At 65.6% G+C, this 57671-nt stretch carries 48 protein-coding genes, 7 tRNA genes and 4 pseudogenes (1 of these 59 running past the window's edge); 29 read left to right on the top strand and 30 right to left on the bottom strand.

All coding sequences use genetic code 11. The features are described 5' to 3' along the window. The 9 genes from QQS53_RS09000 to QQS53_RS08960 form a co-directional block, all read right to left on the bottom strand. On the bottom strand, window positions 1–657 hold the 5' portion of the coding sequence (locus QQS53_RS09000; protein ID WP_472775509.1) for a Dyp-type peroxidase. 597 nt of this gene lie to the left of the window's left edge; the window shows 657 of its 1254 coding nt (coding positions 1–657); it begins with the start codon at window positions 655–657; its stop codon lies beyond the left edge, outside the window. 19 nt (window positions 658–676) lie between these two features. Then, window positions 677–1357: a copper chaperone PCu(A)C gene (locus QQS53_RS08995; RefSeq protein ID WP_472775508.1), complete on the bottom strand. Its 681-nt coding sequence runs from the start codon at window positions 1355–1357 to the stop codon at window positions 677–679. Between the two features lie 15 nt (window positions 1358–1372). Beyond that, window positions 1373–1930 (bottom strand): copper resistance CopC family protein, encoded by a 558-nt coding sequence (locus QQS53_RS08990; RefSeq protein WP_472775507.1) that lies wholly within the window; start codon window positions 1928–1930, stop codon window positions 1373–1375. A 227-nt stretch (window positions 1931–2157) separates the two neighbouring features. Next, window positions 2158–2233, bottom strand: a tRNA-Gly gene (locus tag QQS53_RS08985). Window positions 2234–2286: 53 nt separating this feature from the next. Further along, window positions 2287–2361: transfer RNA gene (locus QQS53_RS08980), tRNA-Val, on the bottom strand. Between the two features lie 25 nt (window positions 2362–2386). Continuing rightward, window positions 2387–2460: transfer RNA gene (locus QQS53_RS08975), tRNA-Cys, on the bottom strand. Window positions 2461–2504: 44 nt separating this feature from the next. Next, window positions 2505–2580: transfer RNA gene (locus QQS53_RS08970), tRNA-Gly, on the bottom strand. Between the two features lie 53 nt (window positions 2581–2633). Next, window positions 2634–2708, bottom strand: a tRNA-Val gene (locus QQS53_RS08965). Window positions 2709–2738: 30 nt separating this feature from the next. Further along, window positions 2739–2814, bottom strand: a tRNA-Gly gene (locus QQS53_RS08960). A gap of 257 nt (window positions 2815–3071) precedes the next feature. On the opposite strand from QQS53_RS08960, the gene QQS53_RS08955 reads away from it, so the two are divergent. The 4 genes from QQS53_RS08955 (at window position 3072) to msrB (ending at window position 5607) form a co-directional block, all read left to right on the top strand. Continuing rightward, window positions 3072–3146, top strand: a tRNA-Val gene (locus QQS53_RS08955). Between the two features lie 67 nt (window positions 3147–3213). Next, window positions 3214–3897, top strand: coding sequence for a pyrimidine reductase family protein (locus QQS53_RS08950; protein WP_472775506.1), 684 nt, complete (start codon window positions 3214–3216; stop codon window positions 3895–3897). Window positions 3898–3908: 11 nt separating this feature from the next. After that, window positions 3909–5207 carry a glycosyltransferase family 87 protein gene (locus QQS53_RS08945; protein WP_472775505.1) on the top strand — a complete coding sequence of 433 codons (1299 nt, stop codon included), beginning with the start codon at window positions 3909–3911 and terminating at the stop codon, window positions 5205–5207. Further along, entirely contained in the window at window positions 5188–5607 is a 420-nt protein-coding gene (gene msrB / locus QQS53_RS08940) for a peptide-methionine (R)-S-oxide reductase MsrB (RefSeq protein WP_472775504.1), read from the top strand. The genes QQS53_RS08945 and msrB overlap by 20 nt, the downstream gene beginning before the upstream one ends. A 13-nt stretch (window positions 5608–5620) precedes the next feature. On the opposite strand, the gene hemQ is transcribed toward msrB, so the two are convergent. Then, a complete protein-coding gene (gene hemQ, locus QQS53_RS08935) occupies window positions 5621–6322 on the bottom strand; it encodes a hydrogen peroxide-dependent heme synthase (protein ID WP_472775503.1) in 702 nt (233 codons plus the stop codon). Window positions 6323–6463: 141 nt separating this feature from the next. On the opposite strand from hemQ, the gene QQS53_RS08930 reads away from it, so the two are divergent. Beyond that, window positions 6464–7108: a DUF3000 domain-containing protein gene (locus QQS53_RS08930; RefSeq protein WP_472775502.1), complete on the top strand. Its 645-nt coding sequence runs from the start codon at window positions 6464–6466 to the stop codon at window positions 7106–7108. A gap of 27 nt (window positions 7109–7135) precedes the next feature. Beyond that, entirely contained in the window at window positions 7136–8341 is a 1206-nt protein-coding gene (locus QQS53_RS08925; RefSeq protein ID WP_472775501.1) for an HRDC domain-containing protein, read from the top strand. Here QQS53_RS08925 and dxs read toward each other — a convergent pair. From dxs to dut, 5 genes and pseudogenes are all read right to left on the bottom strand, one after another. Beyond that, entirely contained in the window at window positions 8338–10245 is a 1908-nt protein-coding gene (gene dxs, locus QQS53_RS08920; RefSeq protein ID WP_472775500.1) for a 1-deoxy-D-xylulose-5-phosphate synthase, read from the bottom strand. The genes QQS53_RS08925 and dxs overlap by 4 nt on opposite strands. Window positions 10246–10312: 67 nt before the next feature. Next, window positions 10313–11553 (bottom strand): annotated as a pseudogene (locus QQS53_RS08915) (class I SAM-dependent RNA methyltransferase). Beyond that, complete coding sequence (locus QQS53_RS08910) at window positions 11553–12164, bottom strand: DUF3159 domain-containing protein (protein ID WP_472775685.1); 612 nt, start codon at window positions 12162–12164, stop codon at window positions 11553–11555. Before QQS53_RS08910 ends, QQS53_RS08915 begins: the two are co-directional and overlap by 1 nt. A gap of 68 nt (window positions 12165–12232) precedes the next feature. Next, window positions 12233–13249, bottom strand: a complete 1017-nt coding sequence (locus tag QQS53_RS08905; RefSeq protein WP_472775499.1) for a DUF3710 domain-containing protein — start codon at window positions 13247–13249, stop codon at window positions 12233–12235. A 62-nt stretch (window positions 13250–13311) separates the two neighbouring features. Further along, window positions 13312–13767, bottom strand: coding sequence for a dUTP diphosphatase (gene dut / locus QQS53_RS08900; protein ID WP_472775498.1), 456 nt, complete (start codon window positions 13765–13767; stop codon window positions 13312–13314). Between the two features lie 68 nt (window positions 13768–13835). On the opposite strand from dut, the gene QQS53_RS08895 reads away from it, so the two are divergent. Further along, window positions 13836–14381: a DUF3093 domain-containing protein gene (locus QQS53_RS08895; protein WP_472775684.1), complete on the top strand. Its 546-nt coding sequence runs from the start codon at window positions 13836–13838 to the stop codon at window positions 14379–14381. Window positions 14382–14420: 39 nt separating this feature from the next. Here the strand turns inward: QQS53_RS08895 and QQS53_RS08890 are convergent, their stop codons facing one another. Next, window positions 14421–14711 carry a DUF4193 domain-containing protein gene (locus tag QQS53_RS08890; RefSeq protein ID WP_296206586.1) on the bottom strand — a complete coding sequence of 97 codons (291 nt, stop codon included), beginning with the start codon at window positions 14709–14711 and terminating at the stop codon, window positions 14421–14423. Window positions 14712–14891: 180 nt separating this feature from the next. On the opposite strand from QQS53_RS08890, the gene ppgK reads away from it, so the two are divergent. The 3 genes from ppgK (at window position 14892) to QQS53_RS08875 (ending at window position 20517) form a co-directional block, all read left to right on the top strand. Continuing rightward, a complete protein-coding gene (gene ppgK / locus QQS53_RS08885; RefSeq protein ID WP_472775497.1) occupies window positions 14892–15674 on the top strand; it encodes a polyphosphate--glucose phosphotransferase in 783 nt (260 codons plus the stop codon). Window positions 15675–15827: 153 nt separating this feature from the next. Next, window positions 15828–17282, top strand: coding sequence for an RNA polymerase sigma factor (locus tag QQS53_RS08880; RefSeq protein ID WP_472775496.1), 1455 nt, complete (start codon window positions 15828–15830; stop codon window positions 17280–17282). Between the two features lie 112 nt (window positions 17283–17394). After that, a complete protein-coding gene (locus QQS53_RS08875; protein WP_472775495.1) occupies window positions 17395–20517 on the top strand; it encodes a hypothetical protein in 3123 nt (1040 codons plus the stop codon). Window positions 20518–20704: 187 nt separating this feature from the next. Here the strand turns inward: QQS53_RS08875 and QQS53_RS08870 are convergent, their stop codons facing one another. The 4 genes from QQS53_RS08870 to QQS53_RS08855 form a co-directional block, all read right to left on the bottom strand. Further along, entirely contained in the window at window positions 20705–21709 is a 1005-nt protein-coding gene (locus tag QQS53_RS08870) for an HNH endonuclease signature motif containing protein (RefSeq protein ID WP_472775494.1), read from the bottom strand. Window positions 21710–21969: 260 nt separating this feature from the next. Then, window positions 21970–22602 (bottom strand): hypothetical protein, encoded by a 633-nt coding sequence (locus QQS53_RS08865; protein ID WP_472775493.1) that lies wholly within the window; start codon window positions 22600–22602, stop codon window positions 21970–21972. Between the two features lie 80 nt (window positions 22603–22682). Next, window positions 22683–24446 (bottom strand): DEAD/DEAH box helicase, encoded by a 1764-nt coding sequence (locus QQS53_RS08860; RefSeq protein ID WP_472775683.1) that lies wholly within the window; start codon window positions 24444–24446, stop codon window positions 22683–22685. Continuing rightward, on the bottom strand, window positions 24446–24688 hold the full coding sequence (locus QQS53_RS08855) for a DUF3039 domain-containing protein (RefSeq protein WP_070768436.1): 243 nt from the start codon (window positions 24686–24688) through the stop codon (window positions 24446–24448). Before QQS53_RS08855 ends, QQS53_RS08860 begins: the two co-directional genes overlap by 1 nt. A 61-nt stretch (window positions 24689–24749) precedes the next feature. On the opposite strand from QQS53_RS08855, the gene QQS53_RS08850 reads away from it, so the two are divergent. From QQS53_RS08850 to galE, 6 genes are all read left to right on the top strand, one after another. Next, window positions 24750–25190 carry a DUF3099 domain-containing protein gene (locus QQS53_RS08850; protein ID WP_472775492.1) on the top strand — a complete coding sequence of 147 codons (441 nt, stop codon included), beginning with the start codon at window positions 24750–24752 and terminating at the stop codon, window positions 25188–25190. A 21-nt stretch (window positions 25191–25211) separates the two neighbouring features. Next, window positions 25212–26762: a DUF7782 domain-containing protein gene (locus QQS53_RS08845; protein ID WP_472775491.1), complete on the top strand. Its 1551-nt coding sequence runs from the start codon at window positions 25212–25214 to the stop codon at window positions 26760–26762. Between the two features lie 86 nt (window positions 26763–26848). Then, window positions 26849–27301, top strand: a complete 453-nt coding sequence (gene dtd, locus QQS53_RS08840; protein ID WP_472775490.1) for a D-aminoacyl-tRNA deacylase — start codon at window positions 26849–26851, stop codon at window positions 27299–27301. A gap of 89 nt (window positions 27302–27390) precedes the next feature. Further along, window positions 27391–28392 (top strand): sigma-70 family RNA polymerase sigma factor, encoded by a 1002-nt coding sequence (locus QQS53_RS08835; protein ID WP_368519196.1) that lies wholly within the window; start codon window positions 27391–27393, stop codon window positions 28390–28392. A 232-nt stretch (window positions 28393–28624) separates the two neighbouring features. Beyond that, window positions 28625–29305 (top strand): metal-dependent transcriptional regulator, encoded by a 681-nt coding sequence (locus QQS53_RS08830; protein ID WP_472775489.1) that lies wholly within the window; start codon window positions 28625–28627, stop codon window positions 29303–29305. 5 nt (window positions 29306–29310) lie between these two features. Then, window positions 29311–30297 (top strand): UDP-glucose 4-epimerase GalE, encoded by a 987-nt coding sequence (gene galE / locus QQS53_RS08825; RefSeq protein WP_472775488.1) that lies wholly within the window; start codon window positions 29311–29313, stop codon window positions 30295–30297. Between the two features lie 11 nt (window positions 30298–30308). Here the strand turns inward: galE and QQS53_RS08820 are convergent, their stop codons facing one another. After that, a complete protein-coding gene (locus QQS53_RS08820) occupies window positions 30309–31400 on the bottom strand; it encodes a DUF4192 domain-containing protein (RefSeq protein WP_472775487.1) in 1092 nt (363 codons plus the stop codon). Window positions 31401–31619: 219 nt separating this feature from the next. On the opposite strand from QQS53_RS08820, the gene QQS53_RS08815 reads away from it, so the two are divergent. Together QQS53_RS08815 and QQS53_RS08810 are read left to right on the top strand one after the other, a co-directional pair. Next, window positions 31620–32654, top strand: coding sequence for a PAC2 family protein (locus tag QQS53_RS08815; RefSeq protein ID WP_472775486.1), 1035 nt, complete (start codon window positions 31620–31622; stop codon window positions 32652–32654). A gap of 54 nt (window positions 32655–32708) precedes the next feature. Then, the gene (locus QQS53_RS08810; RefSeq protein ID WP_472775485.1) at window positions 32709–35252 is read left to right on the top strand and encodes a DEAD/DEAH box helicase; all 2544 of its coding nucleotides are present in this window, start codon (window positions 32709–32711) and stop codon (window positions 35250–35252) included. A gap of 91 nt (window positions 35253–35343) precedes the next feature. On the opposite strand, the gene ahpD is transcribed toward QQS53_RS08810, so the two are convergent. Both ahpD and QQS53_RS08800 read right to left on the bottom strand, forming a co-directional pair. After that, complete coding sequence (ahpD, locus tag QQS53_RS08805) at window positions 35344–35868, bottom strand: alkylhydroperoxidase, AhpD family (RefSeq protein ID WP_448232743.1); 525 nt, start codon at window positions 35866–35868, stop codon at window positions 35344–35346. 96 nt (window positions 35869–35964) lie between these two features. Next, entirely contained in the window at window positions 35965–36561 is a 597-nt protein-coding gene (locus QQS53_RS08800; RefSeq protein WP_472775484.1) for a peroxiredoxin, read from the bottom strand. 143 nt (window positions 36562–36704) lie between these two features. Between QQS53_RS08800 and QQS53_RS08795 the strand changes: the two genes are divergently transcribed. Further along, window positions 36705–37658, top strand: a complete 954-nt coding sequence (locus QQS53_RS08795; protein WP_472775483.1) for a LysR substrate-binding domain-containing protein — start codon at window positions 36705–36707, stop codon at window positions 37656–37658. A 92-nt stretch (window positions 37659–37750) separates the two neighbouring features. Here QQS53_RS08795 and QQS53_RS08790 read toward each other — a convergent pair whose 3' ends face one another. Further along, the gene (locus tag QQS53_RS08790; RefSeq protein ID WP_472775482.1) at window positions 37751–38743 is read right to left on the bottom strand and encodes a hypothetical protein; all 993 of its coding nucleotides are present in this window, start codon (window positions 38741–38743) and stop codon (window positions 37751–37753) included. A 163-nt stretch (window positions 38744–38906) separates the two neighbouring features. Here QQS53_RS08790 and hrpA point away from each other — a divergent pair, with 163 nt between their 5' ends. Next, window positions 38907–42845, top strand: a complete 3939-nt coding sequence (gene hrpA / locus QQS53_RS08785) for an ATP-dependent RNA helicase HrpA (RefSeq protein WP_472775481.1) — start codon at window positions 38907–38909, stop codon at window positions 42843–42845. A gap of 15 nt (window positions 42846–42860) precedes the next feature. Here the strand turns inward: hrpA and nrdR are convergent, their stop codons facing one another. Together nrdR and QQS53_RS08775 are read right to left on the bottom strand one after the other, a co-directional pair. Beyond that, complete coding sequence (gene nrdR, locus QQS53_RS08780) at window positions 42861–43319, bottom strand: transcriptional regulator NrdR (RefSeq protein ID WP_296204647.1); 459 nt, start codon at window positions 43317–43319, stop codon at window positions 42861–42863. Between the two features lie 120 nt (window positions 43320–43439). Beyond that, entirely contained in the window at window positions 43440–43886 is a 447-nt protein-coding gene (locus QQS53_RS08775) for a hypothetical protein (protein ID WP_472775480.1), read from the bottom strand. Window positions 43887–44141: 255 nt separating this feature from the next. On the opposite strand from QQS53_RS08775, the gene lexA reads away from it, so the two are divergent. After that, window positions 44142–44846 (top strand): transcriptional repressor LexA, encoded by a 705-nt coding sequence (gene lexA, locus QQS53_RS08770; protein ID WP_296204643.1) that lies wholly within the window; start codon window positions 44142–44144, stop codon window positions 44844–44846. A 256-nt stretch (window positions 44847–45102) separates the two neighbouring features. Continuing rightward, on the top strand, window positions 45103–45885 hold the full coding sequence (locus tag QQS53_RS08765; protein ID WP_472775479.1) for a DeoR/GlpR family DNA-binding transcription regulator: 783 nt from the start codon (window positions 45103–45105) through the stop codon (window positions 45883–45885). Between the two features lie 102 nt (window positions 45886–45987). Here the strand turns inward: QQS53_RS08765 and ptsP are convergent, their stop codons facing one another. Further along, complete coding sequence (gene ptsP, locus QQS53_RS08760; RefSeq protein ID WP_472775478.1) at window positions 45988–47757, bottom strand: phosphoenolpyruvate--protein phosphotransferase; 1770 nt, start codon at window positions 47755–47757, stop codon at window positions 45988–45990. A gap of 450 nt (window positions 47758–48207) precedes the next feature. Here ptsP and QQS53_RS08755 point away from each other — a divergent pair, with 450 nt between their 5' ends. From QQS53_RS08755 to QQS53_RS08745, 3 genes are all read left to right on the top strand, one after another. Next, window positions 48208–49176, top strand: a complete 969-nt coding sequence (locus QQS53_RS08755) for a 1-phosphofructokinase family hexose kinase (RefSeq protein WP_472775477.1) — start codon at window positions 48208–48210, stop codon at window positions 49174–49176. A gap of 39 nt (window positions 49177–49215) precedes the next feature. Then, window positions 49216–51354, top strand: coding sequence for a PTS fructose transporter subunit IIABC (locus tag QQS53_RS08750; RefSeq protein WP_472775476.1), 2139 nt, complete (start codon window positions 49216–49218; stop codon window positions 51352–51354). 123 nt (window positions 51355–51477) lie between these two features. Beyond that, entirely contained in the window at window positions 51478–51747 is a 270-nt protein-coding gene (locus tag QQS53_RS08745) for an HPr family phosphocarrier protein (RefSeq protein ID WP_070768454.1), read from the top strand. A 99-nt stretch (window positions 51748–51846) separates the two neighbouring features. On the opposite strand, the gene QQS53_RS08740 is transcribed toward QQS53_RS08745, so the two are convergent. Continuing rightward, window positions 51847–53589, bottom strand: coding sequence for an FtsX-like permease family protein (locus QQS53_RS08740; RefSeq protein WP_472775475.1), 1743 nt, complete (start codon window positions 53587–53589; stop codon window positions 51847–51849). On the opposite strand from QQS53_RS08740, the gene QQS53_RS08735 reads away from it, so the two are divergent. Further along, a complete protein-coding gene (locus QQS53_RS08735) occupies window positions 53588–53776 on the top strand; it encodes a hypothetical protein (protein WP_472775698.1) in 189 nt (62 codons plus the stop codon). The genes QQS53_RS08740 and QQS53_RS08735 overlap by 2 nt on opposite strands. An 18-nt stretch (window positions 53777–53794) precedes the next feature. Here the strand turns inward: QQS53_RS08735 and QQS53_RS08730 are convergent. Both QQS53_RS08730 and QQS53_RS08725 read right to left on the bottom strand, forming a co-directional pair. Beyond that, window positions 53795–54235 (bottom strand): annotated as a pseudogene (locus tag QQS53_RS08730) (ATP-binding cassette domain-containing protein); the annotation flags it as partial. A gap of 30 nt (window positions 54236–54265) precedes the next feature. Beyond that, window positions 54266–54502 carry a hypothetical protein gene (locus tag QQS53_RS08725; RefSeq protein WP_472775474.1) on the bottom strand — a complete coding sequence of 79 codons (237 nt, stop codon included), beginning with the start codon at window positions 54500–54502 and terminating at the stop codon, window positions 54266–54268. Window positions 54503–55142: 640 nt separating this feature from the next. On the opposite strand from QQS53_RS08725, the pseudogene QQS53_RS08720 reads away from it, so the two are divergent. The 3 genes and pseudogenes from QQS53_RS08720 to QQS53_RS08710 form a co-directional block, all read left to right on the top strand. Then, a pseudogene (locus QQS53_RS08720) lies at window positions 55143–56169 on the top strand (IS256 family transposase); the annotation flags it as partial. Between the two features lie 318 nt (window positions 56170–56487). After that, complete coding sequence (locus QQS53_RS08715) at window positions 56488–56859, top strand: SdpI family protein (RefSeq protein WP_472775473.1); 372 nt, start codon at window positions 56488–56490, stop codon at window positions 56857–56859. A 115-nt stretch (window positions 56860–56974) separates the two neighbouring features. Continuing rightward, window positions 56975–57595 (top strand): annotated as a pseudogene (locus tag QQS53_RS08710) (transposase); the annotation flags it as partial. Window positions 57596–57671 lie beyond the last annotated feature (76 nt).

Raw genomic sequence — 57671 nt, 5'->3', positions numbered from 1 at the left:
GTCGAGCTGTCCGAACAGGTTGCGGTGGGTCGCCCCGTGGGGCAGGGAGCCAAAGGAGTTGGCAAAGCCTTGCTGCAGCCAGGTGACCTTGGCGTAGTCGGTGCCGGCGCGAATCATGTGCCGCATGGCGTGCGAGGCCATCACCGCGTCGTCGCAGCAGATCTGCAGCACGACGTCGGTCTGGCCCCACTTGTCACTGAGCTGGTCCCGCGCGAAGGGCTTGATGTCCCGCAGCCACTCCGGCTTCCGGTCGGCGGCGCCGAGCTTGTCGAAGACCGGCTCGCCCCAGCCGCAAGTGATGGTGAGGTTGGCGGGCACGTCCACCATCTCCGGCTCCAGGGAGCCCAGCGGTGTCTCGCCCGTGCACAGCGCCCGGGCGTCCTCCGTCCACAGGCTCATCAGGTTGCGAAAGCCCCGCTTGCCGATGCCCGGCTTCAGGTCAAAGCCCACCAAGTTCAGGTGGGCCTGCATGTCCGTGTCCACGCCCGCCTGGTGCTCGCCGTCGAAGGCGACAATCGCCTCCGCTAGCGGCTCGGACTGGCTAGCCTGCTCAATCGCGTCCTTTTCTTCCGCCTGGCCGCAGGCACTCAAGGCGAACGATGCCGCCCCCACCGCGCCCGCGCCCTGCAGGAAATGCCGGCGATTAAGTCCCGTCATGGCTCTCGCTTACCTTCCCCTAGTGCCCGCTGTGGCCGGCGTGCTCGCCGTGCTCGGCGTGGTCACCGTGCTCGTTATGCTCGGCGTGGTCGCTGTGATCGCTGTGGTCGCCGTGGTCGGTGTCCGCGGCGTGGTCACCCGGATCGCCGTGGTTGGCGTGATCGGTGGAGCCCAGGTCGCCGTAGTCCTCGTCGCCGGCGCCGATGCTGCGCACCGGCACCTCGCCCAGGTCGATGGTCTTGCCGTCGGTCAGGTGCAGCGTAATCGCCACGGACTCGCCGGCCATCACCGGCTCCTTGACCCCCATGAGCATGAGGTGGTTTCCGCCCGGCTCCAGGGTGGCCTCGCCGCCGGCCGGAATGGTCAGCGGTTCGGTCATCTCGGACATTTGGCCGTCGACGGTCTCGTGCAGCTGGGTCATCTCCGCGTCGATGCTGGTGCTAAATGACTCGACCTGCAGGTCGGTATCGGTGTGGTTGACCAGGGTTCCGAAGATGGCGGTCATGTCGGAGTCCTCGGCCATCGCGCGCACGACGCCACCCTCGAAGCTGACGTCGGCGTCGGCGGCCTGCTCCGACTCGGCGGTGGTGGTGGTGGTCTGCGTGTCGGTCTGGTCCGAGGGTTCATCGCTCGGGGAGCAGGCCGCCAGGGTCAATGCCGAGGCAGCGACTGCGGAGACAACAAGACGGGTGTATTTCATGACAGATTCCTTTGTTTACTGTTCATCAATGGGGCGACGCTTGGCCAGAACCAGCACGACGACGGCGGCCAGCACCAGCACGCCGCCGACGGCGAGGATCCACTTCAGCGGGCCATCGGCGCCGCCGACCTCCTCATCCGGGGACGGGACGGCGGACCCGTCGACGGCGACGCTGGAGTCGTCGTCGCCGGCCACCGTGAAGCTGACTCCCCCGCGGGTGGCGTGCCCGTCCGAGGAGGTGATCTGGAAGCCGACCTGGTAGTCACCGGGGCCCGGATCGACGTCGTCCGGGGTCTCGATGGTCAGGTTGCGCTCGTCTAGCTCCGGCTCGGCGGAAAACAGTACGTCCCCGGTCTCCTCGTTGGTCACGGCGAAGTTGTTGAAACCCTCCCGCGGGATTCCGGAGAATTCCAGGGTGATGGTCTCGGGGAATTCGTCAAGGACCTGACCTTCGGTGACGGTGCCGCCGATGACGGCATCGTGAGCCAGGGCTACCGGCGCTGCCCATGCGGACAGGCCCAAGGCCCCGGCTGCCACCGCGGCGCCTGCGGTGCGCGGGGAAAATGAAAACATGTACTGCTCCTTACGGCGAGGACTCGCCTGGTCGTTCCAAGGTCGCAGCGGCACACACCGCGGGCTTTCCGCCGCGCTGCGCGACGCGTATCCAACTAGTCGCCCCATTGCTGGAAGTAGTTCCCAACAATGGCGCAGATCTCACTGTCATAACTGGTGCCCCCGATTGTCCCCCACCCGAGCGCCAACATACAAAACGCCGCCCCCAGCGGGGACGGCGTGAAAAGTGGAGCGGATGACGAGACTCGAACTCGCGACCCTCACCTTGGCAAGGTGATGCGCTACCAACTGCGCTACATCCGCAAATTTGAAACCAGGCCCGGTTTCCGGACTTCCCAACGAGGTTGGGACACCCGTGGTGCGCGATACTGGGATTGAACCAGTGACCTCTTCCGTGTCAGGGAAGCGCTCTCCCGCTGAGCTAATCGCGCAGGCGTCGCCGGTGGCCACGCTAACTGGAGGTGGAAACGGGAATCGAACCCGTGTGCACGGTTTTGCAGACCGTTGCCTCACCACTCGGCCATTCCACCGTGGCGTATGCCGCCTCACACAAGTATACAAATTGAAACTGTGCTGGAGCGGATGACGAGACTCGAACTCGCGACCCTCACCTTGGCAAGGTGATGCGCTACCAACTGCGCTACATCCGCATTTTCGAAACCACATCCGGTTTCCGGACTTCCCAACGAGGTTGGTAAACCCGTGGTGCGCGATACTGGGATTGAACCAGTGACCTCTTCCGTGTCAGGGAAGCGCTCTCCCACTGAGCTAATCGCGCGGGATTAACACCTTCTTTAAAAAGAAAGCGTGGAGCGGATGACGAGACTCGAACTCGCGACCCTCACCTTGGCAAGGTGATGCGCTACCAACTGCGCTACATCCGCATGCACCGTCTCCAGCCGAAGCTTTCTGTGCGGTGCGAGTAAAAACATTATCCTGAACCGGCCCCGGTTTACAAATCGCCCGCTCACAGGCCAGTTCTTGGGCTCTTCGCGGCGGGGTGTGGCGCAGGCTAAATGACACCGCTGTCATCCCCACACCCCGCACCCCGGTATCCGGGCCACCGCTACCCCGCCGGGACCGCCGTTTTGCTGGGGATTCGTCGAATCACGGGGCACCGTGCTAGATTTTAGCCCAGCACGGTCCCATGGCTCAGTGGAAGAGCGTTCCGTTCACACCGGAAAGGTCGCTGGTTCGATCCCAGCTGGGACCACCACTTATTAAGCGTCTCCCCTTCGGATGGGGAGGCGCTCTTTTTGTATCCGCACCCTAGGATGGTGGCCATGGATATCAACGCTTTAGTAGGCCCCGACCGCCCCGAGGTCCGGGCGGTGATGGTGGCTACGGTGACGGGTTCGGCATCGGCGGCCGGGACGTCCGGCTCCTTGGGCAATGACACCGACGTGCAGCTGCTGCAGGGGCTGCGCGACTGGGCCGAGGTCATCGTGGTGGGCGCGTCCACCGTGCGCGCCGAGGACTACGGCGGCGCGACCTCCGAGTCAGGGGCTCCGGCCCCAATTGCGGTCGTCACCGGCAGCGGCGACATGGATCCGGGCTCCCGCTTCTTCACCGACTTCACCACCGCCCCGCTGCTACTAGTCCCGCACGCCGCACTCACCCAGGCCGAGGTACGCAAGCGCACCCGCCGGCTTAAGGCCCAGGGCGCGGAGGTCCTCGACGCCGGGACGGCGAGCCCCGCCGACATCCTGGCCTGCCTGCGGGCCAGGGGCTACCGGCGCATCGTCTGCGAGGGCGGGCCGGGCCTGTTGTCCCAGTTCGTGGCCGCCGACGCCATCGACGCCTTCTACCTGACCATTGACCCCACGGTCACCTCGGCGGTGGAGACCCCCGTCGTCCGCGCCGACGATGCCACCTCGCCCCGCACCACCCGCCTAACCCTGGACAATTGCGCCCCCGATGCCGACGGCACCGTGTTTCTGCGGTACCGCCGCGCGCCGAGGCCGTAAACTGGCTGGCCGTGAGTACCAGTTTCCTGTCTTCCGCGTGGACCGCCCGCACCGCGCTCGCCCCCGGCCGCCCCACCCAGCTGCCCGCCGGCCTCAACCTGGCCGCCTGGCCGCTGGCCATCCTGTTGGTGCTCAACACCGTGCTAGTCCGCGCCTTCAACGGCGCGCCCACCGATGACTTCAGCACCGTCTACTACGCCGTGCGGCGCGCCCTGGACGGGCAGGCCGTCTACGAGCAGGCCTACCACCACGTAGACCCGCTCTACCTCTACAACCCGGGCGCCACGCTGCTGCTCTACCCGCTGGGGATGGTGGAGAATTTCACCCTGGCCCGGGGGCTTTTCATCCTGGTCAACGCCGCGGCGATTATCGCCGCGCTGGCGTTGCTAACCCACCTGGTGGGCCACCGCCTTAGCAGCCCGCTATGGCCGGTAAGCATCGCCTTAGCCTTTGCCACCGAGGCCGTCACCAACACGCTGACCTTCGCCAACATCAACGGCCTACTACTGCTGGCACTCAGCGGGTTTTTGGCTTTGGGCCTGCGCGGCGTGGGCGGCCGGACCGTCCGGGCCGGCCGGGCTGACCGGGCAGGCTGGGACGCGGGCTCGGGGCTGTGGGCGGGCATCGTGCTGGGCCTGGCCATTACCGTCAAGCCGCAGTTCGCCCCGCTGCTGGTCCTGCCGCTGGTCAAGGCCCGCTGGTCGACCGTGGCCGCAGGTATTGCGGTGCCGGTGGGCCTGAACGTGGTGGCCTGGCCAGTCATCCCGGACGCCGGGGACTACCTGCGCCGGCTAGTGCCCTACCTGGGCGCCACCCGCGACTACGCCAACTCCTCCTGGGACGGCCTGCGCGCCTATTTCGACCTGCCCGGCTGGGCCTACTACCCCGTCTGGGTGCTGGCGGCGGTACTGGTGGCCGTCGCCGTCGTGCTGCTTCTGCGCTGGCGGAACACGGACCCGGTCCTGTGGGCGCTGACGACCACCGGTGTGCTGCTGGTCGGCATCTTCTTCCTGTCCTCGCTGGGCCAGCAGTACTACTCGATGTGGCTGTTCCCGCTGATGTTCACCGCGGTGCTGCCGCGCAGCGTTTTTCATTCATGGTTGGCCTGGGCCGCCGCGGCCTGCTTCCTGCTGCCTATCACCTGGACCTCCACCCACTGGCCGGACGCGGGGCGCTGGGCGAATTTCTTCCTGGGCACCGCCGGGTGGTTCCTGCTTATCGTGGCCTGCGCGGCCAGCGTGACCGGCTGGTACCTAGGCCAGCGCCGCGGCGCCGGTTACACTGGGCGGCATGACCAACCAGCCCACTGATTTCAAGCTCATCGCCGACGCCGACTGGAAAAAGCGCTTAAGCGACGAGGAATACTACGTCCTGCGCCAGGGCGGGACCGAGCCGCCGCACGTCGGCAAGTACACCGACACCACCACCGAGGGCGTGTACTCCTGCCGCGCCTGCGGCGCCGAGCTTTTCCGCTCCACCGAGAAATTCGCCTCCCACTGCGGGTGGCCGTCCTTCTACTCCCCCAAGGACACCGACACGGTCATCGAGCGCGAGGACCGCTCGCTCGGCATGGTGCGCACCGAGGTGCTGTGCGCCAACTGCCACTCGCACCTCGGCCACGTCTTCGCCGGCGAGGGCTACGACACCCCCACCGACCTGCGTTACTGCATTAACTCCATCTGCCTGGACCTCGACGAGCGCGAGGTCTAGCAGCGCTTAAGGCTTAAGGCAGGACCTGGATGAGTTCTGCCACGTCAGAAACCCGGCGCCCGGTGTGGAACGGGATTTCCTCCCGCACGTGGTTGCGGGCCTCGGTGTAGCGCATGACGTACATCAGGTCGACGATCCGGTCGAGGCTCGGGGCTTCGAAGGCCAGGATCCACTCGTAGTCGCCCAGCGCGAAGGCCGGCACCGTGTTGGCGCGCACGTCGGCGTAGTCGTGCGCGGCCATGCCGTGCTCAACCAGGATCTTTCGGCGCTTTTCCTCGTCCATGATGTACCAGTCGTAGGAACGCACGAACGGGTAGACGGCGATCCAGTCGCCCGGCTCCTCGCCCATGATGAACGACGGCAGGTGCGACTTGTTGAACTCCGCCGGGCGGTGCAGGGCGTTGCCCACCCAGGTCACCTCCGTGACCTGGCCCAGCACCGTGGTGCGGCGGAAGTCCGCGAAGGCGCGCTGCAGGTCCTCGAATTCCTCGGCGTGCCACCAGATCATGAAGTCGGCGCTATCGCGCATGCCGGACAGGTCGTAGATGCCGCGGACGGTGACCTTGCCTTCCTCCGCCAGGCGGGCGAAGAAGTCCTGGGCCTGGGCGATGATGTCGTCGCGCTCGGTCCCCAAGGCTCCCGGGATGGCACGGAAAACCGCGTGCTGGGAGTACTGCTGGACTTCGTTGAGCTTCTTAAAATCGAGCTTCGCCATGGACAATCCCCTTTCAAAGGACGTACGAGTCTGACTAGGACATGACCCCTCCAGTATCCACCATTAGTTGGATACTTGGCCAACTGGGGGCACGGCGCGCCTCCCACCAGTGGCGCCGGCGAAAATATAGCTTGATTGATTGTGAGCATTTCCGAGACTTCCCAGCCGCACAGCACCTCCGCGGCCGCTAACGATGCCCCCGCCGACGGCGAGACCACCACGCCGGCCACCTTTAACCGCGCCGTGGAGTCCATGCACCAGGCCCGCTTGCGCCCCGAGATTTCCCTAGGATCCATTCGCCCGCCGCAGCGGCTCGCCCCGTACAGCCACGCCATCGGGCTCGAGGTCGACCGCGGCGCGGACGATGCCGACTCCATCCCCACCGACAGCAGCGGCGACGCCTTCGGCCGCCTCATCCTCCTCCACGATCCCGGCGCCGAGGAAGCCTGGGACGGGCCCATGCGCCTGGTCGCCTATATCCAGGCCGACATGGACCCGGACGTCGCCGGCGATCCCCTCCTACCGGACGTGGCCTGGGAGTGGCTGACCGAGGGCATGGCCGACTGCGCCGCCCGCCACACGAATTTGGGCGGCACCGTCACCTCGACCGCCTCGGTGCGCTACGGCGAGATCGGCGGCCCGCCGCGCGCCTACCAGCTCGAGATGCGCGCGTCCTGGACGGCCGAGGACCTGGAACTGGGCCCGCACGTGGAGGCCTTTGCCGCCGTGCTGGCGAACGTGGCCGGCCTGCCCCCGGAGGGCGTTACCCAGTTGGGGCGCGGATAAGCCAGCGCGCGGGTAGCCTGGCATAGCATGAGCGAGCTTAGACGAGTACCGGCGCAGGGCATCCCGCCGGTCGCCAGTACCCCGCAGGAGATCGCCGCCGCCGCAGCGCGCCTAGCCGGCGGGACGGGGACGCTGGCCGTCGACACGGAGCGCGCCGGCGCCTACCGCTACAACGACCGCGCCTTCCTGCTCCAGCTCCACCGCGCCGGCGCCGGCACCGTACTCATCGACCCGGAGGGCAACGACGCCGCCGTCCAGGACCACGTCGGCGGCGCCATCAACGGCCAGCCCTGGGTCCTGCACGCCGCCAAGACGGACCTGCCCTGCCTGGCCTGGCTGGGGCTGAAGCCGGGATCCCTCTTTGATACCGAGGTCGCCGCCCGCATGGCCGGCTTCGAGCACCCCAACCTGGGCCACATGGTCGATGAGATCCTGGGCGTCGAGCTGGAAAAGGCCCACGGCTACGTGGACTGGTCCACCCGGCCCCTGCCGCAGGACTGGCTGGCGTATGCCGCCCTCGACGTCGAATTCCTCCTCCCCCTGGCCGAGACCCTAAAGGACGTGCTGGCCGAGGAGGAAAAGCTGGACTGGGCGCTGCAGGAGTTCGACGCGCTGGTCGCCGAGCACGCCGGGACCACCGCCCCGGAGCCCGGCACCTGGCGCGACCTCAAGGGCCTAAGCACCCTGCGGCGCGGCGAGCAGCTGGCCGTGGCCAAGGCCCTGTGGATTAAGCGCGACGCGTTAAGCGCCCACCGCGACATCGCCCCGCCGCGCGTGCTGGGCAACAAGGTGCTCATCGATGTCGCGCGCACGCTGCCGAATTCACCCGCCGAGCTGGCCCGCGTCAAGGGCTTTCCGCGCAAGCGGAAATCGGCCACGCAGCTGTGGTGGGACGTCGTCGAGCGCGCCCGCGACCTGCCGGCCAGCGACTGGCCGCGCCCCCAGCGCGCCCGCCGTGAGGTCCCCGGGAAGGCCGCCTGGCCAGCCGAGCTCTGGGAGCTCTACCAGGCCGCCCGCCAGGACTTCACGGACCTGGGCCAGGACCTGGCCGTCGATGACTCCTTGCTCATTAAGCCCGCCACCCTGCGGGCCGCGATCTGGGCCGCGCTCGGCCCCAAGGCCCGCCTAGCTGACACGGCCGACTTGGTGGACTTTCTGATTGCCAACGGGGTACGCCCGTGGCAGCTGGAGTGGGCCGTGCCGATTATCGCGCGGCGCATCAACAGCTTCTAGCCGAGCCACTCCTGGACGGACTCGGCGATGCCCTCGGGTGCTAGCCCAACGTCTTCCAGCAGCTGCCCGCGGGAGGCGTGCAGCGGGAAGTAGTTCGGGAACGCGAGGCGGCGCAGCGGGGTGTCCACCTGGGCATCGCTGAGCTTTTCGGCCACCAGCGAGCCGATGCCGCCGCGCATGATGCCGTCTTCCACCGTGACCACCAGGCCGTAGTCCGCGGCCAAGCGCACCACGGACTCCGGCACGGGCGCGACCCAGCGCGGGTCGATGACCGTCACGCCGACGCCCTGCTCGGCCAGCAGCTTGGCCGCCGCAATGCTGCGCGCTGACATCGCACCCACCGAGACGATGAGCACGTCGCGGCGTGCCTTGGCATCGCTGGCCGCGGCGCCGGAGGACGAGCCGACGTTGGTGTAGATGACGTCCGTGCCGTCGGCGAGCGTGTCGACGGCGTCCATGTCGTCGAGCAGGTTGCCCTTCGGGAAGCGCACCACGCTGGGCCCGTCGGAAATCTCCAGGGACTCGTTGAACAGCTCGCGCAGGCGCTTGCCATCGCGCGGGGCGGCCACGCGCATGCCCGGCACGATGCTGGTTAGGGCCATGTCCCAGACGCCGTTGTGGCTGGCGCCGTCCGAGCCGGTCACGCCCGCGCGATCCAGCACCACGGTCACCGGCAGCCCCAGCAGGGCGATGTCCATGAGCAGCTGGTCGAAGCCGCGGTTCAGGAACGTCGAGTAGACCGCGACCACCGGGTGCAGCCCGCCCAGGGCCAGCCCGGAGGCCGAGGCCATCGCGTGCGCCTCGGCGATGCCGACGTCGTAGAAGCGGTCCGGGAAGCGCTCCGCGAAGGGCATCAGGCCGGTCGGCCCGGCCATCGCCGCGGTGATGGCCACGATGTCGTCGCGGCGCTCGGCGGCCTTGATGAGCTCCTCGGAAAAGGCCGCGGTCCACCCGGGCTGGCTCTTGCCCTTCGGCACGCCGGTGACCGGGTCGATGGCGCCGGTCGAGTGCATCTGGTCCTTGGGTTCGTTGACCGCCGGGGCAAAACCGTGGCCTTTCTCGGTGACCACGTGGACGATGATGGGGCCCTCGAAGTCGCGGGCGTAGCGGAAGGCGTGGTTGAGCGCCGCGAGGTCGTGGCCGTTGATGGGCCCGATGTACTTCATGCCCAGCTCGGGGAACATCTCCGTGGGCAAGACCGAGGACTTGACGCCCTCCTTGAAAGCGTGGAGGGCGTCGAAGGCGCGCTCGCCTACCCAGCCCATCGACTTTAGGGTCTTCTTGCCGTGGGCCATCAGCTCGTCGTAGCCGTGCTGGGAGCGGATGCGGCCCAGGTTCTCCGACAGGCCGCCGATGGTCGGCGCGTAGCTGCGCCCGTTGTCGTTGACCACGATGACGGCGTTGCGGTCCTTGTCCGCTGAGATGTTGTTGAGCGCCTCCCAGCACATGCCGCCGGTCAGGGCGCCGTCGCCCACGATGGCGATGGCGTTGCGGTGCGGCTCGCCGGCCAGGCGGAAGGCCTTGGACAGCCCGTCGACCACGGAGATTGACGCCGAGGCGTGGGAGGACTCCGTCCAGTCGTGCTCGGACTCGGCCCGCCGCGTGTAGCCGGACAGCCCGCCTTTTTGCCGCAGGCTGTCGAAGTCGCCGGCGCGGCCGGTGAGCATCTTGTGCACGTAAGACTGGTGCGAGGTGTCAAAGACCATCGCGTCCTGCGGCGAGTTGAACGTGTAGTGCAAAGCGATGCTCAGCTCCACCACGCCCAGGTTCGGCCCGAGGTGGCCGCCGGTGGCGGAGACCTTCTCAATGAGCAGCTGGCGGATCTCCGCAGCAAGCTGTTCCAGCTCATCGCCATCGAGCTTTTTGAGATCCTTCGGCGAGTCAATCGAATCAATGATTCTCATGGAGTGCTCAACTACTCCTTTGCTTAATTTTGCTTCAATCGCAGCGGTGCCCCGCTAGTTTTATTTTCTACCGTACATCGTGGCCCGTACGCGGGGTCAAAAGCACCAGGGTCTCGAAGTGGTGAGTGCCGGGGAAAGCGTTCACGACGACCATCCGGTCGACGCCGTAGCCCGCCTCGACCCAGGCGGACAGGTCGCGGGACAGGGCGGCTGGGTCGCAGCCGATGTGCACAACGCGATTCGGGGCGGCATCGGCAATGCGGGCCACGACCTGCTCCCCGGCGCCGACGCGCGGCGGGTCCAGGACGACGGCATCGGCGGGCGGCAGCTGGCCGACGACCTTTTCCACTCGGGCGGATTTGACCCGCACCGCGCAGTCGGCCAGGCCGGGCTGCTGATCCGGGCGCGCGGCCGGCGACAGGTCCACCGAGTAGATTTCCGCGCCGCCGGTGGCCGCGCTCAGCGTCGGCACGAAGAGGCCGACGCCGCCGAAAAGGTCCCAGGCGGGCCCGTTGCCGGTGCCCAGCAGCTCAGCAACCAAACGGGTATAGGCCTCCGGCGCGCCGCAGTGGGCCTGCCAGAACGCGGTCGCCGGGAACTCGAAGCGGTGCCCGTCTACCTCCTCGACGACGCCGGCGGTTCCCTCGACGACCTGCTCGATCTTTTCCACCCGCTTGCCGCGCGGGCCCTTGCGGGTCTCGATGACGTGGCGGGCCCCGGTGCCATCGAGCACCGCGATGACCTCCGCGCCCGGCGTGAACGTGCGCGCACCCGGGCCCACGATGCCGTCCACCAGACCCGGCGCCAGCTGCGTGCAGGCGACGTCGGTGACCAGGTCGTTGGACGCGCGCTTGCGGGTACCGGCCCGGCCGCGGGAGTCGACGCCCAGGCGCACGCGGGTGCGCCAGCCGCGGTGCGGGGGCAGCTCGCGCAGCTCGAGCTCCGGCAGGTCGCCGTGCGCGTCCAAGTGGCCGACGCGGGCCAGCTGGTCGCGCAGGACGTCGGCCTTGATGCCCAGCTCCTGGGCCGGGTCGACCTCCGCGAAGTCGCAGCAGCCCGCCCCCGCCGCGGCGGCCGGGCAGGCCGAATCCACACGGACCGGGCCGGCGGTTGCCACCTCGGTAACGGTGCCGCGCAGCATGGATTTTTTGACCTTGTCGAGGCGGACGACGACCTCGTCGCCGGGAAGCCACCCCGGGCGAAGACGATGCGCCCGTCCTCGGCGCGGCCAATCCCCTCCCCGCCGTGCGCCATGCGGTCGATGCGCAGTCGGATATCGTCGCCTGCCTGGTAGTTCGCAGTCTCCATTAGTCTGGTTGTCCGTTCTTCTCGAGGGGTGGTTGTTCTTCTTCGACCTCAATGGCCTGGTTGGCCCGGCGCACCAAGAAGATGGTCAGGAGGGTGACCAGGCCGGTCAGCGGCCACCCCATGAGGATGCGGGTAATGCCCAGCGCGGTGGTCTCGCCGGCGTTGTAGATGCCGTTTTGGATCACGAAGCGGGCCAGGAAAACCACGGCCCAGCCGGCCGTGGCGAGCGCGTAGGCGCGCCGCGCGGCGGGGATCTGGCGCCAGGCCATGTCCTCGCCGTTGATGCCCTTCCAGATAACGCCCACCGCCGGCCAGCGCACCAGGATGGACACCACCGCGGCGATGCACAGCACCAGCGAGGCCCAGATCCCGTACAGGAAGTAGCCCTTCGCGTCGCCGGTGGCGTAGGCGATGCCCGCGCAGATCGCCACGCCCAGCAGGCCGGAGATGGCCGGCTGGAGCGATTCCTTGCGCGCCACGCGCCAGATGGCCACCGCCACGGCCACGCCGATGGCCGCCAGCAGCGCGGGGACCAAGCCCCACATGCTGTTGACGGGGATGAGCACGACCACCGGCAGCGTCGCCGCCACCAGCCCGGTCACTCCGCCCATCTGCTCGAGCAGGGTCTGGTCCTCGAGGGGTTTGTTGTCAGCCACGTGAGTCCTTCTTAGGGGTCGAGCTAGCGGTCGGAGTTGTCGTCGCCGGCGTCCTGCGAATCAGCGCCGTCAGCGCCGTCGGCGCCATCAGCATTATCAGCGCCGTCTGCGCTGCCATTGTCCGGGCCGGCGGAGTTGCCGTTGCTCAGCAGGCGCCACATCTGCTCGCGCAGCTGCTTTTCGCGCTCCTCGTCGGCGGCGGTGCGCTGACCGTCCTGGCCGGCGTTGCCCGCGGTGCCCGCATTAGCATTGCCCGCGCTGCTGTTGCCGGCCTGGCGCTGCTGCATCGCCTTCTGCAGCTGCTCCACCAGCGCCGGCGGCATGACCACCCGCAGAGCATTGCCGGCCAGGATCGGCTCGTCGCCGCGGTAGACGAAGGTGCGCGCGACCAGCTCGCGGCCGATCCGCGCCAGCTCCTCCGACTTGCCCTTCGGGGCGGCCAAGGTCACGCGCAACATCCAGCGCGGGCCCTCCACGCCGATGATGCGGATCTCTCCGTTGTCGTTCGACCCGACAATCTCGGTGCCCCAGGGGCCTTCCTCCAGGCGGGTGGGCAGTCCGTCGTTCTCGATGCCCTGGATGAGCTCCTTGGCCGAGGACTCCCACTGCCCGCTCGAGCGCGGCGCGGCGAAAGCCACCGGGGTGATGCGCCCCGCCGTGGTGACGATGTGGAGCATCTTCGGGCCCTTCTCGCCCATCTCCACCTGGACCTGGGAGCCCTTCGGCAGCGCGATCTTCATCGAGCCCAAGTCGAGCGTGCCGGCGGAGAAGTCGCTGAAGTCGAAGTCCTCGTAGTTCAGGCTGTCGCCGTCGAAGGGGCCGGTGTCCCCGCCGACCGCGTCGTGCTCGACAACGTTGATGCTAATGCCCGCGGCGCCCGGGAAGCCGTGGGCTACCGCGGCATCGCCGGGCGTATCCGGCACGTCGTCCAGGCGGTCGATGGGCGCGTTGTCCGGCGCGGCCTCCGCCGCCGGTTCCGACGCGGGCGCCTCAGGGGCGTGGTTGTCCTTGTTCTTCTTGCCGAAAGGCCACAAAGCCATGGTTGAAAAGTCCTTTACTCATCGACGTCTATCCGTTCCACTGTAGCCCCTTGCCGCGGGGCCTACACGCCGGTCGAACCGTAACCGCCGTCTCCGCGGACAGTTTCGTCCAGCTCGGGCACCTCCACGAACTCGGCCAGCTCAACCTTCTGGATCACTAGCTGGGCGATCCGCATGCCGCGCGTAATCTCAATCGGCGTGGCCGGGTCGAGGTTGACCAGGCAGACCTTGATCTCGCCGCGGTAGTCGGCATCGATGGTGCCCGGGGTGTTGACAATGGAAAGACCCTGTTTGGCGGCCAGGCCCGAGCGCGGGTGCACCAGCCCGACGGTGCCCACCGGCAGCGCAAGGGCGATGCCCGTGCCCACCAGCGCGCGCTGGCCCGGGGCGAGGGTGACGTTCTCGGCCGCGTAGAGGTCCGCACCGGCATCGCCGCGGTGGGCGCGGTGCGGCAGCGGCAGCTCGGGGTCGAGGCGTTTGATCTGGACGGAGAGGTTTGTATCCGGAGTGCTAGTCACGCCCGACAGCCTACCTTCCCCGCCCGGCAACTTTGCCTTGTGCCCCGGGCGGTGCGATAGACTAGCTAATCGTGAAACCTGCGGACACTAGTGGCAACGACTTGAACCCCAGCGCGAATTCCGAGGTCATCTACCAGGAACGCCAGTGGGTGCCTTGGTATTTCTGGGTGCTGGCCGCCATCGTCATCGCCGTGACCACGGCGACGGTCGGGCTCAACCGCTCGGGCATCTGGCCACTGACCGCCGCCATCGTGCTCATCGCGGTGGCCGTGTGGGTGCTGGTCTCCTGGTCCTCGACCGTCGTCACCGTGGAAAAGGACCCCGACGGCACCCGCTGGCTCAGCGTGAAGGACGCCCAGCTGCCCAGCGATGTCGTGGCCCGCTCGCTGGCGGTGCCCAAGTCGGCCCGCCGCAACGCGCTGGGCCCGCAGCTCGACCCCGCGGCGTTCCTCTCGACGCACGAATGGGTCGATGAGCTAGCGATGTTCGTCCTCGACGACCCGGACGACCCGACCCCCTACTGGCTCATCGCCAGCAAGGACCCCGCCGCCCTCATCGAGGCCTTCGTCCCCGAGCAAGCAGAGCAGGCCCTGCGCAGCTTCCGCAGCGCCTAGAGCCTGCCGGCCCAAAGCGCACAAGCCCATAAAGAGCAGTTAGGCGCAGTCCATGCAGACCTTGTCGCCGTCCTCCTCGTAGGACAGGCGCTTGTTGTCCTGCACCAGGAAGCACACGGAGCAAGTGAACTCGTTGTCCTGGCGCGGCACGACCGTGACGTTGAGCTCCTCGCCGCTCAGATCGACTGTCGGCGGCTCGAAGGGTTCGACGATCTCGCCGTCGTCGTCCATGGCGCTGTTCTCGCTCTCGGCGGCCTTCAGCCCCTCCAGAGAATCGGTCTCCAATTCGTCTTCCACGCGGCGCCGCGGTGCGTCGTAATCGGTTGCCATAACTGCACGCTCCAATCGGTTTTTTATGCAAACTTGTGCAGGGAAATCAACTATGTCGATCGCGCATACTAAAGCACAATCGCCGCGCTGTCACACTCGCAGGTAGGAGCCCACGAAACCGGGTACCCCCTCCCCGCTCAAAACCCTGCGGCCGCGGCTGCATGCGCTACACTTTCCGGCATGCACACGAGTGAGGATTCGACCGCCGGAAATGCCCCGCTAGCCTACGGGATTGACATCGGTGGTTCCGGGATCAAGGGAGCCATCGTGGACCTTAAATCCGGGCAACTGCACTCTGCCCGGCAGAAGATCGCCACTCCCCAGCCTTCTACCCCCGCCGCCGTAGCCGAAACCGTCGCCGAAGTCGTGGGCCACCACGGCTGGGACGGGCCCGTCGGCATTACGGTGCCGGCCATCGTGCGCGACGGCATCGTCCAGTCCGCGGCCAACATCGACCCCAGCTGGATCGGCGTCGACGCCCAGGCCCTCTTCCGGGACCACCTCGGCGGGCGCGAGGTCGTCGTGCTTAACGATGCCGACGCCGCCGGCCTCGCCGAAGCCGCCCACGGCGATCCCGTCGCCCGCCAGGGCGCGGCCATCTTCCTGACCATCGGCACGGGCATCGGCTCGGCCTTCCTCCTCGACGGCCGGCTGTTCCCCAACACCGAGCTGGGTCACCTGCGGGTGAAGGGGAAGGAGGCCGAGCACGTGGCATCGTCGGCCGCCAAGGAGCGCGAGGACTTGAGCTTCAAAAAATGGGCCAAACGCCTCAACCGGGTGCTGGCCACCTACGAGAAGCTGTTTAACCCGCAGGTTTTTATCGTCGGCGGCGGGATCTCGCGCAAATTCGAAAAATGGGGACCGCACCTGACTATCGATACCCCGGTCGTGCCAGCGCAACTGCGCAACGAAGCCGGCATCATCGGCGCGGCGATGGCTGTGAACGCACACGTCCAGCCCTAGGATAGAACTAAGGCGCGACGGCGGGAGCAGGACCCCGCTGTCACAAGAGTCGACCAGAATGCTCTATACTGGGCGGTCGATCGTAACTAGATAAACCGACCGACACACCGCGGTATAGGTTTTGACTGTAACAATTAAGGCGAAAGGGCGTACGTGGCAGCCACTGATTCTTCCGACAAGGTACTCGGCGAGGACGCAGAGGCAAATACCCCTGCGGGAAAGCCTGCCGCCAAGACGGCAAAGAAGACGGCCAAAAAGACGGCGAAGAAGTCGGCTAAAAAGACCGCCAAGAAGTCGGCAAAGAAGACCGCTAAGAAGACCGCCAAAAAGACGGCTAAGAAGACCGCCAAGAAGTCGACCCGCAAGGCCGCGCCGAAGAAGGCGACCGCCAAGAAGACCAAGGACGACGAGCAGAACCTCGCGGCCACCGCGGCCGAGGAGCAGAAGCCGGCCACCGACAACGAGGACGAGTTCGGCGCCAGCGTCACTGACGACGACTTCGAGCCGGACCACGCCGACTTGGAAGAGCACCTCGACGACGAGGACGAGGAGCTGGACGGCGACGTCGATGACGTCGACGAGGACGAGGAAGAAGACGACGGCTCCTCCGTCTGGGACGAGGAGGAATCCGCCGCGCTGCGCCAGGCCCGCAAGGACGCCCAGCTGACCGCCTCCGCGGACTCCGTGCGCGCCTACCTCAAGCAGATCGGCAAGGTCGCGCTGCTGAACGCGGAGCAGGAGGTCTCGCTGGCCAAGCGCATTGAGGCCGGCCTCTACGCCCAGCACCGCATGGACGAGATGCAAAAGGCGCTCGCCGACGGCGACAAGGACGCCAAGCTCTCCCCGTCCCTCAAGCGCGACCTGCGCACCATTTCCCGCGACGGCCGCAAGGCTAAGAACCACCTGCTGGAGGCCAACCTCCGCCTGGTGGTCTCCCTGGCTAAGCGTTACACCGGCCGCGGTATGGCCTTCCTCGACCTCATCCAGGAAGGCAACCTGGGCCTCATCCGCGCGGTGGAGAAGTTCGACTACACCAAGGGCTACAAGTTCTCCACCTACGCCACCTGGTGGATCCGCCAGGCCATTACCCGCGCCATGGCCGACCAGGCCCGCACCATCCGCATCCCGGTCCACATGGTCGAGGTCATCAACAAGCTAGGCCGCATCCAACGCGAGCTGCTGCAGGACCTGGGCCGCGAGCCCACCCCGCAGGAGCTGGCCAAGGAGATGGACATCACCGAGGAAAAGGTGCTGGAGATCCAGCAGTACGCGCGTGAGCCCATCTCCCTGGACCAGACCATTGGCGACGAGGGCGACAGCCAGCTGGGCGACTTCATCGAGGACTCCGAGGCCGTCATCGCCGTCGATGCCGTCTCCTTCACCCTCCTGCAGGACCAGCTCCAGGACGTGCTGACCACGCTGTCCGAGCGCGAAGCCGGCGTGGTGCGCCTGCGCTTCGGCCTGACCGACGGCATGCCGCGGACTTTAGACGAAATCGGCCAGGTCTACGGCGTCACCCGCGAGCGCATCCGCCAGATCGAGTCCAAGACCATGTCGAAGCTGCGCCACCCCTCGCGCTCTCAGGTCTTGCGGGACTACCTCGACTAAAATGCCCACCCCGCCACCGAGCCCGAGCCTTTACCGACGTTTAAGGTTCGGGCTCAGTCGTGTCACTGCTACTGCCCACATTCTTGTTTCACCACTTCAGGAGTTTTAAACCGTGGCCTTCCCTGCAGATTTCCCCTCTTGCCTCCAGCACTTTTCCACGGCCGCCGAGCGCCTGCGCGCCGCCGACGACGCCCTAGCCGACCACGACCCGGCCGAGCTGAGCGCCGCCCAGCTCGATTGGCTGAGCACCGAGTTCGGCCGCGCCCTAACAGCCGCCGAAGCCCCGGCCGAGGTCGCGGGCGCCCACCCCAACATCGTGGCCGCCGTGCTGACCAACGCGCGCACCCAGCTGGCCGATTCCGCCTCCTTCTGGGACACAGCCGCCGCCCAGCTGCAGGTCGACGGCGAGGCGCTGGAGGCGGTGCGCGAGGCGGCATCGTCGGGCGGGGTGGACACGGAGCCGCTGGAGCTGCCGGTGGCGCCTTACGCGGAGTATCGCCCGTGGCTGGAGCTCGACCCGGAGGCCGGGCGGCTCAGCCTGGTCCTGCCGGACCCGTCGAGCGCCTGGTCCGTCGACGCCGGCTTCGACACCTTCCGCATTACCCCGCAGGCCCAGCCGCCCGAGCTGCGCGATGCCCCCTCCCGCGTCGCGCTCGTCCAGCCGACCGCTAGGGTCACCGCCACGCACGCGGCCAGCGGCACCAAACACCGCCTGGGCGTGGTGGCGGAGGACTTCCCCGTCCTGTTTTTCGGCCCGGACTGCCGCCCGCTGCCGGACCAGCACCGCATCACCACCGCGGAGGTCTTCGTCCTGGCGCCGACGCGCACGAAGTTCTCAGCCGAGGGCGCGGCCGTGGAAGTCGCCGACGAGCTGCGCTTTACCACCTGGCCGGAATGGTCCCTGTTCGAGCTGCGCGACCTGGCCGCCGCGGAGTTTGAGACGCTGACCATCGCGCTGGATCACCCGGCCAGCTTCACCACCCGCCAGGTGCGCGTGTCCACCCCGGAGGATCCGCATTCGCGCCTGCCGGAGTGGCGCAGCACCGACAACGCCATCGCGGACGTGCGCGGCACGGATGCCGGGCGCATCTACGGCTCCTCGCCGCGCCTGGTGCTGCCGGTCGACCCGGCCCCGGAGTGGTCCGTGGAGCTGTACTACGTCGACCCGTTGGGCGAGCGCGAACTGGTCGAGCAGCTACTGGAGCTGGCCGAGTTCCAGGGCCAGGAGCTGGCGCTGTTCGCCGACGCCTACGAGGACGCCTGGGTCGGCCGCTACGAGGTCGACGTGCTGCGCGACGAGACCCTGGTGGATCGCCGCACCTTCAACATGGCCGAGGGCTTTGACCTGCACGTGACCTATAACGGCGCGCAGTTTAGGCACCCCGACCAGGCCGCCGACGCCAACGCCTACACCAAGGCCTATTACTCCCAGCGCAAGGCGGCGGAAAAGTACATCGACGTGCCCTTCGACAAGACGCAGTCCGTGCCCCGCGACGCCGAGACCGCCATGTTCCAGATCTCCAACGCCGTGGACTACTGCCTCGACGTCGTGGTGGTGCCTAAGGCGCTGAAGTACTCGCTGGACCTGCGCGGCGAGCAGCCGGACTGGGACACCCACCCCGGCACCATCCCGCAGGGCTCCCTGGCGCGCAACGGCGAGCTGAAGGTGCGCTTCCCCGTAGCCATCGGCGGGTCTGCGGCCCTGCTGCTGACCCACGAGGTCTCCCGCAAGGTCAAGGTCATCCAGCTCAAGCGCCGCCGCCACGGCCGCGTGTTCACGGTGGGCAATAGCGCCATCCAGCACGCCTTCCCCGAGGCGCATGCCAACCTGGTGGCCACGCTGGCGTGGCATCCGGCATCGGCGGCGCAGACGTGGTCCGAGCTGGCGGATTCCTTCGGCTCGGAGCTCGAGTTCGAGAAGGCGTGGGAGGCGCACGCCACCCCGGACGTGCAGTTGGCTACCCTGCTGCGGCTGAACGAGTCGGAGTTTGAGCTGTCGGGGCGGATTGTGGGCGATAGCCTGCGGCTGTCCGGCAACGCGATGGGCCGGCAGCTGACCGGTTTCCTGTGGCCGGTCACGCGCCCGGACATCGCGCCGTGGCGGGTGGAGTTTTCCGCGCAGCTCGCCACGCGCGTGCCCGAGGAGCTGCAGGAGGCCGGCCCGCTGGCCGTCGACGTGGTGGAGGCGCAGCCCGGCTACCAGGCCAAGGCGCCGAACCGGCCGGCGATGCGGGCGTTCATCGTCGCCCAGGACGGCTACTTCGACGACGGACAGGGCGACGAGCTGGCCTACAAGCTCTCCGGGACGAACCCGCGGGCGACCATTGCCAAGCACGAGCAGCCCGCGCTGTGGCGCCACCTGTTTGCGCTGCGGAACCTGGGCCCGGCCGCTACCCGCCCGATGGCCGGTGTGCTGCGCAAGACCATCGATGCCGACCCGCGCCACATGCTCGAGGCGCTGGGGCGGTCCAACGTGCGCTCCGGCGACCAGCCGGCCCTGGCTATCGCGCACGGGCTGGCCAATTATGACTTCCACAGCAACGGCGAGCGCGTCGCGGAATTCCGTGCGCTGCCGTGGATTCGCGTCGTGGAGCAGCTCAACGATCTGGTCGACGGGCACGCCGACTGGGACGATGCCACCGATTTCATCCGCACCGCCGGCGGCGAGGTGCTCTTGGAGCTGCTGCGCGGCGGCGAGGACACCGGCACCGCGGACACGCAGCAGGTGATGAAGGAGGTGCTGACGGCGGCCAAGGCGAATAACACGCAGCAAGCACTCGAGGCGCTCTACGATGTCGCCGCCGCCCGCCGCGTCGCCGATGCCTCCGCCCTGCGCCACGGCTGGGCCGAGATCCTGCGCCGCCGGAAGAAGTTCATCGACGTCACAGGCTTCGCGGAGTTCCGGGAAGAGATGATGAAGCAGGAGGCGAACGTCGTCGGCGAGGAAATCCGCGCGCACCTGCACCTGCTGCGCCGGTTTGCGCACACCGCCGGCAAGCGCCAGAAGAATCAGTGGGCCTGGGTGCCCTACCTGTCGGCCATGGCCGCGCACATCACGCGCGCCGGCGCCGCCGAGCTCAAGGGCCGAGTCTCCTACTACGTGCCGCTGAAGCCGGAGCACCTGACCACCTGGGCGGAGCTCGCGCAGTTGGCCCCGACGCTGACCATCTACGATGTCGTCCGCGAGGAAGCCCGCCAGCTCGTCCGCGCCAACGGGCCGGTCGAGGGTCTTTAGGCACGCCGAGTAGGCGCTACGGACGTGGTCCGTGGCGCCTTTTCTTGTGCCTTTGCCTGTTGCCCGGCAGTGGTGGGGTTTGGTTGACTTTGGTGTTTCTTTTCCCTCGGCTGACCTCGTGTCAGCCGTCAGTCCCGCGGCTTTGTTCTCGCGGCTTTGCTCTCTCGGCTTTGTTTTCACGGCGGGCCTAGGGCCCGCCGCTCCAGGGTGGGTCCCAGGTGACTTTGCCGTGTCTTCGGTGGACTCTTCCGTGTCTGGGGTAGGCGGGGTCGTCGTCGTTCCAGGAGTTGTGGAACTCGCACAACAGTGTCAGGTTTTCTTGGTTGGTTTCTCCGCCGCCTGCCCAGGGGTGGATGTGGTGGACCTGGCACTCATCCGCCGGTTTCCTACAGTTTGGCCAGGCACAGGTGGTGGTCTCTGCCTTGGCCATGTCTTTCTGCTTGGGTGAGGCATGTCGTTGGTAGCGGTATTGGTTGACCGGCCCGCGCCTCGGGTCCACCAGGGTGGCTAGGCCGGCGTCCAGTAGGCATTGGCGGACGTAGTCGGCACCGGTCATGGTGGTGCCGTTGCTCAGCTGCAGTGTGATGTCCTCCCCGTCGCCGGCAAGGATGCGCACCCAGTCGGGAAGGGAGATGACCACGTGGGTGGTCTTGGGTTGTTTTTCTAGGCCGCCGCTGAACAAGGCTTCGACGTCGGGGATGGTCTTAATTGATGCCCAGAGGTTTTCTACCAGCTGTGGGTCCCCGGTGATGGAGAAGGTGCTGGGTCCGTCTTTGCGGCGGGTGACTTTTACGCCTTCGGCGGGTGGGGCCGGGCGGTTGAGCTCCAGCACTTTTTGGTTGGCTAGTCGGCGGAGTTGTTTGGTGGTGCCGGGGGTGTTGCACAGTTCGATGAGCATGGCCCAGGCGTCGCCCTGGTGGCGTACCCGGCGGAAGGCATTGTCCAACACTAAGAGGGTGTCGAGGTGGTGGCCCTGAGAAGCGGCTGCCCGGCGGGCGGCGGCTTGCTTGCGCGTATAGGACGTTTTCCCGAAGAAGGTCTGGCAGGCACGGTGCTGCGCGGCGGCGGCGACGTCGGACATGACAGCCTTCATAGCGGGCAGGCTGAGCTGGCGGCACAGGTCCAAATACTGGATCCCGTCCGCGAAGATGGCGTGCGCTGCTTTGAGTGTGTCCATGGCTGTCGTTGTCATGACTCACACGCTAGAAGCCCAGATCAACCCCTACAAGGGCCGAAGACCCGATCTGTGGATAACTCGGGGCAAAATAACCATCCTGCGCACACCATCCACAGTCCGAAAACGGCCATTTCCTCGGCACGAGCTGCCCAAAGGCCGAAAAATGGAGCAACGTGCCCAAGTAGCCATAAGTTGGCATAATTTGGGCACAATTTAGGCACACTTAGACACAAAAATGGCCCCCGCACCAGGCGGGGACCAGGAGGAATAAGATCCTAGTTGTTCGAGTTGACCAGTTCCTCGCTCTGGCGCTCGACGCACTCGCGCTGCGCCTGCTCGTCCTGAAGGCTCATGCACTCTTCGAAGTTGGTCTCGTTGAAGACCCAGCCGATGAAGATCACCATGAGCACGCCGAAGGCGACCGAAATCAGCGAGAGGATAAGGCCCACCACCGACATCCAGGTGCGGCGGGCCTCCTTCGGCTTCTTGGCATTGCGCACCAAGGCCACGATGGCCAGCACCACGCCCACGACACCCACGAGTGCACCCAAGCCGCCGACAATCAGGCCGACCAAGGCAACAATACCGACGATGAGAACGGCCAACGCCAGCTTCGACTTCTCGAAGTTCGGCGCGTTTTCGAAGCCGCCCTGGTACTGGGAGCCGCCGTAGCCGGCGGCCGGAGCGGCGTAGGCGTTGCCCTCCGGCGAGGCCCCATAGGCGCCGCCGTCGAAGCCAGCATTCGCCTCGCCGGTGCCGCCGTAGCCGGAGCCGGCGCCGGCTCCGGGCTCGGCTGCGTGCTGGCCCTGGGCATCGTTAGCACCCGGGCGGGAATCACCGTAGGACGGCAGGCCCTGGTTCGGGTCGTTGTTCTGGTCGTTGCCATAAGGGTTGTTGGGAGTGGTCATTTCTACCCTCTTTCCTAGTGCTATAACTAACTATCCCGCCCCACAATAGCGAATAAGTGGCCTACTTCGCAGCGCGAACGCTACCACGCGCGCAGGTACTCGATGCGCTCGCGCAGCTGCTCGGCGTTACACAACGCGGTCGGCGGCCCGCCACAGGCCTTGCGGGCCTCGTTGTGGATGGCACCGTGCGGCCTCCCCTTGCGCCCGGCGGTGATGGAGACGACGGTGTTGAGCTCCTTGCGCAGCCGCGCGATTTCGTCGACGGCGACCTCCCCGTCCCCGCCGCCCTGCGGCTGCTGCTTCTGCTTCGGCGCGCTCGGCATGCCGTAGATCTGCCGCCGATGCTCCTCCGCCGCAGCCTCAGCCCGGCGCGCCTTCTCCCGCGCCTCCCGGGCGTCCATCTCTTCTTCCTGCTTCTTGCGCAGCAAGTCCTTGACCTGCTGGGCGTCCAGCAACCCGGGGATGCCGAGGAAATCGGCCTGTTCCGCATCGTCAGTAAAGGCGGCGGTGTTGAAGGAGGAGCCGTCGTAGATGAGCGAGGAGAACTCCGCGTCGGCGCCGAGCGACTCGTAGGGCTTGTCCAGGTCCGGCTCGGACTCCTTGCGGTTGGCCTGCTCTAGCAGCTCGTCGTCCCAGCCCTCCTTGGGCCGATCCGGCTTGCCTAGGACGTGGTCGCGGGACTTTTCCATGTTTTCAGCCAGCCCCAGCAGCACGGGCACCGACGGCAGGAAGACCGAGGCGGTCTCGCCGGGCATGCGCGAGCGCACGAAGCGGCCGATGGCCTGGGCGAAAAACAGCGGCGTCGACGCCGAGGTCGCGTACACGCCCACGGCCAGCCGGGGCACGTCGACGCCCTCGGAGACCATGCGGACGGCGACCATCCACTCGTCGTTGCTCTCCGAGAACTCATCGATCCGCTCGGACGAGCCCGGATCGTCGGACAGGATGACCGAGACCGGGGTGTTCGAAATGCCTTTGAGGATCTTCGCGTAGGCGCGGGCGGTCGTCGAGTCGGTGGCCAGCACCAGGCCGCCGGCATCGGGCATGCTGCGGCGCATCTGCATCAGGCGCGTGTGCGCGGCCTGCAGCACCGCGGGGATCCAGTCCCCCTTCGGGTCCAGGGCCGTGCGCCAGGCGCGCGCGGTCTGCTCGGGGTTGAGGATGTCGCCCAGGCGCGCGGCGTACTCCTCGCCCGCGGAATCGCGCCAGCGGGCTTCGCCGGAATACGCCAAAAAGACCACGGGGCGCACGACGCCATCGGCCAGCGCGTCGCCGTAGTTGTAGGCGTGGTCGGAGCGGGAGACCAGGTGGCCCTCCCCGTCCTGCTCGTAGCGCACGAAGGGGATCGGGGAATCGTCGGAGCGGAAGGGCGTACCGGTCAGCGCCAGGCGGTGGTTGACGTCGTCGTAGGCCTCGCGCACGCCGTCGCCCCAGCTCTTGGCGTCGCCGGCGTGGTGGATCTCGTCCAGGATGACCAGGGTGCGCCGCGCGGAGGCGACCGCCCGGTGCTTGAACGGGTGCATGCCGACCTGGGCGTAGGTGACCACGATCCCGTCGTAGGCGGGGTTGACCGCCGAGGAGTTGGTGAAGTGCGCGTCCAGGGACATGCCGACGCGGGCGGCGGCGGACGACCACTGGATCTTCAGGTGCTCGGTAGGTACCACCACGATGACGCGTTCGACGGTCCGATCTTCGAGCAGCTCGGTGGCCACGCGGAGGGCGAAGGTGGTCTTACCGGCGCCCGGCGTCGCCACGGCCATGAAGTCCTGGGGCTTGGTGCGCAAGAACTTCTCCAGCGCCTCCTGCTGCCATTGGCGGAGTTTGCCTTTGTTCTTGCCCGGAATCACTTGCGCCGCAGACCCTTAAAAATCCGCTCGCAGTCGGGGCAGACCGGCGAACCGGGCTTGGCTTGCTTGGTCACCGGGAAGGTCTCCCCGCACAGCGCGACAACCATCTTGCCGTTGACCGCGGAGTCGAGGATCTGGTCCTTCTTTACGTAGTGGAAGAATTTCGGGGTGTCGTCATTCGGGGTGGACGTATCCTCCCGGACGTCTGGCCTTTCGATTGTTTTCGTCGTCGTACTCACAGCACCCCATTTTGCCGCAAGAGTGTGGATTAATGCGAGTCCCCAGCTACCCTAGGGAGGCATGGAACCGTACACCGTTGACAATCCGGACGGCGATCCCCCTGTTAAGGGCTCCCGCCGCCTCTTCCGGCGTGCCTCGGTGTCCCTGATTACGGATGCCAAGGTCGGCCCCGGCCAGGATCGCCACCACCGCGAGGTGGTCTACGCCATCCTGCAGTTTATCCGTATCCCCGCCCTGTTTATCTCCATCTACCTGGTCTACGCGCATCAGGCGTGGATCGCGGCGGGGATTGTCTCCGGGCTCACGCTGCCGCTGCCGTGGGCGGCGGTGGTCATCGCCAACGGGCGCGGCCAGCCGAAGGACAAGCGCGAGCGCAACGTATACAAGCCGGCGCTGGCTCGGCAGATGGCCGCCCAGCAGCGTGGGCAGGTGTCCGGCCAGCAGCGTGCGCAGCTCGAGCAGCCGGAGACCATCGACCACGACGACCCGAAGAACCCTTAAAAAGCAAGGAGCCTGCCTGCTATGCCCGCCACTGAACGCTTTTGTCTGCCGCTTCCGGACGATCTCTCCGCGCTGGCGGGTGAGCTCGCCGATGTCTTTACCTCCGCCGGTTTCGACGTGGCCGGTATTGCCGGCTATTTGGGCCCGGAGGTCACCGAGGCCCTGCACCGTGGCGAGTATGCCCCGGTGGCGCTGCGCTGCCGGGACAACAGCCAGATGGCGTGGCTTGTCCGCATCTTTTTGCTGCACGATGCCGTCCCGGCCACCGCCCTGGCCCAGGCCGTGGGCGCGCGGCTGGCGACGCAGCTGGTGGATACCGGCATCGTGCGCGCGGACGAGCACGGCACGGTCTACTGCGCGCTGGAGATTCGGCCGCAGATCATCGCCGGCCGGGAGCGCGTGGTCTTTTCTGACGTCGATGCCTCCCTGGTCGACCACGTGCCCGGCTCCCAGCACGTGGTGGGCGTGGGCGCGGCCAGCCTGTCGCTGCTGCAGTCCACTCCCCTCTCCCCGGTCGGCACGGTGCTGGACCTGGGCACGGGCTCGGGCGTGCAGGTGCTCGGCCAGCTGGGTTGCGCGGAGTCGGTCACCGCGACCGATGTGAGCGAGCGCGCCCTGCGGCTGGCGCGCGCGACGGTGGCCGCGGCCGGTGCCGGCGACCGGGTGGAGCTTGTGGAAGGTTCCTGGTTCGCGCCGGTGGCGGGCCGGCGTTTCGACCGCGTGGTGGCCAACCCGCCGTTCGTGGTGGGCCTGCCGGAGGTGGGCCACGTCTACCGCGACTCCGGGATGGAGCTGGACGGGGCCTCCCAGAAGGTGGTCTCGGAGGTGGCGGACTACCTGAACCCGGGCGGTACCGCGCACCTGCTGGCGGCGTGGGTTCACCGTACCGACGAGAACTGGGCGCAGCGCGTGGCCAGTTGGTTGCCGTCGCACGGGGTGGCCGCGTGGGTCATCGAGCGCGACGTGGCGGACCCGGCGCTGTACGTGTCCACGTGGCTGCGCGACGAATCCGTCGACGTGCGCACCCGCGCCGGCCGCAAGCGCAGCAAGGCCTGGCTGGAGTACCTGTCCGACCACGACGTGACCGGCATCGGCTTCGGCTTCGTGGCGCTGCAGCGCATTGCTGACGATGTCCCCACCGAGGTCCTGGCGGAGTCGCTGCCCCAGTCCTTTAGCGATCCGCTGGGCCCGGAGGTGGAAGAATACTTCGCCCGCGTGGCCTGGCTCCGCGACCTAGTGCCCGGGGAAATCGAGACCAAGTACTTCGGGCTGCGCCCCGGTGTGGCCTTGGAGGACATCTCCGTCGCGGATGCCGAAAGCCACCAGGGCTTCGAGCCGGCGGTCAAGCGCCTGACCCGCACGGAGGGCCCGCGCTGGTCGCACGAGGTCGACGACGGGCTGGCCGCCGTGGTGGCCGGCCTGCGGCCGGATGGGCTCAACCTGGGCGAAACCATCGCCTTGTACGCCGCCGCCCACGGGCTGGATGAGGAGGAGCTGGTGCGCTCGGCCGTGCCGGCCATCGTGGACCTAATCCGGCACGGGCTGGTGCTGCCGGCCGAGTTCCTGGACTAAGCGCCGACGCAGGAGGCACCGGCGCAGGAAGCACGCAGCCGAGCAGGCAACCGAGCAGGCAACGAGAAGAAAGGCACGAAGCGGAAATGAAGGCAGTGTTGACGCGGGTATCGCAGGCGAGCGTGACCGTGGCGGGTGAGACGGTGGGCAGCATCGACTGCCCGGAGACCGGCGGGGTGCTGGCCCTGGTGGGGGTCTCCCGGGAGGATTGCGAGGATGAGTCCACTACGGCGGCCGCCGTGGAGAAGATGGCGCGGAAGATCGCGGAGCTGCGGATGCTCGACGGAGAAAAATCCGTCACGGATACCGGCGCGCCCGTCCTGGTGGTCAGCCAGTTCACCTTGTACGGGGCCACGGCGCGCGGGCGGCGGCCCTCCTGGTCGGCGGCGGCGCCGGCGGAGATGGCCGAGCCGGTGATCGTCGAGCTGGTCCGCCAGCTGCGCTCCCGCGGCATCACCGTGGCCGAGGGCCGCTTCGGCGCGATGATGGAAGTCTGTTCAGTCAACCAAGGACCCTTTACTTTGCTGGTGGAGACCTAGTTCGCCACCCCCAAAAGTTGGTGGGGGAACTAATCCGCGCCACGAGCCGTTGAGTAGTTTGTAACCGGCGATACTTTAGGAGGCCCTAGATGACCACTTCCCACGACCAGGATTCATCTAAGCAAGACGCCACGGAGCAAGAAGTAGATCGCGGTTCGCGCCGCGGACATACTAATGACAACCCTTCGGCCGACCTCGTGCGGGTTTACCTCAACGGCATCGGCAAGACCGCTCTTTTGTCCGCCGAGGACGAAGTCGAGCTGGCACAGGAAATCGAAATCGGCCTGTACGCCGAATACAAGCTCAACAACGCGGAAAAGCTCACCCGCGCCGAGAAGCGCGACTTGAAGATTCTCGTCAAGGAAGGCAAGAAGGCCCGCTCCCACCTGCTGGAGGCGAACCTGCGCCTGGTGGTGTCCCTGGCGAAGCGCTACACCGGCCGCGGCATGCCGCTGCTGGATCTTATCCAGGAGGGCAACCTGGGCCTTATCCGCGCGATGGAGAAGTTCGACTACGCCAAGGGCTTTAAGTTCTCCACCTACGCCACCTGGTGGATCCGCCAGGCCATCACCCGCGGCATGGCCGATCAGTCGCGCACCATCCGCCTGCCCGTCCACCTGGTCGAGCAGGTCAACAAGCTCTCCCGCATCAAGCGTGAGATGTACCAGTCGCTGGGCCGCGAGGCCACGAACGAGGAGCTGTCGGAGGAATCCGGCATCGATGAGGACAAGATCGAGATGCTCCTGCGCCAGTCCCGCGATCCGGTCTCGCTGGACATGCCGGTCGGCGCGGACGAAGAGGCCCCGCTGGGTGACTTTATCGAGGACGCCGAGGCTACCGATGCCGAAACGGCCGTCGTCGCCTCCCTGCGCCACTCCGATATCCGTTCGGTGATCGGCTCCCTGGAGCAGCGCGAGCAGGACGTCATCCGCCTGCGCTACGGCCTGGACGACGGCGTGCCGCGCACCCTGGACCAGATCGGCCGCCAGTTCGGCCTGTCGCGCGAGCGCGTGCGCCAGATCGAGCGCGAGGTCATGGCCAAGCTCCGCGACGGCCAGCGCGCCGACCGCCTGCGCGAGTACGCCCAGTAGGTTTTTATCCACCGCCTCCCCGCCGCCGGACCTGTACTTTCAGGCCGGCGGTTTCGCCATTATTCATTCGCTTAAGCCAGTGCCGAATGGCGTTTATAGCCTTTACTGCGACAACGGGCCCGCCGCGATATGCGCTAGACTATGGTGTATTAGTTTTGCCGCAGCTTAGGTTGAGCAATCCTGCGCTGTCAGCGATCATCCACTCCCCGGAATCAGAAAGGTGCCAGCCCACGTGAGGGACCTAGTCGATACCACCGAAATGTATCTGCGAACCATCTACGAGCTCGAGGAAGAGGGTATTACCCCGCTGCGCGCCCGCATCGCGGAGCGGCTCGAGCAGTCCGGCCCGACGGTCTCGCAGACCGTGGCCCGCATGGAACGCGACGGCCTTTTGCACGTGCGCACCGACCGGAGCCTGGATCTGACCCCGAGCGGGCGCGAGCTGGCGACCGCCGTGATGCGCAAACACCGCCTGGCCGAGCGACTGCTGACCGACGTGCTGGGCCTGGACATCCACCAGGTCCACGACGAGGCCTGCCGCTGGGAGCACGTCATGAGCGAAGACGTGGAGCGCCGCGTCGTCGCCGTGCTGGATGATCCGGCGCGCTCCCCCTTCGGCAACCCGATCCCGGGCCTGGCGCAGCTGGGCACCAACGTGCCCGAACAGCCGGAGGGCACGCGCGCCATCGACCTGCCAGAAGGTAAAGAGGTCACCGGCGTGGTCAGCCAGATCAATGAGATCCTGCAGGTCGACCACCAGCACTTCCGGGAGCTGCACGACGCCGGGATCGTCGTCGGAGCCGAAGTCACCGCGCTCAACAACGACGGAGCTATCACCCTGACCACCAAGTCCGGGCAGGGCGTCGAGCTGCTCAACGACCTGGCCCACGCCGTGCGGATCGAGGAGTCTTAAGCCTTATGAAGCTTCTGGTCACCGGCGGCGCCGGTTATGTTGGCAGCGTCTGCGCCGCCGTTCTAATCGAGCGCGGCCACGACGTGACGATCATCGATGATTTTTCCACGGGCAACCGCGAGGCCGTCCCGGCGCAGGCGCGCCTGGTCGAGGGCCGCGTGGACGAGCTGGCCCAGTCGGTGCTGTCCGAGGGCGGCTTCGACGGCGTGGTGCACTTCGCCGCGCGTTCCCTGGTGGGAGAGTCCGTCGAGGTCCCGAACGAGTACTGGCACGACAACGTCGGCACTGCCCTGGCCCTGCTGGATGCCATGCGGGCTAACGACGTCAACAACCTCGTCTTCTCCTCCACAGCGGCCACCTACGGCGAGCCGGAGCAGGTGCCCATCACCGAGGACGCGCCGACCGCGCCGACGAACCCGTACGGTGCGACCAAGCTGTCCATCGACTACATGATCACCTCGTACGCGAAGGCCTTCGGCCTGGCGGCGACCTCGCTGCGCTATTTCAACGTGGCCGGCGCCTACGGCTCCATCGGGGAAAACCGCGAGGTGGAAACCCACCTCATCCCCATCATCTTGCAGGTGGCCCTGGGGCACCGCGACAAGATCTTCATCTTCGGCAACGACTGGGACACCAAGGACGGCACCGCGGTCCGCGACTATATCCATATCCGCGACCTGGCCGACGCCCACGTGCTGGCGCTGGAGAGCAACCAGCCGGGCACCCACCGGATTTACAACCTGGGCTCGGGCGACGGCTACTCGGTCAAAGAGGTCATCGCCGCCTGCCGCAAGGTCACCGGCCACCCCATCCCCGCCGAGGACGCCCCGCGGCGCGCGGGAGACCCGGCGGTGCTTATCGCTTCCTCCGAGAAGATCAAAGGCGAGCTGGGCTGGAACCCGACGCGCACGGACTTGGATACCATCGTCTCGGACGCGTGGGAGTTCACTCGCCAGCTCGGCGACATGGCGCACTCGGCCCGCCGCCAATAGGCAAAACCCGGCTAGGCCGCTCGCGGCTCGGGGTCGCAGCCGCAGACCCCGTAGACGGCGGCCAGCCGGGCCTTCTCCGAGCCCTGGCGCACGCTGTCGATGAGGTGTTCGCTCAGCCCGCAGCGGAAGGCGCCGAGCAGCAGCCGAAGGAAGGTGTGCTCGGGGAATTCCTCGCGGCCGACCATCAGCGCCGTGCTGGCCTTGTAGTAGATCCCCATCTGGATGGTGCAGACCGAGTAGACGGCCAGCGCGTTGGCGCGGATCGTTCCGCTAAAGGTCTGGGCCAGCGCCAGCATCAAGATTGCCGCGGCCGCGGGGTTGTCCAGGCAGCCGCGCAAGGCGACGTCGCGGGCCTTGGTGCTGCCCATCCACACCGCGGCGGTAAACAGCAGCTCGTCGTCCGCGAGGCAGTCGGCGGGGACGTCGATGTCGCTTAAGACCTCCGGGACGTCGTTGTCTATGGCTACGAGGTCGTAGCCGTAGGTGTGCCGGCCGCAGCAGGCATCGTTAGCGCAGGCGATGGCCAGCCGGCCGAGCGCGGCGAGTTCTTCCCGCTCCCCCAGGCGGTTGCGGCGCTGGAAGGGCTCGAAGCATTCCTGCCGGTCGAGCGCGGGCAGTTCGCCCTCCGCGAGGCAGGCGCGCATGCTGTAGGACTCCGTAATCGGCGCGACGCGGCCGTAGAGCCACGCGTCGCCGCCGGGGCCTTGGTGCAGCGCCGGGTCAGCAAAAAGCTCCTCGTAGGGTTGGCCGACCTGGATTTCCGGCACCATCCACAGGCCCTCCAGGTCGAGGCAGCACTGGTCTGGGTCGTTCAGGAAGTCAATGAGTTCGGCCAGGTGGCGCTCCGGGCGGGTGCTGATGATAAATGCCAGGAGGATGTGGTCGGGGTAGTTGTCCAGCAGGGCGAGGCCCTCCTCCCAGCCTTCTTCGACGTCGTCGATGCTGATGCGCAACAGCGGGCCGGGGACGAAGCTTTCGGGTCCGTCGTGGACAGGCTGAAAGCTGACGATGACGAGGGATTCGGACGGGTAGAAACCAAGGTTTCCGGGGATGTCGGCAAGGATTTCGGCGGGCGTGTACGTGCGTTGTTGTGAAGTAGTCATGCTGTCATCATCGGCGGGATTCCGCCCGAGGTCGAGCGCTAGCGCTGCGCGCCTGTGGATAACTCGCCGTTTTTATATTCCACGTAATATATCGGCACGTTATCCACAGGCCGCGGTGCTTGCGGATGGTCTACAATAGCTCCAATGCGTTCCCGAAAAGGTTAAGGAATAAACCCGGCCGGGGAATCGTTGTTGCAGGTAAAAGAAGGAGGAAAAGACATGCCTGATGAAGATCGCCGCATGTACGAACTGGAGTATCCTGCCCCAGTGGTCGACTCCGCGAACGACGACGGCAACGGCCCCACCCTCGTAGTAGCCATGAACGGCTACGCGGACGCCGGCCAGGCGGTCGACGCCAGCGCCGCGCACCTGCTCGCCGCGCTCGAATCGCGCCCCGTGGCCGCGTTCAACAACGACGAACTCATTGACTACCGCTCGCGGCGCCCCGCGGTGACCATCGACGCCGACAGCCCGATGGAGATCGAGCAGCTCGACCTCAGCATGCGCGTGGTGCGCGACAACCGCGAAAAACCCTTCCTGCTGCTGTCCGGCCCCGAGCCCGACCTGCGCTGGGAAGGCTTTACCAACGCGGTGGCGGACCTGGCCGACAAGTTCGACGTCTCGGACACCATCTGCCTCTACGCTGCCCCGATGCCGGTGCCCCACACCCGCCCGCTGGTGATTACCGCCCACGGCAACTCGCGCCGGCTCAAGCAGCGGATGTTCAAGCTGGATTCCACCATGATGGTCCCGGGCTCGGCGCAGCTCTACCTGGAAAAGGAGCTGGCCGACCGCGGCCGCAAGGTCGCCGGCTTTACCGTCCACGTGCCGCACTACCTGGCCTCTTCGCCGTACCCGCACGCCACGCTCCAGCTACTGGAGTCCGTGGCCACAGCCGCGGGCCTGGACTTGCCGCTCGGCAGCCTGGAACACGACGTCGAACGCGTCAACCAGCAGCTGGCCGAGCAGGTCGAGGACTCCGAGGAGGTCAACCAGGTCGTGCGCCAGCTCGAGGAGCAGTACGACTCCTTCCTCGAGCACTACCGCGACGAGCACCCGCAGGCCGTCCTGCCGGGCGAGCAGAACATGCCCACCGGCGAGGAAATCAGCGAGGAATTCGAGCGCTTCCTGGCCTACCTCGATGACCAGGACCCAGAGGTCCGCCGCGCCATTGAGCGCAACATGAACCACGGCCGCGACGACCAGGATCTGGACTCCGGGGCGGGGCCGGAGGATCGCGGCGAGGAGAGCTAGACGGGCCGCGCCCGGCGGTGACGGCGGTTGCGGCGATGACCTAGAGTGGTAGGCGTGACTTTAACGCAAATGCTGCCCGACCTCGCCGAAGTACCGGAGTCGCTCGTCGACACCGCCATCTGGGACACGTTTACCGCGTGGACCACCGAGCGCGGGATTTCGCTCTACCCGGCCCAGGAGGAGGCATCGTTAGGCATCCTCGCCGGGGACAACGTCATCCTGGCGACGCCGACGGGCTCCGGCAAGTCCATGGTGGCCAACGCCGCGCACTTCATCGCCCTGGCCCGCGAGCAGCGCAGTTTCTACACCGCGCCGATCAAGGCCCTGGTCAGCGAAAAATTCTTCGCGCTGTGCGAAATCTTCGGCGCGGAAAACGTTGGCATGATGACCGGCGACGCGACCGTCAACGGCAACGCCCCCATCATCGCCGCCACCGCGGAAATCGTGGCTAATATCGCCTTACGCGACGGCCGCGACGCGAAAATCGACCAGGTGGTCATGGACGAGTTCCACTACTACTCGGACCCGCAACGCGGCTGGGCCTGGCAGGTCCCGCTCCTGGAGCTGGACCGGGCCCAGTTCCTCCTGATGTCCGCCACCCTGGGTGACACCACCTGGCTGGAAAAGGATCTCACCGAGCGCACCGGCCGGACCACGGACCTCGTGGCGGGCTCGGAGCGCCCGGTCCCGCTGGATTTCAGCTACACCTTCCTGGCCGTCCACGACACCATCGAGGAGCTGCTAAACGCCGGCAAGGCGCCCATCTACGTGGTGCACTTCTCCCAGCGCGAGGCCGCTGAGCGCGCGCAGGCACTGACCTCCCTCAAGGCGATGATTACACCGGAGGAAAAGGAGGCCATCGCCGGCGAGATTGGTAGTTTTAGGTTCACCACCACCTTCGGCAAGGACTTGTCGCGGCTGCTGCGCAAGGGGATTGGCATCCACCACGCCGGCATGCTGCCCAAGTACCGCCGCCTGGTGGAACGTCTCGCCCAGCGCGGCCTGCTGAAGGTCATCTGCGGCACCGACACCCTGGGCGTAGGCATCAACGTGCCCATCCGTACGGTGCTGATGACGGGCCTGGCGAAATTCGACGGCACGCGCCAGCGCATCCTGAAGTCCCGCGAGTTCCACCAGATCGCCGGGCGCGCCGGCCGCGCCGGTTACGACACCGAGGGCACCGTGGTGGTCGAAGCACCCGAGCACGAGATCGAAAACGCCAAGGCCCGCCGCCGCGTGGGCGACGATCCGAAGCGGCTGAAGAAGCTTCGCAAAAAGGCCCCGCGCGACGGCGAGGTCTCCTGGTCGGAAAAGACCTTCGAGCGGCTGACCCACGCCGAGCCGGAGCAGCTGACCTCGCAGTTCCGCGTGTCGAACTCCATGCTGCTCAACGTCCTGGCCCGGCACGGCAATGGCTACGAGCACCTCAAGCACCTGCTGCGGACCAACCACGACACCCGCGCCCAGCAGAACCAGCACATCCTAACCGCGCTGGACCTGTTCAAGGGCTTGCTCAACGCCGGCGTGGTCCAAAAGTCCACCAAGGGCCTGGACATCTACGGCCGGCCCTACCACTTGGTGCGCGAGCTGCCCCGGGACTTCGCGCTGAACCAGCCGCTCTCCCCCTTCGCGCTGGCGGCGCTGACGCTGCTGGATCCCGAGTCCGAGACCTTTACCCTGGACATCATCTCCTGTTTCGAGACCATCCTGGACGATCCCCGGCAGGTGCTCCAGGCCCAGCAGAAGGCCCGCCGCGGCGAGGAGATCGCGGCGCTGAAGGCCGAGGGCGTGGACTATACCGAGCGCATGGCCATCGTCGAGGAGATCACCTGGCCCAAGCCCCTGGAGGAACTGCTGGACCAGGCCTTCGAGTCTTTCTGCGAGGGCAACCCGTGGGCCAAGGAATTCGACATCGCGCCCAAGTCGGTTTTGCGCGAGATGGTAGAGAAGGCCATGACGTTCTCCGACCTGGTCGCCACCTACGGCCTGGCCCGCTCCGAGGGCGTAATCTTGCGCTACCTGACAGACTGCTGGCGCACGCTCAAGCAGTCGGTGCCGCAGGAGTACATGACCGAGCAGCTCGCCGACATCCTGGAATGGTTGGGCGAGCTCATCCGCCAGGTCGACAGCTCCCTGGTGGACGAGTGGGCGCAGATGGCCGGCGAGGACTCCCCCGTCGACCAAGCCACGGTCGACCGGGAGCTGGCCTTCGGCGTGGAGGACCCGACCGCGCTGACGTCCAACAAGCGCGCGTTTACCATCATGGTGCGCAACTACTTCTTCCGCCTGGTCCAGCTCTTCGCTTTCGAGAAGGAGGACCGCCTGGCCGAGCTCCTCGACTACCTGGACGAGGTCCCCGATTTCGGCGCGGCGCTGGACGATTACTTCGACGAATACGCCGACATCGACTCCGGCCCCGCCGCCCGCGGCCCGGAGTACTTCCGACTGGCAGAAACCCACCCGCGCACGTGGAACGTGCGCCAGATCATCAAGGACCCGGACGGCGACAACGCCTACGCGCTGGTCGGCACCGTTGACCTGGACGCCTCGGACGAGGCCGGCGAGGTCCGCCTGTCCAGCCTCAGCGTGGACTACTAAAGCGCCTGCTCCCCACAAGGCGCGAAAACACCCGCCCGGGCTCTTCGTAGAGCCTCCGGGCGGGTGCGTGCTTTAGAGCGCGGCGCTAGTTTTAGCGGGCTGCTTCAATCTGGACGGTCTGGGCGACGGCCTGGACGACGGCGCCGACCTTGACGGCCTCCCAGATCTGCTCCTTGGTCAGGCCGGCTTCCTGCAGCTCGTGCGCGTGAGCGGCCAGGCAGTGCTCGCAGCCGTTGATGGCGGAGACCACGGTGTTCCACAGCTCGAAGTTGGCCTTCTCCACGCCCGGCTTAGAGATGATGTTCATGCGCAGGCCGAACTTGACCTGGGCGTAGTCGTCGCCGAGCCAGCCCTTGGCGCGGTAGGCAACGTTGTTCATCGCCATGACGGTGGCAGCGCCCAGGGCAGCCTCGACGGCCTCGTCGGACAGGTGCTCCTTGGCCTCTTCCATGATCTCGGAGAGGACGGTGTCGTTGCGGGTGGCGGCGGCAGCGGCCAGCAGGGAGCCCCAGAGCTGCTCCTCGTTGAGCTCGGTGCTGCGGGTCAGGGTGCCCAGGTTCAGCTTCTGGTCCTTGGCGTACTCGGGCATGGAGCTCTTCAGGTTATCAATAGACAAGACTATTCTCCTTCTGGTTTTTAATAGGTATTTTTCACCGGGGTTGACGCAAAGACCCCGCCGGAGCGGACTTCGACGGGGTCCATGGCTTGAGTCTTACTTCAGGGATTCCTGAACGACGTCCATCTTGTCGATGTTCTTGGTCGGGTCGTTAGCCTCCCAGTTGCAAGCGCAGACCTCTTCGGACTGCAGGGCGTCGAGCACGCGGAGAACTTCGTCCACGTTGCGGCCCACAGCGTCCGGGGTGACGGAGACGAACTGGATGATGCCGTCCGGGTCGATAATGAAGGTGGCGCGGTCAGCGACACCGTCGGCGTTCTCGACACCCAGCGCACGGATCAGGTCGTGGCGAACGTCGGAGAACATCGGGAACGGAACGGACTTCAGGTCCGGGTGGGTGGCGCGCCAGTTGAAGTGAGCGAACTCGTTGTCGGTGGAGCCGCCCAGGACCTGGGTGTCGCGGTCCTGGAACTCTTCGTCCAGCTTGCCGAATGCCGCAATCTCGGTCGGGCAGACGAAGGTGAAGTCCTTCGGGTAGAAGAAGACGATCTTCCACTTGCCTTCGTACTTATCCAGCGAAACCTGCTCGAAGTAGTCCTCCGGCTGCTGGGCGTTCACGTCGTGCAGGTCGCCACCGGTGAGCGCGGTCAGGTTGAACTCCGGGAACTTTTCCCCAACGGTCAAGATAGGCATTGTTGACAACATCTCCTTTAATGAGGTTGCTTAGTCCAGATTTGTGGTCTGCGGCCGCCTTAGCGGCCAACGACTCCCATTATGCCTATCAGTTTCCGGAACGTCAATAGACCTCCCTATCTATTAATGATATAATGATAAGTATGCATAATAAAGAGTACCGTCCCACCCTCGCTCAGCTGCGCACATTCGTCACTATCGCCGAAAACAAACACTTCGGCACGGCCGCCCAAAAGCTCCAGATTTCCCAGCCTTCGTTGTCCCAGGCGCTGGTCGCCTTGGAGCAAGGCCTCGACATCCAATTGATTGAACGCTCCACCCGCCGGGTCATCGTCACCGCCGCCGGCGAGAAGCTCCTGCCCTACGCCAAGGCCACCCTGGAGGCCGCCAACGCCTTCTTCGCCCACGCCCGCGGCGCCCACGGGGATCTCTCCGGCCCCCTGACTATCGGCGCTATCCCGACCGTGGCCCCGTACATCCTCCCGGACCTGCTGAAGAACCTGCACAGCAAGTTCGCCGACATGGAGCCGCGGATCGTCGAAGAACAGACCGAGCACCTGCTCCAGCGCCTGCGCGACGGCCAGCTGGACCTTGCCATCATCGCCCTGCCGTCGGAGGTCTCCGGTCTGGTGGAAGTCCCCCTCTACACCGAGGACTTCGCCGTGGTTGTGCCCAACGATCACCCGCTGGCCGGCCGCGAAGACTTGAAGCTCGACGACCTGGACTCGCTGGATCTGCTGCTGCTCGACGACGGCCACTGCCTGCGCGATCAGATCGTGGACCTGTGCCGCCAGGCGAAGATCAACCCGTCGGAGGCCACCAACTCGGTGACCCGGGCATCGTCGCTGACCACCATCGTGCAGCTGGTCATCGCGGGCCTCGGCGCCACCCTGGTGCCGGAGTCGGCCCTGGCCGCGGAGGCCAACCACCCGCAGCTGGGCATCGCTCGCTTTGATGACTCCGTGACCGCCCAGCGCCAGATCGGACTCGTCTTCCGCAACTCCGCCGCCCGCGCCGATGAGTTCCGCGAGTTCGGCAAGACCGTCAAGGACGCCTTTGATAAGGCCCTGACCCGCTCCCGCGAGTCCATCCAGTAACCCACAACAACCTACAACGCTACAAAGACTTCACCCCACCGCGGGGCACAACCAGGTGCTCCGGGCGGGGTGAAGTCTTTACTCAACGCCTCCTAGAGGCCGACGCTGGCCGCGCACGAGCGGTACATGTGCGCCTGGGCCAGCAGCACGATGGCCGCCACGATGCTGGCACCCAGCATGACGACGATGGACATGATGATGACGCCCACGACGCCGAAGCTGATAAAGAGCAGGCTCAACAGCGTCACCCCCAGCATGATGCCGAAGGAAATCAGGCCCACCAGCAGGCTGAACAACAGCAGCTGCAGGTAGTTCTTCTTACCGGCGGCAAAGCCCGTCGAGAAGGAGGCGCCGAACCCGGTCTTGCCGTCCGCCGCGAACCACGCCATCAGCGTAAACAGCGGGGACAGGAAGAACGCGAGCAGGGCAAAGGCCAGGAAGAAGGCGAAGACACCCGCGAAGACGCTCGGATCCACCTCGGCCGGGTCGGTGGTTTCGCTCATCTCGGTGAAGCCGCTCAGCTGCATTCCGCCCACCATGATGATGGTGATAATCCCCTGGACCACCAGGTAGACGCCGGCGGCGACCCAGTGCATGTCTTTGCCGAGGGCGCCGAAGCCCGGCCGTGGCTCGTCGACGTGCCAGGTGGCAAACCGGTACAGCACCGGAGTAACGACCAGCGAGATCACCAGGCTAAGCAGGCTGGTGACCAGGGAGTCGCCCGAGTACGCGGTCTCGACATTCCCGCCGGTGAGCAGGGAAATACCCATCGAGAGGATCGCCCCGGCCAAGCCCAGGGCCAGCGCCAGCGGCACCAGCGTCTTCCAGTTGCGGCCGAAGGCGGAAAAGCCCCACCCGATGGACCGGACCGCCTGCGGGCGCTCCGGCCCATGCAGGTAGCCGGCATTGCCACCGGCATAGCCCTGCCCGCCCGCGTAACCGTAGCCCGGGGCCTCATGCTCGCCGGGGTAAGCGGAGCCGAAATTCGGGTTGTCCTCCGGGTGGTTGGTCGGCTCGTAGCGCGGAAGGTCGCCGAAGGATTCGTTCGGCGACTGCCCGTCGCGCGGATCGTTCGGGGTGGTCATGGTGGGTCCTTTCTGACAATCATCAACTGAATGCGGCGGGAACTGGCTACCCAGTGACGGTATCATCCATCCGGCCTGCGCGTTCGACCTGTCCCGAAAGAGTGTCCCAATAGTTACCGGTTTGAGCCCTAGCCCGGCGCCATGAGTAGAATTAGCTGCGACAATGGCTAATACACACAAGGACCCGCAAGAACCCCGCGAGGCGCGCGACAACTCTCCCGCTGCGCCCAGCCGCGACGATCTTTACGCCCGGTTGACTAACGTGCGCAGCGCCGACGAGCGCTCGTTCCGGCGCCGCCTGAAAAAGGCGCGCTCCCCGCACGCGTTGTCGGCGATCTCCGCCGACATCGACGCCGCCGAAGAACGCGTGCGCAGCATCGACCGCCTGGTGCCGGAAATCGTCTACCCGGATAGCCTGCCGGTTAGCGCCCGCAAGGACGACATCGCGGAGGCAATCGACAACAACCAGGTGGTCATCATCGCCGGCGAGACCGGCTCCGGCAAGACCACCCAGATCCCGAAGATCTGCCTCGAGCTGGGCCGCGGCCGCCGCGGACTCATCGGCCACACGCAGCCGCGGCGCCTGGCGGCCCGCACGGTGGCCGAGCGGATCGCCGATGAGCTGGGACAGAAGATCGGGCAAACCGTCGGCTACGCCATCCGCTTCGACGACCAGGTCTCCAAGTCCACCGCCGTCAAGCTCATGACGGACGGCATCCTGCTGGCAGAGATGCAGCGCGATCGCTTCCTCAACGCCTACGACACCATCATCATCGACGAGGCCCACGAGCGCTCGCTGAATATCGACTTCCTTCTGGGCTACCTCAAGCGGCTGCTGCCCAAGCGCCCGGACCTGAAGGTGATCATTACCTCGGCGACCATCGATCCGGAGCGTTTCGCCCAACACTTCGCCAGCTCGGAGGGCCCCGCGCCCATCATCGAGGTCTCCGGCCGCACCTACCCCGTCGAGATCCGCTACCGGCCCCTGGAATTCGAGGCCGGCGGCAAGGTAATCGACCAGGATCCGCTGGACGGGCTCATCGAGGCCCTGACCGAGCTCATGGCCGAAGGCGACGGCGATATTTTGTGCTTTTTCCCCGGCGAGCGCGACATCCGCGACGCCATGGAGGTCATCGAGGCCAAGAAGTGGAAGGGCGTGGAGGTCGTTCCCCTCTTCGGCCGCCTGTCCAACCAGGAGCAGCACCGGGTCTTTAGCCCGCACTCGGGCCGGCGCATCGTGCTGTCCACCAACATCGCGGAGACCTCCCTGACGGTGCCCGGCATCCGCTACGTCGTGGACACCGGCACCGCGCGTATCTCGCGCTACTCCACGCGCACCAAGGTCCAGCGCCTGCCCATCGAGCCCATCTCGCAGGCCAGCGCAAACCAACGCTCCGGACGCTGCGGGCGTGTGGCCGACGGTATCGCCATCCGCTTGTACTCGGAGCAGGACTTCCTCTCCCGGCCGGAGTTCACGGACCCGGAGATCCTGCGCACCAACCTGGCCAGCGTCATCCTGCAGATGATTTCCCTGCGGCTGGGCGATATCTCCCGCTTCCCCTTCGTGCAGCCGCCGGCGGACAAGGCAGTGCGCGACGGTATCGCCCTGCTCAACGAACTCGGCGCCTTGGGCACGGCCGACGACAACGGACTGCCCACGCTGACCAAGACCGGCGCCACGCTGGCGCGCATCCCGGTGGATCCGCGCATGGCCCGGATGCTAGTGGAGGCCCACAAGCTGGGCTGCCTGCACGATGTCATCATCATCGTGGCGGCCATGACCATCCAGGACGTCCGCGAGCGCCCCTTAGAAAAGCAGGCCCAGGCCGACCAGGCGCACGCGCGGTTCAAGGACAAGACCTCGGATTTCTTAAGCCAGCTCAAGCTGTGGGACTACATCAAAGACTCCCGCAACGAAAAGTCCGGCAACGCCTTCCGCAAACAGATGAAGGCGGAATACCTGCACTACATGCGCATCCGCGAGTGGTTCGACCTGGTGCGCCAGCTGCGCGAGGTAGCCAAGCAGCTCAAGTGGACCGCGCAGGAATCCGGCAAGCGGGCCGATAACGCCATCCACCAGGCGCTGCTGTCCGGCTTGCTGTCCAATATCGGCGCCCGCGACGGCAACTCCAAGGAGTTCCACGGCGCCCGCAACACGCGTTTTATGGTCTTCCCCGGCTCCGCGCTGGCGAAGAAGCCGCCGGAGTTCGTCATGGCCGCCGAGCTGGTGGAGACCTCCCGGCTGTGGGCGCGCGATGTCGCCCAGATCGATCCCGCCTGGGTCGAGCGCTTGGCCTCCGGACTGCTCAAGCACAGCTATTCCGACCCGGTCTGGTCCACCAAGCGGGCCACGGCGATGGTCAAGCAGAAATCGACGCTCTACGGCGTGCCGGTGGTCCACGACCGCTCGGTGCCCTACCACCGCGTCGACCAGGCCGCGGCCCGGGACCTGTTCATCCGGCACGCGCTCATCGGCGGCGAGTGGAATACCCACCATTCCTTCTTCCACGACAACGTCGCCAAGCTCGACAAGGCGGCCGAGTACGAGGACAAAGCCCGCCGCCGCGGCCTGGTAGCGGACGAGGACGCCCTCTTTGCCTTCTACGACGAGCGCCTGCCCGCCAATATCACCAGCGGCAAGTACTTCGACTCCTGGTGGAAGAAGGAGCACCGCGCCCACCCCGCGCTGCTGGACTTCGATCCGAAAGCGCTGGTCAATGACGACGATAACCGCGTGACCGAGGAGGACTTCCCCGATACCTGGCGCGCCGGCGACGTGGAGCTGGACCTGTCGTACCACTTCAGCCCCGGCGATCCCATGGACGGCGTGACCATCCAGGTGCCGGTGCCCATGCTGGCCGGCCTGGACACGACCGGCTTCGATTGGCTGGTGCCGGGCCTGCGCTTAGAGCTGGTCACCGAGCTCATCCGCAGCCTGCCGAAGGCCCTGCGGCGCACGGTGGTGCCCGCCCCGGAGTTCGCGGAGCGCGCCCTGGACAAGCTGGTCCCCTACGCGAGCCCGATCACGGAGCAGCTCGCCGATGTCCTGCGCGAGCTCGGCGGCCAAGGCATCAACGCCGTGGATTTCCGCCCGCAGACGCTGCCCGACCACCTCTGCATGAACTACGCGGCCATCGATAAGCGGGGCAAGGTCATCGACTCCGACCGCGATCTTTCCGCGCTGGTGCACCGCCAGGCCGGCTCCATCCGCTCCTCCGTGGCCAAGGCCAGCCGCACCTCCTCCTCACCCGCGGTAAAGGAATGGCGCGCCGATAACCTGGGCGACATCGACGACGAGATCCGCACCACGGTGGACGGCCACGAGGTCACCGCCTACCCGGCGCTGGTCGCCACGAAGGACGGAGTCGAGGTCAAGGTCCACCCCACCAAGGCCGCGGCCGATGCCGCCATGCTGACCACGACGCTGACCTTGCTCATGCGCGAGATCACCGTCAACCCGCGCCCCATGGTCAAGGGCCTGCCCTTGCAGCAACGCGTGGCCATCGACAACTACCCGCACGGCGGCGCCGAGGGCCTGGTCTCCGACGCCCGCGTGGCCGCCATCCGCGATCTCATGCTGGAGGCCGGCGGCCCGGTGCGCTCCCCGGAGGAATTCGACCAGCTGCGCAAAAAGGTTGCCCCGGCGGTTCCCGGGCGCGTGCGGCAGATGGTCGTCGCCATCGCCCCGGGCCTGGTCGAATACGGCCGCGTCACCCACGAGCTCAACAAGTGGACCGGCCCGGCCATTGACGACATTCGCGCCCAGCTGGATTTCCTGCTTCCCCCGCAGGCGATCACGAAAAACGGCATCGAGCACCTGCGGCACCTGCCGCGCTACCTGCAGGCCGTGCGCATCCGCTTGGAGGAGATGAACCTGGATCCGGACAAGGACGCGGACCGCCAGGCCGAGGTCGAAGAGGCCAAGGCCTACCTCAACAATCGCCTGCGTTCCCTGCCGGCCGGCCGCTCCAAGACCAAGGCGGTGCGCGAGATCTACTGGATGATCGAGGAACTCCGGGTCTCCCTGTTCGCCCAGCGCCTCGGCACCGCGCACGCGGTGTCCCTGCGGCGCATCCAAAAGGCGGTCGATAAGCTAGCCTAGCGCGGCAGCGGGAGCCTAAAAACTGCTGCGGTCGCGGCGCTTCATCAGGCGGATCTCCGACTCGAAATCGTCCGCGCTGTCGAAGGACTTATACACGGAGGCAAAGCGCAGGTACGCCACCTCATCGAGGTCGCGCAGCGGGTCGAGGATGGCAAGGCCAATATCGTTGGCGTTGATCTGGGAGCTGCCGTGGCTGCGCACGGTCTCCTCCACCTCCTGGGCTAGGCGCTTGAGCGCGTCGTCTGAGACGTCGCGGCCCTGGCAGGCGCGGCGCACGCCGCGGATCAGCTTGTCGCGGCTGAAGGGCTCGGACAGCCCGTTGCGCTTAACCACGGACAGCACCGCCTTTTCGACCGTGGTGAAACGGCCCCGGCACGAAGAACACTCGCGCCGGCGGCGGATGGACGCACCCGCGTCAACGACGCGGGAATCAATAACGCGTGACTGCTCGTGGTGACAAAATGGGCAATACAATGTGGCTCGCTCCCCGTATCTTTCTAGCTTTCCGGCTCAATCCGCCACCGCAGATAAAGCGGATGCGCTACCAGTCTACTGCGCCGGAGCGCGCCTCAACCGGCCGGGCGAGCCCGCCTACTAGTTCAGGGTCGCCTGCTGGGTCACGGCGCTGTCCGTCGTGCCCAGGGAACCGGCCGCATCCGTGCCGTCGACCAGGCCCATGCCCGCCGCCAACGTGCCCAGGAAGACGGCGAATCCGAACACAGCACCGAGCGCGTAGTTGCCCTTCTGGCGCGCCTGCTCAGTAACGGCGCCGCGCGGCTGCCCTGCGAAATCCTCGGCACTCAACGCGGGCTGCGAACGACGGTCTGTTCGATTATCTAGCGTGAGGGTTCGAGAATAACGCTCACTCGTGCCGGCCGGCCCGCCTCCCGGCCAGCCGGCGTTGGGGTTGCGGTTTCCGGAAAAGGGGGCGGAAGGCTCCCACACCGCGGCCGCGGGGACCACGGAAGGCGCGAGGGCGCCGGAGCGGTAAGCTGCATGTTCGGTGTTAGCAATACGGCGGTCATCAAATGCGAGAGTCATAGTAATCTTTCCTTTCTTGGTGCCACCGAGTCTAAATCTGGACCCCGACATGGCGCCGGCTTTTCTTCGTTCGAATGTTCGAATTAGGTTCTGTGTTCGATTTATAGCAGGCTTCCCAGAGTTTGTCTAGCGCGCGGTCGAAGATCTCGAACATTTGTACTTTTCGTGCTAGAAATGAAGGTAGGAATTTACGCGGGCCCGCAGTGCCTGTGACCGACTATCCGACCTGCCAACCAACTTGGAGAGTTAAAGACCATGGCCCGACCCAGCAAATCCTCACAGAAGCCCACCCTGGACTCCTTGAGTGCCCGCCAGCGGCGCATCCTCGAGGTCATTCACGACGCCGTGCTCCTGCGCGGCTACCCGCCGAGCATCCGCGAGATCGGTGACGCGGCCGGCCTCCAGTCCACCTCCTCGGTGGCCTATCAGCTCAAGCAGCTGGAGGAAAAGGGCTTCCTGCGGCGCGATCCCAACAAGCCGCGTGCGGTCGACGTTCGCCACCTCAACACTGAGAAGGAAGACGCGAAGGCCGAGAAGGCCAGCAAGTCCGCCGAGCTCCCCCAGACCCCGCCGGACGCGGGCCAGGTCAGCTACATCCCCGTCGTCGGGCGCATTGCCGCCGGGACCCCCATCACGGCCGAAGAAAACATCGACACCTATTACCCCATGCCGGACGAGGTCGTCGGCGGCGGGGACCTCTACATGCTGCAGGTCGTAGGCGACTCCATGCGGGACGCCGGCATCCTCGACGGGGATTGGGTCATCGTTCGCTCGCAGTCCACGGCCGAGGAAGGCGACTTCGTCGCGGCCCTACTGGACGGCGAGGAGGCAACCGTCAAGGAATTCCACCGCGACTCCACCGGCGTCTGGCTGCTGCCGCACAATGACGCTTACTCCCCCATCAACGGGGACGAATCAGAAATCATGGGCAAGGTCGTCTCCGTGATGCGCAAGCTTTAATTCCCCGGAACATCCCGCGTTATTCCCCCTTTCTGAGGTAATCAGGCATGCAAAATCTCACGCCGTGTGTGTGATCCCGGGTCCGGTTTGTCCGATCTACCTCAAGAGATACCCAAGCAGCCCAAGAATCGGGCGCTTGGGTTGTTCTGTTTGTGTTTGCCCACGCGGTTTTTCTGAGACAATTTGAGTAGACCCATTTCACCGTGTGCGCTAACCCATCAGCGTGCGTACCCACGGACCGAGGAGAACTACCCCCATGTATGCAGAAGAACGCCGTCGGCAGATTGCGTCCCTCACCGCCGTCGAGGGACGCGTCAATGTCACGGAACTCTCCCACAAATTCAACGTCACCGCAGAAACCATTCGCCGCGACTTGGCCGTTTTGGACCGGGAAGGCGTGGTGCACCGCGTCCACGGCGGCGCGGTGGCCTCGCAGACCTTCCAGACCGCCGAGTTCACCCTCGACACGCGCTCGCGCTCGGCCACGGGGGCAAAGTCCGCGATCGCCGAGGCCGCCCTCGAGTTCCTCCCCGAGACCCCAGGCAGCATCTTCTTGGACGCCGGCACCACCACGAATGCCTTAAGCGACCTGATCGCCGCCAGCCCGCTGGCCAACCAGCTGTCCATCGTGTCCAACAGCTTGCCCATTGCCCTGTCCCTGGCTAATAACGGCATCAAGGACGTCCAGCTGCTGGGCGGTACGGTACGCGGCATTACCCAGGCGGTAGTCGGTGACACCGCCCTGCGCACCATGGCGCTGCTGCGCGCCGACGTCGCCTTCATCGGCACCAACGCCCTGACCCTGGACCACGGCCTGTCCACGGCGGACGCGCAGGAGGCGGCCATCAAGGCCGCGTTCGTCACCAACGCCCGCAAGGTCGTTGTCCTGTGCGACTCTTCCAAGCTGGGCAACGACTATTTGGTCAGCTTTGCCAAGATCTCCGACATCGACGTCGTCATCACGGACTCGGCGGCACCGCAAAGCTTCGTCGACGCGCTACGCGAGCGCGAAATCACGGTCGTCACCGCCGACGCTTAAAGAAGGGCCTTTCCCTCCCTTCCCCCACATACCAAACACCCGGCGCAGGCCCGCAACTTGAAAAGCGGGGCCTGGGCCGGGTGTGATGTTTTTCGGCGGCGTTTAGTTGTCCGCCGCGGGGCGGGAGAATTCCTCGATGAGCTCGCGGACCTTCTCGCGGGCCTCAGAGGGGCCTTCGCAGGACACGGCCGCTGCTGCGATCTTCTGGCAGTCCTCAAAGCTCAGCTCGGCTAGCTGCGCGCCCACGCCGGCAACGGCGGTCGAGGCGGCCGACAGGGAGTTAACGCCCAGGCCGGTGAGCACCGCGGCGAGCATCGGATCCGCGGCGGCCTCGCCGCAGACGCCGACGGGGACGTTGTTGTCGCCGCCGACCACGCAGGTGTGCTGGATAAGCCGCAGCACGGCCGGCTGCCACGGGTCGGTCAGGTACGCCAGCTGCGGCGACAGGCGGTCCGCGGCCATGGTGTACTGGGTCAGGTCGTTCGTGCCGATGGACACGAAGTCGAGGTGCGGCATGATGGTGTCTGCCATCAGGGCGGCGGCGGGGACCTCAATCATCGCGCCCGGAATCAGGTTGCGCTCCCGGCACAGGCCGGCGAACCAACGGGCCTCGTTCGCGGTAGCCACCATCGGCGCCATGACCCAGGTCTGCGCGCCTTCCGGGCGCTGCTCGGCGGCCTGGGCGATGGCGTCCAACTGCCGGGTCAGCAGCGACTCGTTGTCGCGGGCGATACGCAGGCCGCGCACGCCGAGCGCCGGGTTCTCCTCGTCATCGAGGGTGGCGTAGCTAATAGGCTTGTCCGAGCCGGCGTCCAGGGTGCGCACGACGACCTTGCGGTCGCCGAAGGCGTTGAAGACCTTGGCGTAAATTTGGGCCTGCTCGTCGACACTCGGCTCCTCCGAAGCGTTGAGGAAGGACAGCTCGGTGCGGTACAGGCCCACGCCCTCGGCCTGGGTGCCGGCCGCCAGCCGCGCGGCGTTGCCGTCGGCGACGTTGGCCAGCAGCTGCACGCGGTAGCCGTCGTTGGTTTGCGCCGGGCCTTCCCACTGGGCGATCTTGGCGGCCTTGGCCTGGTATTCGGCCACGGCGGCCCGCGAGCTTTCGGAGTCCGCGCCGGTCTCGACCAGCCCGCGGGAACCGTCCACGAACAGCCACTGCCCTGCGGAAAGCTCGCGCAGCTTCGCGCCCGTGGCCACTATGCACGGGATGTCCAGCTGGCGCGCGATGATGGCGGTGTGGCTGGTGGGCCCGCCCAGCTCGGTCACCAGGGCCTTGATCCGGTCGATGTCCAGCGTCGCGGTATCCGCCGGCGCCAGGTCGTCGGCCAGGAGCACGGCCTCGCCCTCGACGTAGGGCAGGCCCGGCTCGTCCTCGCCGCGCAGCTCCGCGATGACGCGATCGCGCACGTCCTTCAGGTCCGTCGTGCGCTCGGCCATGACGCCGCCGGCGGATTCGAACATCGAGACAAACTTGTCCGTGGCGGCGACGACCGCGTATTCCGCGCCATTGCCGCCGCGCACGTTCTTGCGCACCGTCTTGTGCCAGCCCTTGTCCCGCGCCATCGAGGCAGTGGCCTTCAGGACCTCCGCCGCGTGGCCCTCAGCGCTTGCCGCCCGGCCCTCGAGGCGCTGCGCGACGGTTTCCGCGGCCTGTTGGAAGCGCGCAAACTCGGCCTCGCGCTGGCCTTCTGCGACGATGGCCTCGCCGGATTGCGGCAGCTGCGGGCGGGGACGTACCCACACCGCGGGAGCGTAGGCGACGCCGGCCACCACACCGGTGCCCGCGATGGTGCCCCGCTGTCCGGCTTCGTTAGCCGCAGCGCTCGCCGACGTGGTGTCCGCCAAGCTGCCAGTGTTGTCGGTGTTGGTCATGTAAAACTTCTCCCTACGTCTAAAGACTAAGTAGACAAGATCGATATACGCGTTGTGAAGGCAATCCTACTCAGGCTCGCCAGTACTCACTAGATACAAATTCTGCAGCTCTTCCGGAGCCGGCCCGGGGCCGCCTCGGCCCCGCAGAACAAGACTCGGGGTGGCCCTAGCAGCCTCCGCAAGAGAACAACTTTCCGCCTAGTCTACCGAGACCCACGAAAAACCACATATACCCATTGACATACGGGCATAATCGGGCAACAATACGAAGTAAACGTCTGCAAACGTTGTCACGCGTTACAGCTCGTTGACATTGACCCCTCGACCACTCGGCCGCGACCCGCCGCCTAGTCCCACCCCGCCCTGTGCCCTGCGCCGGCGGTTAAGGACAACTAGCGGTGAAACGCGGAACGCATGGTCGAAGCGCCCGCCGGAGGAAGCCCACCCACTATGATTTTGACGCTGACCCCTAACCCCAGCATCGACGCGACCCTGTCCCTCGATGAACCGCTGACCACCGGGCTGGTCCACCGCGCCCGGTCCGTCTCCCAAGTCGCCGGCGGCAAAGGGATCAACGTCACCCACGCCGCCTACCTGGCGGAGCACCCCACCGTTGCGCTGTTTCCGGCCGGCCCATCGGACCTCTTCCTCTCCCTGGTTGAGGAGGCCTCCCTGCCCTACGAGGCGGTACCCCTCGAGCAGACCATCCGCGTGAACACGACGATCACCGACCCGGCCGGTGACACCACCAAGATCAACGGCCCCGGCCCCTTGGTAGGCCCGGAGGTCCAGCAAGAGATCATCCAGCGCCTGGGCGCCCTGTCGGCCAACGCGGACTGGGTGGTCCTGGCCGGCTCCCTGCCGCCGGGCTGCCCGACCGACTGGTATTCCTCGCTCATCAAGGCCCTGCGCAGCGCCTCCCCGCGGACCCGGATAGCGGTAGACACCTCTGACCAGCCGATGCTGGAAATCGCCCGTAACCTGGAGGCGGCCGCACCGGACCTGCTCAAGCCCAACGGCTTCGAGCTCGGCCAGCTCGCCGGCGAAGACGGACTCGCCCTCGAGGAGCAGGCCGCGGGCGGCGATTATTCTGGAGTCGTGGCTGCTGCCCGCTCCGTGGTGCAGCGCGGAGTGGCCGAAATCCTGGTGACCCTGGGCGGTGCCGGCGCGGTACTCGTGACCGCGGATGGGGCCTGGGTGGCCACGCCCCCGGCCGCCGAGGTCGTCTCCACGGTCGGCGCCGGCGACTCCGCACTCGCCGGTTACCTGCTGGCGCGTACCAATGGGACCAGCCGCCCGGAGTCGCTCCGCCAGGCCGTCGCCTACGGCACGGCCGCCGCGGGCCTGGCCGGTACCACCCTGCCTCGGCCGGACCAGATCGACCTGGCGGGCACCACGCTCGACGAACTTGATAACTAAACATCCTTTCCCGAAATCCTAAAGAAATGGAGCTGTCTCATGGCTTCTGAAATCATCACCGCCGACCTGGTGGCCCTTGATGCCCACTTCGGTGATTCCGTCGACTCGGTCATCACCGAGCTGGCCACGCTGGTGCACGCCACCGGCCGCGCCACGGAGGTCGAAGGCTTGGCCCAGCCGGCCATCGAACGCGAGTCGAAGGGACGCACCGGCGTGGCCGGGCAGGTCGCCATCCCGCACTGCCGCTCCGCCGCGGTCACCGAGCCGACCCTGGCCTTTGCCCGGCTGGCCGACGGCGTCGACTTCTCCGGCCCGGACGGCGACGCGAACCTGGTCTTCCTCATCGCCGCCCCCGAAGGCGGCGGCAAGGCCCACCTGAAGATCCTGTCCAAGCTGGCCCGCGCGCTGGTCCGCCCGGACTTCCTCGAGGTCCTGCGCACCGCTCAGCGCCCGGAAGAGGTCGTCGAGGCCGTGCTCGGCGTGGTCAACGCCGAAAAGAAGCCGAAGAAGCAGGCCGCTGATACTACCGGTAGCGCCGGGGCGCAGGCCGGGGCCGCCGCGGCCACGGGTGCCGCTCCATCTCATGGCACTGATGCCACCGGTGCGCAGGAGTCGGCGTCCGGTGCCGCGGTCACGCGTATCGTGGCGGTGACCGCCTGCCCGACCGGTATTGCCCACACCTACATGGCAGCCGACGCGCTGACGCAAAACGCGGATACCCGCTCCGATATCGAGCTCCACGTGGAGACCCAGGGCTCCGCCAACCAGGAGCCGCTTCCCGGCAGCGTCATCGAGGCTGCCGATGCCGTCATCTTCGCCACCGACGTCGGGGTCCGCGACCGCGAGCGCTTCGCCGGCAAACCGGTAATCGAGTCCGGCGTCAAGCGCGCCATCAACGAGCCCGGCACCATGCTGGATGAGGCCGTGGCGGCCGCGCAGAACCCGAACGCCCGCAAGGTCAGCGGTACCGCCGCGGCCCAGTCCAACGAGGCCGAGGAAGGCGCCAAGCTGGGCTGGGGCAAGCGCATCCAGCAGGCGATCATGACCGGTGTGTCCTACATGGTCCCGTTCGTGGCCGCCGGCGGCCTCCTGCTGGCGCTCGGCTTCCTCTTCGGCGGCGCGGACGTCGCCAACGGCTGGCAGGCCATTACCACCAACTACTCCCCGACCAACCTGCCGGGCAATACCGTTGAGGTCGACGGGGCGATGATGGAATTCCAGCGCTCCGGGATGATGCTCTACCTGGGCGCGGTCCTGTTCGCCACCGGCCAGGCCGCCATGAGCTTCATCGTGGCCGCGCTGTCCGGCTATATCGCTTTCGCGCTGGCCGGCCGCCCCGGCATCGCCCCTGGCTTTGCCGGCGGCGCCATCGCCGTGCTGCTGGGCGCCGGCTTTATCGGCGGCCTGGTCACCGGCCTCATCGCCGGCTTGGTCGCCATGTGGATCGGCAGCTGGAAGGTCCCGCGCTGGCTGGGTTCCCTGATGCCAGTGGTCATCATCCCGCTGTTTGCCACCCTAGTCGTCGGCGTGCTGATGTACATGCTCCTGGGTGCGCCGCTGGCCGGCATCATGGAGGGCCTGCAGAACTGGCTGCGCTCCATGACCGGTTCCTCGGCGGTCCTGCTAGGGCTTATCCTCGGCCTGATGATGTGCTTCGACCTGGGCGGCCCAGTCAACAAGGCGGCCTACCTCTTTGCCACCGCCGGCCTGTCCACCGGCGACCAGGCCTCCATGGAGATCATGGCCGCGGTCATGGCAGCCGGTATGGTTCCGCCCATCGCCCTGTCGCTGGCCACGTTCATCCGCAAGAACCTGTTCACCCCGGCGGAGCAGGAAAACGGCAAATCCGCCTGGCTGCTGGGCCTGTCCTTCGTCTCGGAGGGCGCCATCCCGTTCGCCGCGGCCGACCCGTTCCGCGTCATCCCCGCCATGATGGCCGGCGGAGCCGTGACCGGCGCTATCTCCATGGGCATGGGGGTTACCTCCCGCGCCCCGCACGGCGGCATCTTCGTGCCGTTCGCCATCTCCCCGGTGGGCAGCTACTTCCTGGCGATCATCGCCGGCGTGGTGGTCTCCACCATCTGCGTGCTGGCGCTCAAGCAGTTCTGGCCGAACAAGGCTGTGCGTGAGGCCGCCGCGAAGGACGCCGCCGCCCAGGCCGAGCCCGCCGCGGCTTAAAGCACACCCCGCGGCGCTACCGCTTCCGTCACAGTCGCGCGCACACCGGCGCGGGGCGTGGCACGCGGTACTAGGGCGCCGTAGACTGGGGCAGAAAACAACCGATGAAAGGATTGATTAATCATGGCTTCCAAGACCGTCAAGGTAGGTTCCTCCGTGGGCCTGCACGCCCGCCCGGCTTCCATCATCGCTGACGCCGCTGGCGAGTTCGACGAGGACATCTTCCTCAACCTCGTGGGCGAAGACGATGACGACGAGACCGATGCCGCCTCGTCCCTGATGATCATGGCCCTGGGCGCCGAGCAGGGCGACGAGGTCACCGTCACCTCCGAGAACTCCGAAGCCGTCGAGAAGATCGCTTCCCTCATCGAGCAGGATTTGGACGCCGAGTAAAAGGTCCTAAAGCTGCAGCCTGTAATCTGCAGTAATTAGCAAGGAAATCCCGCCCACGCGGCGGGATTTTTGCATCTTTAGGCGCCGGCACGCCAGTGTCTAGGGCGCTTCTGCACCACGCTCGTCCTTGTCTGGGGTTGGCAAGAAGGCAGTCGCGCTCGTACCTAAGAAGACGAGGACAAAGAGCACCCATAGCCCTGGGGGAAGGTAAGGCAGCAGCGCCCCCGGGTACCCCGAGACCGCGACATGGACGGCGACCGTGTACCAGATGCCCACTAGGAGCGCTGTCAGCATGGCAACGCAGTACGGAAAGAGGATTGCCCAGAACTCTGCTCGCTGGATCGCGCCTTGGGTACGGCCCAGAAGACGCAGTGGTGAGAAGAACGCGTGCAGATTGGCCCGCTTGCCCATCACAGAGACCGCGAGGACCAGACAGATCGCCAGCAGAGTGTAGGCCGCGGTGGGGACGAAGCCGGCGGTTCCGTCGCCGTGGGGCCCGTACATGATCTGGCTATCCATATCCACGTGCCGTACCCAATCCTGCGCGGACTCCACCCGGAGATGATCCGGTGCGCTAGCCGATTCTGCGACCACGGGAAGCCCCCATTCCGGTTTGACCGGAGACTCGCTAGAGATACCGGAGAACGGCACCATGAAGTCTGGGTAGAAGGGGCTGTGGGCTTTCACCGGCGCCGCGGGCGAGAGTAGCTGCCCTATCACGTGGTCATTCGATCCTGCCAGAGAATAGTCAGACGCCTTCTCCATCGGTACGGAGGTCTCCCCCGCGGCTTCGAAGTCCGAAGGCTGCCAGTAGACCACCCCACGGCAGTCGTCGCCGATCTCCTCGCATACACCGTCTGCTTCCTGTGCTTCCAGCAGGCGAAAATCTTGGCCAACGACGACTGGGCCCGCTTGGAAATTCTGGGAGCCTACGTAATTTGCCGCCCATAACGAGGTCTGTGCACCTGTGAAGCCTGCCAGCGGAATGGCCACGAGCGCGGTAGCAAGCCCCACCCTCGAGGTCGTCCCGACGGTTTCGGAGGAGCGGATGCCTAGCGCGGGTGCCGACCATCCGCTCACCTTTTTGATCGCCGCGGCTGCCCAGCGAGCTAGCGCCCGGGCGAAGGGGCCTGCAAGTGCGACAGCGAGGAACGGCAAGGTGAAGACTAATATCAACACGACAGGTCCCGGCGGAGTCGTCACCATGCACCAGATACCCGCGGCAATATTGACCACTGCGAGTAGTAGGCCAACCAGCCCCACCAAGGACTTGGACTTACCTACTGTCGCCGCTTCCCGATCCCCGGTTTTGGCCAGCACCTTGTCGACGTTGAGAATCCCCACGCCGAGGAGGTACAGGGGGACTAAGACCAGCAGTGACGACCAGGCAACGTCAATGGGCGAGCCCCAGCGATCTGGCAGCTGCTTGTTGAGCCCTAGCAGAATCACCTTGAAAAGCGGCGTCGCCAACACCCGTCCCAACACGACCGCCGAAACGCTTGCCAGAAGCGCCAGGCACGCCCCTTGCAGCAGCAGGTGCCGGGTGAAAAACGCCCTGCCTATGCCGAGAATCCGCAGCGCGTGCACGGTATTTCGGTGGTCAGCGATAAAATTCTGATGCGCCAACCGGACCCCGGCGAATGCCGGGATGATCGCGATCAGGCTCATATTCGTCACGCCGGCCTTGAAGTCGCTGCTTCCGCCAGTCGAGAATGCGACGTAAAGGATGGTGCCGACGAGCGTGCCTATTACTACCGCAGCCAGTACGATTCCCCCGATGAAGGGGCGCGCCGTCACCAACAGCTCTCTCCGGTAGGCGGCGGTGGGAGTCATGGTCTTCATGAGCTATGCCCCCCATCTGCAGCAGCGTTTCTGCCTGCCCGTCGAAAAGCTCGCGGTGGGAGCAATAGACCACTACGGCTCCCCGCTTCGCCGACTGGCGCAGCAAATCCTCGACCACGGTGATATTCGCGCCATCAAGCGCACTGACGGGCTCATCCATGAGCACCAGGTCCGGTTGAGAAGCTAGTGCCTGGGCCACTGCAACGCGCTGGCGCTGACCCCCGGACAACTCTGCCGGCAGGGCTTCTGCGAAAGGCTGCATGCCCAACGTGCCAAGCAGCTCTTCCCTGCCCTGGGCGTCGAGGCCCCGTCCGGCCACGTGAACTGCCAGCTCGAGGTTCTCCCGGCAGTTGAGGCTAGGCAGGAGGGTCGGTGCCTGAGGGGCGTACCCGACGTGCGCGGCGCGCCACGAAGTTAGCTGCTTGGCAGCGCCCTTTCCGACCTGTTTACCGTCGATGGTTACCCTGCCTTCACTGGGCGAGCGCAGGCCGGCTAACAGGTCCAGAACCGTGGATTTACCGCTTCCCGATGGACCCCGGACCTCGTAGATGCCAGGCCGTGACAACGACAGCGCGGCATCCCGCAGAATATATGGCCCATATTTCGAGTATCGAAAAGAGATTTCATTCCAAACTATTGCAACCATCACAATTCCTATGTTGTTAGAGGGCGTACGCTACCCGAGCACCAAAACATTATCGGCAATTGCACGAACACGTTTATCGTGAGTGACAATTACCCAAGTACGGGTGCTGCGATATTCACGTAGCGTTGTCAAGAAGCGTTCGACAATTTCATCGTTTAAACCGTTCGTCGGCTCATCCAGAATGATCCCACGACGGCCCAATGTCAGGGCATAGATAATTGACAATCTTTTCATTTCGCCACCCGAAAAAGCAGCGCCATAAAACACGTTCTTTTACAAATACTAAATAGGTTTTATCCATGCTTTCCACATACGAGTTTTATTTAATCGTAAAGATTTCTGGGGCCGCCGACCGAGTCAAACCACTTAACAATAATCTCCCTGACGAAGGTAAAGACCGAGGTGAGCTTAATCCGCCCCCGGTCTTTACACGTCGATTCACTATTTATAATTTCTGCAGAACGCAGTGCTCCAGCGGGATTCACACACAGGACCGCATGTAGTCATCGATGCGCTTCCGTCAGCTTCAGCCCCAAACTCTGGAACAGTGCACGAAATTTCCTGAAGTTCATAAAAAGACATGGTCACCTACTTTCGACCCTGCCACGTACTATTCGTACCCTCTAATCCATGATACTGCTACCCTATTTCAGAAAGTAGTTAAAGATTAATCCGTAGTTTACTTTGCAGTTAAAAAATTGCTGGTAATTCATCTGTGGTTTACCTAGAATTACCATCGAGACTCAGCCAATCCAGCTACCAGCTTCCCACCCCCAAGGAAAACAGTCGGTTGCGTCATTTAGAGTGGTGTAACGCCTGCTGATGGTGGGCCCCGGAAATAGTGGGGCGGTCACCGTCAGTTAACCTTTCGACTCAACTACCACATCTCACCGAAAGGCACACGACGATGACCGCTGCACCGCATTCTATCGACCCGGCAACCTAATTTGGATGATCTGCTCGCCGAAGCTTCTCCGGATGTGATGCGCCAGATGCTGCAAGGTTTTATCAACCAGATCCTCTCCGCCCAGGCTGACACCGTCTGCGGCGCCGAAATAGGGTGTCGCCTCCACCGAACGGGTCAACCACCGCAAAGGGGTACTGCCACCGCGACTTTGACACCCGTGTCGGCACTATTGATGTGGCAGTACCGAAACTGCGCTACGGCGCGTTCTTCCCGGACTGGCTGCTCGAGCGCCGTACGCGCACGGAACGAGCCTTATCGACCGTGATTGCAACCTGCTACCTTAAAGGCGTCTCGACCCGCAGGATGAATGATCTGGTAGCAACACGAGGCATTGCCAACATGTCGAAATCCCAAGTTTCACGCATGTCGGAAGAACTCGACGTGATGGTCGCCGATATCAAAAACCGCCCGCTCGATCCCGGCGGATATGCCTACCTGTCGTGCGATGCGTTTACGATCAAAGTCTGTGAAGGCGGCCGGGTAGTCACATGCTCAAGTACTGCTTGCCACCGGAGTCAACGCCGACGGGTACCGCGAAATGTTTGGCATGCATGTTGCCACCGCGGAATCTAACGCGTCGTGGACAGGCTTCTTCCACGATTTAAAAGCCCGTGGACTTCGTGGTGTCTACTTGGTCACCAGTGATGCCCACGAAGGCATCCAGCACGCCATTTCCGAAGTGTTGCCCAATGCGTCGTTGCGGCGGTGCCGCACCCATTTCGCGAAGAACCTCTACGAAAAGGTTCCGAAAATGCAGTGGCCGATGGTCTCTGCGATGTTCCAGACAATCTTTCAGCAACCAGATGCCCAGTCCACCTGGGCTCAAGCCCACGAGGTTGTCGACCTAGTGGAGCCGAAATTCCCTCACGTTGCGGCCTATGTGGAGGAATCACTCGATGAGGTTGTGGCGTTTACCGCAGCACCGAAACCAGTCTGGACGAAGGTGTGGTCAAACAACCCCACAGAAGGGCCTGACCCCCGAACTTCATACCGAGCCGAAAGCAAAACGGCTACACCACTACACAGGACTTGACCAGGCAAAAGCCGTGACCGTGAACTAGATAAACTGCTAGTATGACTGGCGGTTGCGTTTATCGGTCGGCGAAAACTCGCCAGTCAGGAAATGTACCAGTCGCTATCGACGAACAGCCCTTGAAGCTGATCAGCACGTCTCGCTCAAAACTTTGGGTGGAGAAGGTGCTCTTACGATTAGCAAAATCCCTTTGCTTTTGAAGGATCGCCATACCAGGAGGAAGGCGAACAAATTGGAACAGGAGAGAGAAAAATGTTTGGCTACATTTCATTGATGGGCGGAGTACTGCTCTTGGCCATCGTCTCGTACGGCATGTCAAGATTTGCAAAAGCGGGAGATTTGGAACGAAACGATGCCATCGGAATACGAACGAAGTCGACTCTTGTATCGGACGAGGCTTGGATCGCGGGCCACAAAGCCGCCGTGCCGTATCTGAATGCTACGGGACTTGTGGGTGCGATTGGTTTCGTTACTTCACTGGTTGCGCTACCATTTGTTCAGGAATCCGGCACCCTCGCCAGTACATGGGTTTACACAATTCCAGCAGTTGCGTTCTTAGTTGAGTTACTGGTTCTACTCTGGACAGTATCGAGAGCGAATCAAGAAGCGAACCTAGTTTCATAATCACCGGTTGCGTCTTTTAGTGTGGTGTAACGCTTGCTGATGATGGGCCCCGGAAATAGGAGGGTGCCAGGAAGTTTGTGTGTGAGGCTCTGATCCGGAAGGAGTTTCACCGATAATGGCAACGGCGACAACGAAGAAAAACCATGACCAGGACAAGGTCAACGAGATCCGCGAGAAGCTGATGGAAAATCCTTAAGCTCGTCAAGCTGATTGGCGAGTTGTCGAGGTCCACCGATGACGCCAGCGACCTGGTTAAAGGCCTGTTGCAGGCATCGATTAACGCTGGTCTGCAGGCGGAAATGGATGCCCATTTGGTCTAGGGTCATTCCGGCCGGACGATGAAGTCCCAGGTTGAACCACCACAGGGTAGTAACCACCGCAACGGGTCGTACACCAAGACGGTTAACTCTGGGTACGGCGCGTTGGGAGTGACCGTGCCCAGGGATCGTTCTGGCACGTTTACTCCCCGGATGGTGCCCCGGGGCGCACGCCGGCTGACAGATCTCGACGACATGATCATCTCGCTGTACGCCGGTGGGATGACAGTGCGTGATATTCAGCACCATTTTCGGTCCACCCTGGGGATGGATATGAGCCCGGATACGATCAGCACGATTACCGATGCGTCTCTTAGACGAGGTCATGATCCGGGTAGAACCGTCAGCTCGACTGGTTCTACCCAGTAATCTTCCTTGATGCGCTCCGCGTGAAGATCCGCGATGACCACCGTGTAGTTGGGGTTGCCCGCAAATCGTGGACACGTAGTAGAGCTACCTAGTGGTTAGGCAGCTATTTCTTTTTTACTGGTGGTT

The organism is Corynebacterium sp. 2571A (assembly GCF_055700935.1).
This window is presented reverse-complemented; position numbering and strand designations above follow the sequence as displayed.

Excerpts from the sequence above, each read along its gene's own strand:
- QQS53_RS08775 (WP_472775480.1), bottom strand. The coding sequence starts at position 43,886 with ATGACTCTCGCATTTGATGACCGCCGTATTGCTAACACCGAACATGCA.
- lexA (WP_296204643.1), top strand. The coding sequence starts at position 44,142 with ATGGCCCGACCCAGCAAATCCTCACAGAAGCCCACCCTGGACTCCTTG.
- ptsP (WP_472775478.1), bottom strand. The coding sequence starts at position 47,757 with ATGACCAACACCGACAACACTGGCAGCTTGGCGGACACCACGTCGGCG.
- dtd (WP_472775490.1), top strand. The coding sequence starts at position 26,849 with ATGAAGGCAGTGTTGACGCGGGTATCGCAGGCGAGCGTGACCGTGGCG.
- msrB (WP_472775504.1), top strand. The coding sequence starts at position 5,188 with ATGACCAACCAGCCCACTGATTTCAAGCTCATCGCCGACGCCGACTGG.
- QQS53_RS08870 (WP_472775494.1), bottom strand. The coding sequence starts at position 21,709 with ATGACAACGACAGCCATGGACACACTCAAAGCAGCGCACGCCATCTTC.
- QQS53_RS08910 (WP_472775685.1), bottom strand. The coding sequence starts at position 12,164 with ATGGGCGGAGTGACCGGGCTGGTGGCGGCGACGCTGCCGGTGGTCGTG.
- QQS53_RS08865 (WP_472775493.1), bottom strand. The coding sequence starts at position 22,602 with ATGACCACTCCCAACAACCCTTATGGCAACGACCAGAACAACGACCCG.
- QQS53_RS08745 (WP_070768454.1), top strand. The coding sequence starts at position 51,478 with ATGGCTTCCAAGACCGTCAAGGTAGGTTCCTCCGTGGGCCTGCACGCC.
- QQS53_RS08740 (WP_472775475.1), bottom strand. The coding sequence starts at position 53,589 with ATGAAGACCATGACTCCCACCGCCGCCTACCGGAGAGAGCTGTTGGTG.
- QQS53_RS08995 (WP_472775508.1), bottom strand. The coding sequence starts at position 1,357 with ATGAAATACACCCGTCTTGTTGTCTCCGCAGTCGCTGCCTCGGCATTG.
- QQS53_RS08820 (WP_472775487.1), bottom strand. The coding sequence starts at position 31,400 with ATGACTACTTCACAACAACGCACGTACACGCCCGCCGAAATCCTTGCC.
- galE (WP_472775488.1), top strand. The coding sequence starts at position 29,311 with ATGAAGCTTCTGGTCACCGGCGGCGCCGGTTATGTTGGCAGCGTCTGC.
- QQS53_RS08905 (WP_472775499.1), bottom strand. The coding sequence starts at position 13,249 with ATGGCTTTGTGGCCTTTCGGCAAGAAGAACAAGGACAACCACGCCCCT.
- QQS53_RS08845 (WP_472775491.1), top strand. The coding sequence starts at position 25,212 with ATGCCCGCCACTGAACGCTTTTGTCTGCCGCTTCCGGACGATCTCTCC.
- QQS53_RS08815 (WP_472775486.1), top strand. The coding sequence starts at position 31,620 with ATGCCTGATGAAGATCGCCGCATGTACGAACTGGAGTATCCTGCCCCA.
- QQS53_RS08765 (WP_472775479.1), top strand. The coding sequence starts at position 45,103 with ATGTATGCAGAAGAACGCCGTCGGCAGATTGCGTCCCTCACCGCCGTC.
- QQS53_RS08925 (WP_472775501.1), top strand. The coding sequence starts at position 7,136 with ATGAGCGAGCTTAGACGAGTACCGGCGCAGGGCATCCCGCCGGTCGCC.
- QQS53_RS08715 (WP_472775473.1), top strand. The coding sequence starts at position 56,488 with ATGTTTGGCTACATTTCATTGATGGGCGGAGTACTGCTCTTGGCCATC.
- QQS53_RS08835 (WP_368519196.1), top strand. The coding sequence starts at position 27,391 with ATGACCACTTCCCACGACCAGGATTCATCTAAGCAAGACGCCACGGAG.
- QQS53_RS08795 (WP_472775483.1), top strand. The coding sequence starts at position 36,705 with ATGCATAATAAAGAGTACCGTCCCACCCTCGCTCAGCTGCGCACATTC.
- QQS53_RS08800 (WP_472775484.1), bottom strand. The coding sequence starts at position 36,561 with ATGCCTATCTTGACCGTTGGGGAAAAGTTCCCGGAGTTCAACCTGACC.
- QQS53_RS08950 (WP_472775506.1), top strand. The coding sequence starts at position 3,214 with ATGGATATCAACGCTTTAGTAGGCCCCGACCGCCCCGAGGTCCGGGCG.
- QQS53_RS08790 (WP_472775482.1), bottom strand. The coding sequence starts at position 38,743 with ATGACCACCCCGAACGATCCGCGCGACGGGCAGTCGCCGAACGAATCC.
- QQS53_RS08990 (WP_472775507.1), bottom strand. The coding sequence starts at position 1,930 with ATGTTTTCATTTTCCCCGCGCACCGCAGGCGCCGCGGTGGCAGCCGGG.
- hemQ (WP_472775503.1), bottom strand. The coding sequence starts at position 6,322 with ATGGCGAAGCTCGATTTTAAGAAGCTCAACGAAGTCCAGCAGTACTCC.
- QQS53_RS08890 (WP_296206586.1), bottom strand. The coding sequence starts at position 14,711 with ATGGCAACCGATTACGACGCACCGCGGCGCCGCGTGGAAGACGAATTG.
- QQS53_RS08750 (WP_472775476.1), top strand. The coding sequence starts at position 49,216 with ATGGCTTCTGAAATCATCACCGCCGACCTGGTGGCCCTTGATGCCCAC.
- QQS53_RS08735 (WP_472775698.1), top strand. The coding sequence starts at position 53,588 with ATGAGCTATGCCCCCCATCTGCAGCAGCGTTTCTGCCTGCCCGTCGAA.
- dxs (WP_472775500.1), bottom strand. The coding sequence starts at position 10,245 with ATGAGAATCATTGATTCGATTGACTCGCCGAAGGATCTCAAAAAGCTC.
- hrpA (WP_472775481.1), top strand. The coding sequence starts at position 38,907 with ATGGCTAATACACACAAGGACCCGCAAGAACCCCGCGAGGCGCGCGAC.
- QQS53_RS08850 (WP_472775492.1), top strand. The coding sequence starts at position 24,750 with ATGGAACCGTACACCGTTGACAATCCGGACGGCGATCCCCCTGTTAAG.
- ppgK (WP_472775497.1), top strand. The coding sequence starts at position 14,892 with ATGCACACGAGTGAGGATTCGACCGCCGGAAATGCCCCGCTAGCCTAC.
- QQS53_RS08755 (WP_472775477.1), top strand. The coding sequence starts at position 48,208 with ATGATTTTGACGCTGACCCCTAACCCCAGCATCGACGCGACCCTGTCC.